Origin of the sequence: Rhizobium sp. BR 314 (assembly GCF_047445805.1) — a bacterium.
Classification (GTDB): Bacteria; Pseudomonadota; Alphaproteobacteria; order Rhizobiales; family Rhizobiaceae; genus Rhizobium; species Rhizobium lusitanum_B.
Genome location: NZ_JARWLA010000039.1, coordinates 1 through 57,250, shown reverse-complemented (window position 1 = coordinate 57,250; position 57,250 = coordinate 1). Strand labels below are relative to the sequence as shown.

At 56.9% G+C, this 57,250-nt stretch carries 55 protein-coding genes and 4 pseudogenes (1 of these 59 cut by a window edge); 29 read left to right on the top strand and 30 right to left on the bottom strand.

The annotated features are described in order from the left end of the window. The 6 genes from nifN to QD461_RS31020 all read right to left on the bottom strand — a co-directional run. Nucleotides 1–76, bottom strand: the start of a protein-coding gene (nifN, locus tag QD461_RS31045; protein ID WP_004126114.1) for a nitrogenase iron-molybdenum cofactor biosynthesis protein NifN. 1,316 nt of this gene lie to the left of the window's left edge; only the first 76 of its 1,392 coding nucleotides appear in the window; its start codon is at nt 74–76; its stop codon lies beyond the left edge, outside the window. Next, on the bottom strand, nt 76–1,521 hold the full coding sequence (gene nifE / locus QD461_RS31040) for a nitrogenase iron-molybdenum cofactor biosynthesis protein NifE (RefSeq protein WP_240535527.1): 1,446 nt from the start codon (nt 1,519–1,521) through the stop codon (nt 76–78). The genes nifN and nifE overlap by 1 nt, the downstream gene beginning before the upstream one ends. Nucleotides 1,522–1,633: 112 nt before the next feature. Continuing rightward, on the bottom strand, nt 1,634–3,175 hold the full coding sequence (nifK, locus tag QD461_RS31035) for a nitrogenase molybdenum-iron protein subunit beta (RefSeq protein WP_004126108.1): 1,542 nt from the start codon (nt 3,173–3,175) through the stop codon (nt 1,634–1,636). 125 nt (nt 3,176–3,300) lie between these two features. Continuing rightward, on the bottom strand, nt 3,301–4,803 hold the full coding sequence (gene nifD / locus QD461_RS31030; RefSeq protein WP_004126105.1) for a nitrogenase molybdenum-iron protein alpha chain: 1,503 nt from the start codon (nt 4,801–4,803) through the stop codon (nt 3,301–3,303). Between the two features lie 103 nt (nt 4,804–4,906). Next, on the bottom strand, nt 4,907–5,800 hold the full coding sequence (gene nifH, locus QD461_RS31025) for a nitrogenase iron protein (RefSeq protein ID WP_004126102.1): 894 nt from the start codon (nt 5,798–5,800) through the stop codon (nt 4,907–4,909). Nucleotides 5,801–6,406: 606 nt separating this feature from the next. Beyond that, complete coding sequence (locus tag QD461_RS31020; protein ID WP_004126101.1) at nt 6,407–7,381, bottom strand: LysR family transcriptional regulator; 975 nt, start codon at nt 7,379–7,381, stop codon at nt 6,407–6,409. Between the two features lie 995 nt (nt 7,382–8,376). Here QD461_RS31020 and QD461_RS31015 point away from each other — a divergent pair. Next, the gene (locus QD461_RS31015) at nt 8,377–9,342 is read left to right on the top strand and encodes a hypothetical protein (RefSeq protein ID WP_004126098.1); all 966 of its coding nucleotides are present in this window, start codon (nt 8,377–8,379) and stop codon (nt 9,340–9,342) included. Nucleotides 9,343–9,536: 194 nt separating this feature from the next. Here QD461_RS31015 and QD461_RS31010 read toward each other — a convergent pair whose 3' ends face one another. Further along, on the bottom strand, nt 9,537–11,618 hold the full coding sequence (locus tag QD461_RS31010) for a prolyl oligopeptidase family serine peptidase (RefSeq protein WP_004126095.1): 2,082 nt from the start codon (nt 11,616–11,618) through the stop codon (nt 9,537–9,539). 429 nt (nt 11,619–12,047) lie between these two features. Between QD461_RS31010 and QD461_RS31005 the strand changes: the two genes are divergently transcribed. The 3 genes from QD461_RS31005 to QD461_RS30995 all read left to right on the top strand — a co-directional run bounded on the left by QD461_RS31005 (nt 12,048) and on the right by QD461_RS30995 (nt 14,806). Further along, nucleotides 12,048–12,509, top strand: coding sequence for a hypothetical protein (locus QD461_RS31005; RefSeq protein ID WP_028755198.1), 462 nt, complete (start codon nt 12,048–12,050; stop codon nt 12,507–12,509). A 360-nt stretch (nt 12,510–12,869) separates the two neighbouring features. Continuing rightward, complete coding sequence (locus tag QD461_RS31000) at nt 12,870–13,196, top strand: hypothetical protein (protein WP_004126093.1); 327 nt, start codon at nt 12,870–12,872, stop codon at nt 13,194–13,196. Between the two features lie 227 nt (nt 13,197–13,423). Next, nucleotides 13,424–14,806: a transposase gene (locus tag QD461_RS30995; protein WP_004126092.1), complete on the top strand. Its 1,383-nt coding sequence runs from the start codon at nt 13,424–13,426 to the stop codon at nt 14,804–14,806. A gap of 50 nt (nt 14,807–14,856) precedes the next feature. On the opposite strand, the gene QD461_RS30990 is transcribed toward QD461_RS30995, so the two are convergent. From QD461_RS30990 to QD461_RS30975, 4 genes are all read right to left on the bottom strand, one after another. Further along, nucleotides 14,857–15,678, bottom strand: a complete 822-nt coding sequence (locus QD461_RS30990) for an IS5-like element ISRtr3 family transposase (RefSeq protein WP_004126090.1) — start codon at nt 15,676–15,678, stop codon at nt 14,857–14,859. A 213-nt stretch (nt 15,679–15,891) separates the two neighbouring features. Next, entirely contained in the window at nt 15,892–16,947 is a 1,056-nt protein-coding gene (locus QD461_RS30985; protein WP_004126087.1) for an LLM class flavin-dependent oxidoreductase, read from the bottom strand. A gap of 246 nt (nt 16,948–17,193) precedes the next feature. Next, on the bottom strand, nt 17,194–18,696 hold the full coding sequence (locus QD461_RS30980; RefSeq protein WP_004126084.1) for an SDR family oxidoreductase: 1,503 nt from the start codon (nt 18,694–18,696) through the stop codon (nt 17,194–17,196). A gap of 115 nt (nt 18,697–18,811) precedes the next feature. After that, nucleotides 18,812–19,378: a nuclear transport factor 2 family protein gene (locus QD461_RS30975; protein ID WP_004126081.1), complete on the bottom strand. Its 567-nt coding sequence runs from the start codon at nt 19,376–19,378 to the stop codon at nt 18,812–18,814. Between the two features lie 999 nt (nt 19,379–20,377). On the opposite strand from QD461_RS30975, the gene QD461_RS30970 reads away from it, so the two are divergent. After that, on the top strand, nt 20,378–21,106 hold the full coding sequence (locus tag QD461_RS30970; RefSeq protein ID WP_004126078.1) for an aspartate/glutamate/uridylate kinase: 729 nt from the start codon (nt 20,378–20,380) through the stop codon (nt 21,104–21,106). A 76-nt stretch (nt 21,107–21,182) separates the two neighbouring features. Here QD461_RS30970 and QD461_RS30965 read toward each other — a convergent pair. After that, nucleotides 21,183–21,330 (bottom strand): annotated as a pseudogene (locus QD461_RS30965) (SOS response-associated peptidase); the annotation flags it as partial. A gap of 77 nt (nt 21,331–21,407) precedes the next feature. Further along, nucleotides 21,408–22,271, bottom strand: a complete 864-nt coding sequence (locus tag QD461_RS30960; protein ID WP_240535520.1) for an isocitrate lyase/phosphoenolpyruvate mutase family protein — start codon at nt 22,269–22,271, stop codon at nt 21,408–21,410. A gap of 733 nt (nt 22,272–23,004) precedes the next feature. On the opposite strand from QD461_RS30960, the gene QD461_RS30955 reads away from it, so the two are divergent. Further along, complete coding sequence (locus tag QD461_RS30955; protein WP_004126073.1) at nt 23,005–23,544, top strand: peroxiredoxin; 540 nt, start codon at nt 23,005–23,007, stop codon at nt 23,542–23,544. A 79-nt stretch (nt 23,545–23,623) separates the two neighbouring features. Continuing rightward, nucleotides 23,624–25,066 (top strand): RNA polymerase factor sigma-54, encoded by a 1,443-nt coding sequence (gene rpoN / locus QD461_RS30950; protein ID WP_004126070.1) that lies wholly within the window; start codon nt 23,624–23,626, stop codon nt 25,064–25,066. Between the two features lie 45 nt (nt 25,067–25,111). Here the strand turns inward: rpoN and QD461_RS30945 are convergent, their stop codons facing one another. Beyond that, a complete protein-coding gene (locus tag QD461_RS30945; protein WP_004126068.1) occupies nt 25,112–25,768 on the bottom strand; it encodes a nitrogen fixation protein NifQ in 657 nt (218 codons plus the stop codon). A 484-nt stretch (nt 25,769–26,252) separates the two neighbouring features. Here QD461_RS30945 and QD461_RS30940 point away from each other — a divergent pair, with 484 nt between their 5' ends. The 14 genes from QD461_RS30940 (at nt 26,253) to QD461_RS30875 (ending at nt 38,290) form a co-directional block, all read left to right on the top strand. Then, a complete protein-coding gene (locus QD461_RS30940; RefSeq protein WP_004126065.1) occupies nt 26,253–26,573 on the top strand; it encodes an iron-sulfur cluster assembly accessory protein in 321 nt (106 codons plus the stop codon). A gap of 25 nt (nt 26,574–26,598) precedes the next feature. Next, complete coding sequence (locus QD461_RS30935) at nt 26,599–27,240, top strand: iron-sulfur cluster assembly scaffold protein (RefSeq protein ID WP_004126062.1); 642 nt, start codon at nt 26,599–26,601, stop codon at nt 27,238–27,240. Between the two features lie 47 nt (nt 27,241–27,287). Continuing rightward, on the top strand, nt 27,288–28,514 hold the full coding sequence (nifS, locus tag QD461_RS30930; RefSeq protein ID WP_004126059.1) for a cysteine desulfurase NifS: 1,227 nt from the start codon (nt 27,288–27,290) through the stop codon (nt 28,512–28,514). A 195-nt stretch (nt 28,515–28,709) separates the two neighbouring features. Next, nucleotides 28,710–29,093, top strand: a complete 384-nt coding sequence (nifW, locus tag QD461_RS30925; RefSeq protein WP_004126055.1) for a nitrogenase stabilizing/protective protein NifW — start codon at nt 28,710–28,712, stop codon at nt 29,091–29,093. Nucleotides 29,094–29,274: 181 nt separating this feature from the next. Beyond that, complete coding sequence (locus tag QD461_RS30920; protein ID WP_004126051.1) at nt 29,275–30,126, top strand: electron transfer flavoprotein subunit beta/FixA family protein; 852 nt, start codon at nt 29,275–29,277, stop codon at nt 30,124–30,126. Between the two features lie 12 nt (nt 30,127–30,138). Continuing rightward, a complete protein-coding gene (locus QD461_RS30915; protein WP_004126048.1) occupies nt 30,139–31,251 on the top strand; it encodes an electron transfer flavoprotein subunit alpha/FixB family protein in 1,113 nt (370 codons plus the stop codon). A gap of 12 nt (nt 31,252–31,263) precedes the next feature. After that, on the top strand, nt 31,264–32,568 hold the full coding sequence (locus QD461_RS30910; protein ID WP_004126038.1) for an FAD-dependent oxidoreductase: 1,305 nt from the start codon (nt 31,264–31,266) through the stop codon (nt 32,566–32,568). Between the two features lie 12 nt (nt 32,569–32,580). Continuing rightward, entirely contained in the window at nt 32,581–32,880 is a 300-nt protein-coding gene (locus tag QD461_RS30905) for a ferredoxin family protein (protein WP_004126035.1), read from the top strand. Nucleotides 32,881–33,056: 176 nt separating this feature from the next. Continuing rightward, nucleotides 33,057–34,805: a nif-specific transcriptional activator NifA gene (nifA, locus tag QD461_RS30900; protein ID WP_004126033.1), complete on the top strand. Its 1,749-nt coding sequence runs from the start codon at nt 33,057–33,059 to the stop codon at nt 34,803–34,805. A gap of 232 nt (nt 34,806–35,037) precedes the next feature. Next, on the top strand, nt 35,038–36,519 hold the full coding sequence (nifB, locus tag QD461_RS30895) for a nitrogenase cofactor biosynthesis protein NifB (protein WP_004126030.1): 1,482 nt from the start codon (nt 35,038–35,040) through the stop codon (nt 36,517–36,519). 34 nt (nt 36,520–36,553) lie between these two features. Continuing rightward, complete coding sequence (locus QD461_RS30890) at nt 36,554–36,748, top strand: 4Fe-4S binding protein (protein ID WP_004126027.1); 195 nt, start codon at nt 36,554–36,556, stop codon at nt 36,746–36,748. A 93-nt stretch (nt 36,749–36,841) separates the two neighbouring features. Next, nucleotides 36,842–37,165, top strand: a complete 324-nt coding sequence (locus QD461_RS30885; RefSeq protein ID WP_004126025.1) for a nitrogen fixation protein NifZ — start codon at nt 36,842–36,844, stop codon at nt 37,163–37,165. Then, nucleotides 37,162–37,374, top strand: coding sequence for a putative nitrogen fixation protein NifT (gene nifT, locus QD461_RS30880; RefSeq protein WP_004126022.1), 213 nt, complete (start codon nt 37,162–37,164; stop codon nt 37,372–37,374). Before QD461_RS30885 ends, nifT begins: the two co-directional genes overlap by 4 nt. A 34-nt stretch (nt 37,375–37,408) precedes the next feature. Further along, nucleotides 37,409–38,290, top strand: a complete 882-nt coding sequence (locus QD461_RS30875; RefSeq protein WP_414090982.1) for an SIR2 family NAD-dependent protein deacylase — start codon at nt 37,409–37,411, stop codon at nt 38,288–38,290. Between the two features lie 198 nt (nt 38,291–38,488). Here QD461_RS30875 and QD461_RS30870 read toward each other — a convergent pair whose 3' ends face one another. Then, entirely contained in the window at nt 38,489–38,617 is a 129-nt protein-coding gene (locus QD461_RS30870; protein ID WP_276307846.1) for a hypothetical protein, read from the bottom strand. A gap of 289 nt (nt 38,618–38,906) precedes the next feature. Here QD461_RS30870 and QD461_RS30865 point away from each other — a divergent pair, with 289 nt between their 5' ends. The 5 genes and pseudogenes from QD461_RS30865 (at nt 38,907) to QD461_RS30845 (ending at nt 40,974) form a co-directional block, all read left to right on the top strand. Beyond that, nucleotides 38,907–39,206 (top strand): hypothetical protein, encoded by a 300-nt coding sequence (locus QD461_RS30865; protein WP_037136675.1) that lies wholly within the window; start codon nt 38,907–38,909, stop codon nt 39,204–39,206. A gap of 51 nt (nt 39,207–39,257) precedes the next feature. After that, nucleotides 39,258–39,758 (top strand): hypothetical protein, encoded by a 501-nt coding sequence (locus QD461_RS30860; RefSeq protein ID WP_240535519.1) that lies wholly within the window; start codon nt 39,258–39,260, stop codon nt 39,756–39,758. 92 nt (nt 39,759–39,850) lie between these two features. After that, on the top strand, nt 39,851–40,075 hold the full coding sequence (locus QD461_RS30855) for a hypothetical protein (protein WP_004126012.1): 225 nt from the start codon (nt 39,851–39,853) through the stop codon (nt 40,073–40,075). Between the two features lie 108 nt (nt 40,076–40,183). Further along, nucleotides 40,184–40,513 (top strand): hypothetical protein, encoded by a 330-nt coding sequence (locus QD461_RS30850; protein WP_240535518.1) that lies wholly within the window; start codon nt 40,184–40,186, stop codon nt 40,511–40,513. 250 nt (nt 40,514–40,763) lie between these two features. Next, nucleotides 40,764–40,974: pseudogene (locus QD461_RS30845) on the top strand (CsbD family protein). Nucleotides 40,975–41,466: 492 nt separating this feature from the next. Here the strand turns inward: QD461_RS30845 and QD461_RS30840 are convergent. Then, the gene (locus QD461_RS30840) at nt 41,467–41,640 is read right to left on the bottom strand and encodes a hypothetical protein (RefSeq protein ID WP_154660803.1); all 174 of its coding nucleotides are present in this window, start codon (nt 41,638–41,640) and stop codon (nt 41,467–41,469) included. A 267-nt stretch (nt 41,641–41,907) separates the two neighbouring features. Between QD461_RS30840 and QD461_RS30835 the strand changes: the two genes are divergently transcribed. Beyond that, nucleotides 41,908–43,245 (top strand): ISNCY-like element ISRtr6 family transposase, encoded by a 1,338-nt coding sequence (locus QD461_RS30835; RefSeq protein WP_004126005.1) that lies wholly within the window; start codon nt 41,908–41,910, stop codon nt 43,243–43,245. 597 nt (nt 43,246–43,842) lie between these two features. After that, nucleotides 43,843–44,097 (top strand): DUF982 domain-containing protein, encoded by a 255-nt coding sequence (locus QD461_RS30830; RefSeq protein ID WP_004126001.1) that lies wholly within the window; start codon nt 43,843–43,845, stop codon nt 44,095–44,097. A gap of 50 nt (nt 44,098–44,147) precedes the next feature. On the opposite strand, the gene QD461_RS30825 is transcribed toward QD461_RS30830, so the two are convergent. The 13 genes and pseudogenes from QD461_RS30825 to QD461_RS30765 form a co-directional block, all read right to left on the bottom strand. Beyond that, nucleotides 44,148–44,468 carry a hypothetical protein gene (locus QD461_RS30825; RefSeq protein ID WP_004125998.1) on the bottom strand — a complete coding sequence of 107 codons (321 nt, stop codon included), beginning with the start codon at nt 44,466–44,468 and terminating at the stop codon, nt 44,148–44,150. Nucleotides 44,469–44,612: 144 nt separating this feature from the next. Continuing rightward, nucleotides 44,613–46,510: pseudogene (gene cysC / locus QD461_RS30820) on the bottom strand (adenylyl-sulfate kinase). Further along, nucleotides 46,510–47,409, bottom strand: coding sequence for a sulfate adenylyltransferase subunit CysD (gene cysD, locus QD461_RS30815; RefSeq protein WP_004125988.1), 900 nt, complete (start codon nt 47,407–47,409; stop codon nt 46,510–46,512). The pseudogene cysC and the gene cysD overlap by 1 nt, the downstream one beginning before the upstream one ends. A gap of 5 nt (nt 47,410–47,414) precedes the next feature. Further along, the gene (locus QD461_RS30810) at nt 47,415–48,164 is read right to left on the bottom strand and encodes a sulfotransferase (protein ID WP_004125985.1); all 750 of its coding nucleotides are present in this window, start codon (nt 48,162–48,164) and stop codon (nt 47,415–47,417) included. Nucleotides 48,165–48,276: 112 nt separating this feature from the next. After that, nucleotides 48,277–48,474: an aldo/keto reductase gene (locus QD461_RS30805; protein ID WP_331384342.1), complete on the bottom strand. Its 198-nt coding sequence runs from the start codon at nt 48,472–48,474 to the stop codon at nt 48,277–48,279. A gap of 134 nt (nt 48,475–48,608) precedes the next feature. Next, nucleotides 48,609–48,656 (bottom strand): annotated as a pseudogene (locus QD461_RS30800) (aldo/keto reductase); the annotation flags it as partial. A gap of 92 nt (nt 48,657–48,748) precedes the next feature. After that, entirely contained in the window at nt 48,749–49,534 is a 786-nt protein-coding gene (locus tag QD461_RS30795) for an ABC transporter permease (RefSeq protein WP_004125979.1), read from the bottom strand. Between the two features lie 3 nt (nt 49,535–49,537). Beyond that, nucleotides 49,538–50,452 (bottom strand): nodulation factor ABC transporter ATP-binding protein NodI, encoded by a 915-nt coding sequence (gene nodI / locus QD461_RS30790; protein WP_004125976.1) that lies wholly within the window; start codon nt 50,450–50,452, stop codon nt 49,538–49,540. Next, nucleotides 50,440–52,167 (bottom strand): nodulation protein NodU, encoded by a 1,728-nt coding sequence (gene nodU / locus QD461_RS30785; RefSeq protein WP_004125972.1) that lies wholly within the window; start codon nt 52,165–52,167, stop codon nt 50,440–50,442. The genes nodI and nodU overlap by 13 nt, the downstream gene beginning before the upstream one ends. Nucleotides 52,168–52,202: 35 nt before the next feature. Continuing rightward, nucleotides 52,203–52,919, bottom strand: a complete 717-nt coding sequence (gene nodS / locus QD461_RS30780; RefSeq protein ID WP_004125970.1) for a nodulation methyltransferase NodS — start codon at nt 52,917–52,919, stop codon at nt 52,203–52,205. Continuing rightward, complete coding sequence (gene nodC, locus QD461_RS30775) at nt 52,837–54,195, bottom strand: chitooligosaccharide synthase NodC (protein WP_004125966.1); 1,359 nt, start codon at nt 54,193–54,195, stop codon at nt 52,837–52,839. The genes nodS and nodC overlap by 83 nt, the downstream gene beginning before the upstream one ends. 11 nt (nt 54,196–54,206) lie before the next feature. Beyond that, on the bottom strand, nt 54,207–54,866 hold the full coding sequence (gene nodB / locus QD461_RS30770) for a chitooligosaccharide deacetylase NodB (RefSeq protein ID WP_004125963.1): 660 nt from the start codon (nt 54,864–54,866) through the stop codon (nt 54,207–54,209). Further along, complete coding sequence (locus QD461_RS30765) at nt 54,863–55,453, bottom strand: NodA family N-acyltransferase (protein ID WP_004125955.1); 591 nt, start codon at nt 55,451–55,453, stop codon at nt 54,863–54,865. The genes nodB and QD461_RS30765 overlap by 4 nt, the downstream gene beginning before the upstream one ends. Nucleotides 55,454–55,780: 327 nt before the next feature. Here QD461_RS30765 and QD461_RS30760 point away from each other — a divergent pair, with 327 nt between their 5' ends. Next, a complete protein-coding gene (locus QD461_RS30760) occupies nt 55,781–56,707 on the top strand; it encodes a LysR family transcriptional regulator (RefSeq protein WP_004125953.1) in 927 nt (308 codons plus the stop codon). A gap of 359 nt (nt 56,708–57,066) precedes the next feature. On the opposite strand, the gene QD461_RS30755 is transcribed toward QD461_RS30760, so the two are convergent. Continuing rightward, the coding region (locus QD461_RS30755) for a transposase (protein ID WP_269824817.1) at nt 57,067–57,250 on the bottom strand (184 nt) is incomplete at its 5' end.

Genomic DNA, 57,250 nt, shown 5'->3' with positions numbered 1-57,250 from the left:
GAGCGGCACCGAGGGGCTGCGACGATTTCAGCGGATTGACCGCCGCCGACTTGGTCTGCGGGAGAATGCAGGCCATCAGCTTTCCTCACCACCCGCGGAAGCCGCCGGCGGAGGCGCCGACGAGATCTGTGAGGCGGGGAACGTCTCGCTCTCGCTTTGCGTGCTTTGCAGTTCTTCCTTCATTGCGGGCTGGGCGTCCCATGGTGCCGGCTCCCGCACCTCGCTCCAGATCGGGTTGTGGATAGCAAGATCGATCTGGCGAACGAGCTCCACCATGCCCTCATAGCCGGCATAGGGATGATGGCGCTCCTGGTTGATATCAAGCCAGGGCGTTTTTGCCTTCAGCGCGACATATTGCGTACGCCCACCAGACAGCATGATGTCGGCTTTGTGTTCTGCGAGAATGTCGTACATCTCCCGCGATCCCATCGACTCGAACATGCGGTGATCCTCCTTCAGAATTTCCTTGATGCGCTCCTTGTCTTCGGCCGTCGATTTCTTGGTCGAGGTGCCCACGATTTCGACGCCGATCTCCATCAGCGCGTGGGCAATCGACCAGGCCTTCACACCGCCGGTATTAAGCAGCACACGCTTGCCTTGAAGCCGCGACCGGTATGCCGCGAGCTTTTTCCAGGCGATCGCCTCCTGCTCTGCGATCAGCGCCTCGGTGCGCTCAAGAATCTCCGGATCGGCGCCCTTCCTGACGAGCAGCTCAGCGATCTGCCGCAGCGATTGCGACGTGTCGGTAATGCCGTAGAAGGACCCTTCGAAGAACGGAATGTCCCAGAGTTCCTCCATTTTGCGGGCAAGATTTATGAGTGCGGTCGAGCACACCATCATCGCTGCCCGGGCACGATGCGCTGAGGCAATGTCACGATAACGCGCGTCACCGGGGATGCAGGCGCGCACGCGAATGCCAAGCCGATCAAGAAGCGGCTTTACCAGCCAGAACTCGCCGGAAAGATTGAATTCGCCGAGGATATTGATGTCGTAGGGGCCGGCATCATCGGGCTCCACCGTGCCGATGACATGATCGAGCAGCGCCTCGCCGGCGAGCTTGTTTCCAAGATTCTTGGAGCCGGAAAAGCCGGGCGCATTGATCGGCACCACCGGCAAGCCGAATTTTTCCGCAGCGCGCTTACAGACCGCTTCGATGTCGTCGCCGATTAGCGCCGTAACGCATGTCGAATAGACGAAGATCGCCGGTGGCGCGTAGGTTTCCTTGATCTCGCGGATCGCTTTGAAAAGCTTCCGCTCGGCGTGGCCCATCACCACGTCGAGTTCGGTAAGATCGGTGGTGAAGCTCGTGCGCCAGAGCATCGGGCCGGACGAAGCCGTACCACGGTTATCCCAGGAATTGCCTTCGCAGGCGAGCGGAGCATGGATCAGATGCGCGACGTCGGTGATCGGCTGCAGCACGATCTTTGCGCCGTCGAACGCGCAGCCACCGGCTGCCGCCCCGGGGGTGAGCGGCTTGGAACAACCCTTCTTGCGGACATTGGCATCTTTGCCGCGGTTCATCTCGCAAGCGGGTTCCTCGAAGACGTCCTGGATCCTGGCATCGAGCGACCGGCTTGCGCCGGCCTTAGATGTCGATTGCAAGACACTCGGCGGCGGAGCCGAGCGTTTGCCGTTAGCGTGTGAGGTCATAGGAATAGTCCGTGACACCTGTTTGGCTCGTCTCGCGGTCGAGTTTGTCGAATATCGTGTCGAGGATTGTCGTTAAGACACGCAGCCCGCCTTGGTAGCCCATCAGCGGGAAGCGATGATGATGGTGCCGGTCGAAAATCGGAAACGTCAGCCGGATCAGCGGCGTGCCGGTGTCGCGCTCCAGATATTTGCCATAGGAATTGCCGATCAACAGGTCCACCGGTTCGGTGAAAAGCAGTGATCGCAGTGCCCAGAGGTCCTTGCCCGCCCAGACCTTGGCATCCTTTCCGAACGGCGAGGATGCAAGCAATGCCTTCATTTCGCTTTCCCACGCAGATGTGCCGTTGGTCGCGAGGCAATGTGTGGGCTCGCCGCCGGTTTCCATCACGAACCGGGCCACCGCATAGACAAAATCTGGATCGCCGTAGATCGCGTATTTCTTTCCGTGCAGCCAGGCTTGGCTGTCCGCCATGGCGTCGACGAGGCGCCCACGCTCCAGTCCGATCGCGGAAGGGATTTCCTTGCCGGAAATCTCCGAGATTTTCACCAGCAATTCGTCGGTTGCTTTAACGCCAAGGGGATAATGGAAGGAAGCCGTCGGCTGTCCGAACTCCTTGCAATATTCCAGCGTCTTGCGGGTGTTGTAGTGCTGCAGCGATAGTGTCGCTTCGGCGCCAAGAGCTTCCTTGACGTCTCCGATCGTCGTGCCGCCATCATACATGCGATACATGCCATCCGAGGGAGTATCGAACTGGTCGGATGCGTCCTGGATGAGGGTATACGATACGCCCATGAGGTTCAGCAGGCGCTTGAGCTCGCGGTTGTTGCCGACGCAGAAGCCGTCGAACCCGGGTATGATGTTGATGGTGCCGTTCGGTTCCTTGCGCTCCCTGCCCTTCCAGAAGTGCTCCAGGATGCCCTTGACCATGCCGTCATAGCCATCGACATGGCTGCCGACGAAGGCGGGCGTGTGGGCGAAAGGAACATCGAAGTCTAAGGGGACCGAGCCTTCGCTCTTGGCGTTTTCGATAAAGCCGTGCAAATCGTCGCCGATAACCTCCGCCATGCAGGTGGTCGAGACGGCAATCATCGACGGGTCGTAGAGCGCATAGGTGTTGGCGAGCCCGTCGACCATGTTCTTCAGTCCGCCAAATACCGCCGCGTCCTCAGTCATCGAGGACGAAACCGCCGACGAAGGCTCCTTGAAGTGTCGCGAAAGGTGCGACCGGTAATAGGCAACGCAGCCCTGGCTGCCGTGGACGAAGGACATGGTCCGCTCGAAGCCCGCAGCCGCAAAGACGGCCCCGAGCGGCTGGCAGGCTTTGGCGGGATTTATTACGAGGGCTTCGCGGGCAAGATTTTTCTCCCTGTACTCCCAGGTCTTGGTGAACTCGCTTTGATCGGCAACGACCTGGTCCGGGTGCGGACATTCGAAATTCAGCTTCTTTTCGGCAAGCATTCGCCTGTATTCCGGCTCGCGGAACAGAGGCGCGTGGTCGAGAATTTTTTCCGCCGACTGCGGCATGGTAATCGCCTTTCGTTTCATCGTGCCGCACCAATGGCGGCAAAGGACGTCGAGATGTTCGAGGTGTCAGGATCAAATCCGCGGCGAGAGCCTAGCCTGCCCCTGCTCCAAGACAGGCCAGGCCCTCATTCGGCCGCAACCGCCTCAGCCGGCGCGACCTTTCTCTTCCAGGGGGCGTCGTAAAGATCCCAGACTGGATTGTTGATGGCGAGGTCCATGTCTTTGGCAAAGATGGCAAAGCCGTCGTAGCCATGATACGGGCCGGAGTAGTCCCACGAATGCATCTGGCGGAATGGAATGCCCATCTTCTGCACCGGGTACTTTTCCTTGATACCGGAGCCTACGAGATCGGGGCGGATCCCCTCGATGAATTTTTCCAGTTCATAACCGGTCGCGTCGTCGTAGATGAGCGTGCCTTTTTTCACGTAATGGCCGGTGCGCTGATAGTCGTCGTTGTGGGCGAACTCGTAGCCGGTGCCAACGATCTCCATGCCGAGATCCTCGTAGGCCGTGACCACGTGACGAGGGCGCAAACCGCCGACGTAGAGCATCACGGTCTTGCTTTGGAGGCGTGGTCGGTATTTGGCGATGATGGCGTCGACCAAAGGCCGGTACTTGGCAATGACTTTCTCGGTCTTTTCCTCAATTTCCGGCCCGAAATGCTTGGCAAGCTTGCGCAAAGAGGCTTCGATCTGCGACGGACCAAAGAAATTGTATTCCATCCATGGAATGCCGTACTTTTCCTCCATGTGCCGACAGATGTAGTTCATCGACCGGTAACAGTGGATGAGGTTGAGCTTGGCCTTCGGCGCCCGCTCCACTTCGGCAAGCGTGGCGTCTCCAGACCAGTTGCCGACCACGCGCAACCCCATCTCCTCCAGGAGGATGCGCGTGGCCCACGCATCGCCGCCGATATTGTAATCGCCGACGACGTTGATGTCGTAAGGACTCGCCTCGAACTCGACATCCGTTTTCTCGAAAACCCAGTCACGGATGGAATCGTTGGCGATATGGTGGCCAAGTGATTGCGATACGCCGCGGAAGCCCTCGCAGCGCACCGGCACGATCGTCTTGTCGTGTTCCTTCGCCTTCTTGCGCGACACAGCCTCGATGTCATCGCCAATCAGACCGATCGGGCATTCCGATTGGATGCTGACGCCTTTGTTCAGCGGGAATAATTCCTCGATCTCATCGATGATCTTGTCCAACCTCTTGTCGCCGCCGAAAACGATGTCTCTTTCCTGGAAGTCGGAGGTGAACTGCATCGTCACGAAGGTGTCGATCCCTGTCGTGCCGACATAATAATTGCGACGCTGCGACCAGGAATATTGGCCGCAACCAACCGGTCCATGGGAGATGTGGACCATATCCTTGATCGGCCCCCACACGACACCTTTGGAACCGGCATAGGCGCAGCCGCGGATGGTCATAACGCCCGGAATGGATTTGATATTCGATTTGACGCTGCATTCGGAAAGAACGTCGTCCTCCTTGTCGGTCGCGTCTTTGCCCGTTGCAACGCCGAGGTGCTTGTTGCGGCGCTTCGCCGCCTTGTCCGGATATTGCGACAGCACGTCCGCTATAAGCTTTTCATGCAAAGCGCCGTTTTTCTCGTAGTCGAGGCTCATAGGGCCTGCCCTCTTTTAAGGTTCGGATGTCGCCTCGCGCTGAGGCGCGTTCTCGGGAAGGACGCGCCGGGTCAAGGGCCGGCGCGTCCGTCGAAAGCGGCGGTTATTGGGCGGCCGCCACCTTCGATTCCTTGGCCTGAAGTTCCGCAAGCATCTGCTCGTCGGTCTTCATGATGCCGAAGTCGAGCAGCATGTCCTCGAGCTCTTCCATGGTGATCGGGGTCGGGACGGTCCCTTGACCCGAATTGGCATGAATTTTCTCAGCCAGGGTGCGATATTCTCCGGCCTGTTTGGAATCCGGCGCATACTGGATGACCGTCATCTTCCTGAGCTCGGCGTGCTGGACGATGTTGTCGCGCGGCACGAAATGGATGAGCTTGGAATTGAGCCTGGAGGCCAGGGCCTCGGCGAGGTCGATCTCGCGGTCCGTCTGGCGCTCGTTGCAGATCAGACCCCCGAGCCTCACGCCGCCTGCATGGGCATATTTCAGGATGCCCTTGGCGATGTTGTTTGCCGCGTAAAGCGCCATCATCTCGCCGGACATGACGATGTAGATTTCCTGGGCCTTGTTCTCGCGGATCGGCATTGCGAAGCCGCCGCACACGACGTCGCCGAGCACGTCATAGGAGACATAGTCGACATTGTCGTAGGCGCCGTTTTCCTCAAGGAAGTTGATGGAGGTGATGACGCCGCGGCCGGCGCAACCAACACCCGGCTCCGGGCCCCCGGACTCTACGCACTTGATGCCCTTATAGCCGATTTTGAGCACGTCCTCGAGTTCGAGGTCTTCCACCGAACCTTCCTGTGCCGCTAGATGCAGCACGGTGTCCTGCGCCTTCGAGTTCAAGATCAGGCGGGTGGAGTCGGCTTTGGGATCGCAGCCGACGATCAGGATCTTCTGCCCGAGATCGACAAGGGCTGCGAGCGTATTTTGTGAGGTGGTGGACTTGCCGATGCCCCCTTTGCCGTAGAATGCGATTTGACGCAAATCTGACATGTTGCCTTCCTTCTTTCGTTCCATCCGTCGCGGAGTACGGTCGGCAGCTCGCGCCGCCCGCCGAGAAGCGTTTCAAAACGCGTGCCAAGTTGGCAGTCGACTTGAAGGGAAACTCTCTTGATTGTTTTTCAGCTATTTAGCTGCGCCAGACATGCGCTCCAACTGGACAAGCCTTTGTCGCGGGCCCGACAAATCGGACGCAATGTGTCGCAGTAAACTGATAAAGCCTGGCGATCGGAGGGTGCCGCAGGTTGGCCAAGACCACAGCGGGACCAAAGAATTTTTAAAATTGGAGACAATCCCACATCAAATCGTGCCACTGGCGAAGCACCCGGGTTTGCCTCAAAACAATGCCAAACCAGTTGAGACCCCAACTGCTTGTTCGGCCGCATCATGCCCCAGGATCGAAAGCGGCATATCCATGCGGCGCGACCCACACGAAACGGATAGGACAGCCTTGGCAATTTATGCGTTTGGAATCAGCGGTAAGCGCAGGGATCCAGGTAAGCTGCGCAATATTCCTGGCGGCCGGTCGCGGACAAGCTCGCATGCCCAATGGCTTGAAAAGTTTGAATGCATCGCAGCCGCATCAAGCGAGCCGGCCGTTTATCCGGCGTAAACTTTCGGACGAGTGGGCTTCATTGTCGGAGCATCTTGACGTTCCGCAGCCGGCGGCGAAACCATCCGGGCAGCCTCCCGAATTAATGTCTCCCGCATCCAAAGGCTTGCCGCATCGCTATTGTGGAGCGCGGGCCATTGGACGGCCTCGGTCAATGTGGCGATCGGAAGCGGAAGCTCCATGATGCGCAGGGGCGTCGTTTTCGCACAGTGCTGCGCCAGCCGCAAAGGCATTGTCCCTATACGGTCGGTACCTGCTAGCATGGGCGGTATCATGCTAAAGGATTGCACCACGACCTCGATACGTCGCTTGAAACCCCGCTCGCGCAAATACCATTCGTCAATGGCAGGCCTAAGGCCACTTCCAAATCTGACCGCAACATGGCCCATCGACATGTATTGCTCGAACGTGAACGGCTCTGATAGCTGCTTGTTCGTACTACACCCTACGCACACGAATATATCGTCGAACAGTGCAGCATGAGGATGCTTCGACATGAACACTTTCGGCATAATGAGGAAGTCGACGTCGCCGCGCTGGAGGAGCTCATCGAAGTCGTCTGAAACAGGTAGAAACTCGAAGCTGATGGCAGGAGCTTCCTGCGCCATACGCTCGACGACCTTTTCAAGAAACACGAGTGTCACGTAGTCGGATAGGATGATCTTGAAGCAGCGATCCGAATGAGCCGGATCGAACGGTTCCCAGGCAATAACGGAGAGCTGGATATACAGCAAAGCCTCTCGGACGGCCACGGCGAGCCTTTCGGCACGTGGCGTTGGGACAAGTTCACGGCCAACCATCGTAAAGAGATCGTCGCGGAAATAGCTTCGCAGCCGCGCGACGGCCGCGCTCATCGCGGGCTGGCTCAGATTGATGCTTCGTGCCGCTGCTGTGAGGTTGCGCTCGGTCATGAGGGCGTCGAGCACGACAAGGAGATTTAGATCAAGACCTTTAAAGCGCATGTTTTCCTTCATCCACGGCGTGGAGGTGTGCCATACACGCCATCGATCATCGTGCCTATTGAAAGAATATAAGTTGACCGAAATCAAGTAAATCGAGTGCACAGTTGCATTGGCTCGCCCGAACGGTCGCATAAATCGGCCTTGGGGATGTTTGGGGTTTACTCTCGTTGCGCGTCTTGGCAACTCTCTTAACCGGGCAACCCCTTTGGGGGCGGTCGTGAGACGACAAGACGTGGAACCTTCCACGCATCGTTGCATGGTATCGGACAAAATTTCGGGCCGACCCAGGAGCTCGGCATAAAGGCCTCCACTCACGTCATCGCGGCAAGAGCAATCGCTTGGTTCGAATATCAGAGCGAACGTGGCAAGCACCCGCCGTTGCCGAACACGCCGCCGTACGGGATCCACGCGAAGGAGATCGGCTATCAGCGCGTTTAATATCCGCTCATCCCCATTCCTTAACGCCTTGGCGATCTGACATCCGGTGGGGAGTCTTCAACAGGAAACTGCCGTACGGAAATGCCGGTGTAGATCGGCATCATGAACGGGTCTCAGTCCCTGAAACTGCGGAGCTGTGTCTTGATTTATCCATATCGTAAATAAGCGTTATCTAAACAATAAATTTGCAAACGAAGTCAAGAATCGGTTCCTATGCCTCCACATTGATCGTTCGAAAACAAACTTTAGGGAAATTGATGTTCAGTCATGCAATCAAAGCCGGTGCTCCCGATTTCCGCTCATTGGGCTAGGTCCGACTGCGCCTAATGTCAAATCTGGTTTCAATAAGAGGAGCAACGAACACATTCCCTTGAACGAATCCTCCCCTGGACAAGGCCAGCAAAGGCGCGTGCGACAGCACACCGCCTTTGCACATTCCGTTGATCCGTTACTGGATTTCATAGCATCAACAGGAACACGTTTTGTCGAGACTATCCGTATCGAGTGCAGGTTCTTGCCCGCAGGAGGAACTTCCATCATCCATGAAAGGCGATCGAATGCTCAGCTCCGCAAACTCCAACCCGAAGGACCTCGAACAGATCGCGCGCAACGGCGGGGTATTTCGTCGGATGGTGTCTCGAATTCCAACCTATCTCACTGATATGCGGGAGAACCCGGCTTGGCTACCAATGTTCCTGCTGGCACGCACGATGCCGTTCCGCAAGGCACATTGGCTGACCGCAAGACAAGCGCCGCGGCAGGAAAGTCGCAAGCCCTCGATGTTTGGTGACCTCAAGGCAGAGACGATCGCAGCCGAATTGAGAAGTACGGGCCTTTTTGCCGGCTTGACGCTTCCCACCGCAATCTGCGAGGAAATTGCCCGTTTTGGACATGAGACGCCTTGCTTCGGCAATTTCGACCGAAGGTTCGACTTCTTGGCCAGCGACCATGTCGAAGCCGAGGGGTGGTTTGGCAGGACGATACTAAGTGGCCACCATTACGAACGGGCGTTACGATGTGATGCCGTCGTTGCCGTTCAGCAAGATCCGCTGCTTCTCGACGTGGCAAGGCATTATCTCGGCGGCAACGCGAGATTGATCACCACGCGGACGTGGTGGAGCTTTCCGACGAAAAACGCTTCGGATGCGGATCTGAGCCGCGCTTCCTTCAAGTTTCACTTCGATCTTGATGATTGGCGGATGCTGAAGTTTTTCTTTTACCTCTCCGACGTCGATGGCAATTCCGGTCCGCATGTCTACGTGCGCGGCAGCCACAACCGTCGGCGCTTGAGGCATCAATTGACTCTGCTCGTTGGCCATCCGGCGCACGAGGTGCTTGATTTCTATGGCGCAGAAAATGCCATCACTTTGACCGGCAAAGCGGGTTCAGGTTTCGTCGAGGATCCTTTCGGCTTTCATATGGGTACCTTGGCAAAGCAGAGGCCGCGACTGATGATGGAGGTCGGTTTTGGCGTCTCAAAACCATCAAAACGCCGTTTCCATGGAGAGCCGGTTCTTCGCTAGACGAGCAACCGTTCCGGCGCGGATCCAAGTTCTGACAGGCCGCTTTCGCCTGTTGGAATGCACTCCGACTGCCTTCCTGGCAGGCCCTCTTCTGCCATGCAGTTGCCGCGCGGCGACCTAAGGGTCGATGATACCGTTTATGATGGAGGGAGTGCCTCGCCGCTTCAAGTCGATCTGCTGCTTTCCTCAACCAGTCACAGACGTTCCGAAAAGCCGATCGCATCGCGAAGGAAACCGTAACCTAGGGCTAGGAACGCCGCCTGCTCGCGATCGTCCGCGCCGGCACCATGACCACCGACCTCAGCTTCGTAGAAGTAAGCGGGGCAGCCGAGTGCCTGCAGCTTTGCAGCCATCTTACGTGCGTGCCCCGGATGGACGCGGTCGTCCCCTCTTCGGGTCGCGAGCAGGATGGGCGGGTAGAATTGCCCGGCTTCGGCCGTGTGATAGGCAGACATTTGACTGAGAAAGGCCCAATCCTCCGGCTTGTCGGGATCACCCTTTTCGTCAATCCGGCTCGCGCCCGCGAGGAGCTTGGTGTAACGACGCAGATCGAGAACGGGTACTGTGCAAAAGAGTGCGCCGAAACGCTCCGGATATCGAGTTAGCATGTTGGCGATCAGGAGACCGCCATTTGAACCGCCCTCGGCAGCGATCCGTCCGGGACGCGTGACACCCCGGCGCACCAGGTCGGCGGCCACGGTGGCGAAATCGTCATGGGCAAGACGCCTTTTCGCCCTTTTTCCAGCCTCGCGCCAGCGCGTACCGAACTCGCTGCCGCCGCGGATGTTGGCCACCACGCTCGTGCCGCCGGGTTCGAGCCACAGCTTGCCTATCGCGGAGTTGTAATGGGGCAGAACCGATTTGCCGTAGTCGCCACAGGCGGTGAGGTGGACCGGCGCATTTCCGTTTCCGTTTTCCGGCCCGACCTGTGTATAGGGGATTATTTCACCATCCGTCGAACCCGCCTCGTGACGCGTGACCAGCAATCCTGATGCATCGAATTTGTCTGGATCGCGTTTCAGGACGACGGGGGCGCCGAGCCGCGGCGCCCCGTTAAGATTGAACAAGAGAAGCTGCGGCGGCGTCACTGGATCTTCAGCCGAGACGAGGACTTCCCCATTGCTCTCGTGAACTTCCGCATCTAAGGGCCAGGCTCGAACAGTCGTCGCAGCGGGCATGGTGTCCAACGTTCGGTGCGTCCAATCCTGTCGTCCAGGCGTGAACATATCGAAGCGAGGAACGAGATTGTCGAGGAGGGATACCACGAGCTTTCCATCGTTCCAGAAGAAGGACTGCAGGGCGCACCTTTCGTCCGGTTCAAACAGCGTAGCAAAGTTACGCGCGCCGGCGATGAACGAGGACAGGGAGATGCCGATCAGTGCGTCAGCTGAATGGGTCGTTCCTCCGACCGTCCATGCGTTACGCAACTTCACAGCCAGCCAATCACCGAAGACGTTCCAGCTAGCATCTCGAGGAAGATCGATCTTGGTCTTCGGACCGCTCCTGTCGCCGATCCAGCCGACCGTACTGAAAAAGCCCCGCTCGATGAACCAAACGCGTTCGCTTGCGGCGGTACGATCCAGAAAGCCGAACACGAGGATGGAATCGGGACCCGCCTCGAAGATAACCGGTGCGGCGAGCGGATCGGAGTCACGCGTCCATAACCGCACTGTGCGCGCATAGCCGGAGCGCGTCGCCATGCCATCGCCGAGAGCGATGGAAAGCAAAAGAGTGTCGTAATCGAGCCAGGCAACATTGCCTTTGGCCTCCGGGAGATTGAAGCCGTCGGTAACGAGGCTTCGCGTGGTTAGATCGTACTCGCGATGCACGACCGCATCGCTGCCACCCAGCGACAGGTGAAGGACGGCGCTTTCGCATCTGCCCGGTTCGATCGAGGCACTGTCCCATATCCAGTCCTTTCCCTCGGCCTTGGCAAGGGCATCCACGTCGAGAACGATCTCCCACTCCGGCTCCGCCGCCATGTAGGCGGCGAGTGTTGTTCTGCGCCACACGCCTCTCGGGTTTTCGGCATCGCGCCAGAAATTATAAAGGTATCGGTCCCGGCGCGTGATCCCCGCAATCTTGTCAGGGCAGTCGAAAATGCCCGCGAGCGTGTCGCGGTCTCCTTCGAACGGCGGCCCGCCAAAACGCGAAAGCGTTCGCGCCGATTGCTCAGTGACCCAAATCAAAGCTTTCTCGCCATCGATGTCTTCGAGCCAGAGATAAGGGTCGTCATCGGGGGCATTCAGTGTCGGCCGAGCATCGATAACACTCATGTGCGAAAAACTCCTAATCGGGAAGAACTCCGTTGTGCGGGGAGGTAAGTCTGTGATGGCGGACACGATGGCCGTACGATCTGTCCCGAGAACGGATGGTATTGTCCTTGCCTGGTTTTGTGTTGCCGAGCCTCCGAAGGTGAGAAACACGTGGCTGTTTTAGCCGACCAAATGGATTTAGCCCTGCCAGAAATCGTTACTGCTCCCGTGGCCGCTGGGCGATGATCTCCGCAAACGGAGCAATCGTCAGACGGTTCGGTCTAGGCTCGCGGAAAGCTCGCACAGAACTAGGGCTCCACTCACCTCCGCAGGAAAAATCGTAGCTGGCGCGGCAAAGAAAAGGCGGTCCTCAATTTGGCGCCAGAACGGCTGTTTCACCGCCGCACCTGCGCGACTCTAATCCGACGAATGCGAAAGTCGGGTAAGCACATGTTCATTGAAACCAGCGGGGTTCATTGGCGACTATTGGTCGAGCCGAGTAATTATGAGAACGCCGCCACTCCAGCAATCGAGCGTTCCGATGCCAGGCAGGTAACGGTCCTTTTGGACTTAATGCGGATCTGCGCCAGACTTGGCATGATGCCTTTCTCCTCCTTTCATCGGATCGATCTCGTCACAGGTCATCGTTTCTATCACCTCCTGGCAAAGGAACTTCAAAAGCCGTGCCAGCTGCGCAAAGAGCGTGAAATGACCGCTATCCCAACGGTTCAAGCATGGATGCGTCAGTTGGCGAACACGTCGGTGTCGCGGACGGAACAAATCCGACATCGTCCCCCGAAGCAAAAACATCGCGAAGATTTATTGAAGTTTCAGGCGAGCGCGTGCCGGTTCATCACAGACCCGGTAATCGCGCCAATCGGCCAGAAAGCGGCAATACCGTCGGGAAGCTGACACACGGTTGACAGTGGCCGAGGCGCTGTTTGGCAAGCTGTTTGCTTGCAGAGCTTGGGGCAGCAAAGTCGACAAAGCATGGTCGGCAGCCAGTGGCGACATTGGGTTCTACTAATCAGCCCACAGGAGGAGCGACGGCGGATGACATGCATTGTCGGTTTGATCAGCGACGGATCTGTTCACATCGGCGGCGATAGCGCTGGTGTGGCCGGCTATTCGCTTACCCTCCGAGCCGATCGCAAAGTTTTCCGCAACTAGGACTTTCTCTTCGGGTTTACCTCTTCGTTCAGAATGGGCCAGCTATTGGCACATTCGCTCAAGCCGCCCAAAAGAGATCCTGAAACGGATGTCTATGCCTTCATGGTGACGGATTTCGTCGACGCGCTTCGCCAGTGCCTGAAAGATGGCGGCTACGCACGGCGGCAGGACGAAGTCGAGCGCGGCGGCACCTTCCTCGTCGGCTATGCCGGAAGGCTTTTCAGAATTGACGATGATTACCAGGTTGTTGAGCCGGTCGATGGCTTTGACGCCTGTGGATGTGGTCAGCAAATAGCACTGGGCGCGCTCTATGCATCATCAAGCTCACCGCCTCGCGAAAGGTTAGAGATGGCTCTGAACGCCGCCGAGCGTTTTTCCGCCGGGGTACGCGGCCCATTTCACTTCGAGACACTCAGTCTCGCTGGGTGATGATGGTCACTACGGCAGTTTATTGTAGCGAGTTCGCCAAAGTCTAAGCTTGACTTTGTACAAAATCTCTTTGGAGTTTCGGGTTTGTAGCGGCGGCGCTGATCTTCCGCGTACTGGCAGCGTGGCGCGCGCGGCACTCTCATTTTGAGGCAATTTGAGCGGGGTGAATCAATTCGCCGCAGTCTCTCTGACTTGCCTGTTTCGCGTGACCGGATTCGAACCGGTGGATGACCGATCATAATGAGAACTGCGTCGGGTCGGGTGATCCTGTTCCGCAAATCCTTCGCCAGTGGCTGTCGTCGTTTCGTCCCTGGTTCACGGCACCCAGCTGGGAGCATCTCCTGGTCCTGGTGATGGGTGCGATCCTGTCTCCAGGCAAACGAACAGTGACGTCCTGTTTGCGGATCACCGGCCGCGCCGAGGCTGGCAATTTTTCCCTCTACCATCAGCTCCTCAATCGCGCGCGTTGGAACCCGCGTACGTTGGCTTCGCGGCTGTTATCGGTCGTTGTCGCCAGCCTCGTACCCGATGGTCCCATTGTGATCGGTATGGATGACACCATCGAACGCCGATGGGGACCAAAGATTGCCGCGCGTGGCATTTATCGCGATCCAGTGCGCTCCAGTCACGGTCACTTCGTCAAAGCCAGCGGCTTGCGCTGGTTGAGCTTCATGGTTCTTGCCCCGGTCCCATGGGCCAAATGCATCAAGGCCCTACCAGTCTTAACGCTTTTATGCCCCTCAGAGCGCTACGACAAAAAGAGGGGACGAAGGCACAAACTGCTGACGGATTGGGCAAGACAGGGCGTGATGCAGCTTTGCCGCTGGCTGCCTGGACGCGATCTCATCTTTGTTGGCGACAGCAGTTTTGCTGTCCACACATTGGCTGCAGCGCTACCAGGCAGAGCCACCCTCATCACACGCCTGCGTCTCGACGCCAGTCTGTTCACCCCGCCAGATCCGCGACACGAACATACGCTCGGGCGGCCCGCACAAAAAGGCATGCCCTTGCCCAAGCTCAAGGCGGTCCTCAACAATCCCAAGACCGTCTGGCAACGCGTCATCGCGTCAACCTGGTATGGCAGACAAACCGATAAACACCTTGATATCACGACAGGCACTGGCTTGTGGTATCGGCGGGGAACCCCACCAAGGCCAATTCGCTGGGTCCTGGTTCGAGACCCGACCGGCCGCCGCGAACCGCAGGCGTTTATGAGCACCAATACCGAGCTCGAGCCGACCCAGATCATCGCCTATTTCGTTCGGCGCTGGCAGATCGAAGTGACGTTCGCCGAAACACGCGCCCATCTCGGTGTGGAGACCCAGCGCCAGTGGAATGGCAACGCCATCATCCGCACAACACCTTCGCTCCTGGCCCTCTATAGTCTCGTGACGCTGTGGGCGGGAGATGTTCTCAGCCAAAGCACGCGCCCTTACGCCGCCGCATGGTACAGGAAAACCGATCTGACATTCACAGATGCGATTGGCGCTGTGCGTCTCGTTTTGTGGAGCGACGATCTTTATCGACACTCACCGTCAAACCTGGAAATGCATAAAATACCGCCAGGGCGACTTGTCCGTATGGCGCAGGCGCTTTGCTTCGCCGCATAATGCACAAAGTCGAGCTAAGAGGCTGACTCAAAAAGACCTCAGCAATATCTTTATCTTGCGAGCCGCCGTGTAAGGATGCGGATGTGGGCGATTGTGATCCATGCCTCGGCGGAGGCGATCGTTTTCTCCCAATCCTTGGCCAGTCTACGGCAACGACCGAGCCAGGCGAAGGTCCGTTCCACCACCCAGCGGCGCGGCAGGACAGTGAAGCCCTTGGCCTTGTCGGAACGCTTGACGATTTCAATTGTCCACTGGCCGAACTTCGCCAATCTCCCCTTCAGCTTGTCGCCCGCATAGCCGCCATCGGCGAAAACATGTCGGAGCCAGGGCCAGCGGTGGCGGATCGATTTCAGGAGACCGAATGCCCCATCACGGTCCTGAATGTCCGCGCCATGCACTATCAGGCCGACCATCAGCCCCAGCGTGTCGACAATGATGTGGCGCTTTCGCCCCTTGAGCTTCTTGCCGGCGTCATAGCCCGAAATCCCGCCGCTTTCTGTGGTTTTCACGCTCTGACTGTCGATCACGCCAGCGGACGGCGAGGCTTGCCGACCTTCCAGCTCGCGCGTCTCCATCACAAGACGATGGTTGATCCGGCCCCATAAACCCATTGCCCGCCATTCGTAGAAATAGGCTTGAACTGTCGTAAACGGTGGAAAGTCCTTTGGCAGCATTCGCCACTGACAACCCGTCGAAGCAATATAAAGCAGCGCATTCACGACCTCGCGAAGATCGGTTCTCCGTGGCCTGCCCAAACGCCTTGGCCCAGGTAGGCAAGGCGAGATCAACCCCCACTCCCGGTCCGTCAGATCACTTGCATAACGACTCGCGCGTCGGGCATATTGCCGACGGGTGAAATCAGTCCAACCCATTGTGGTCTCCGTTCGTCCTAAGCAAACAAACAGAATCACAAATGACTGATTTCACTCAACTCTTTTTCGGTCAGGCTCTAAATCGCCGTCTCTTCTGGCCAGAGATCCGGATCGTCAGCGAGGGCCGTTCGCCGTGAACCGAGACCGACTTCAGTGATATCCAGACGGTTCATCATCAAAAATTGCTCTGTGATCTCGGAAGGGGTTATCCGGTCATGGCTGCGCATGACCGAGCGACTTGTTGACAGCCGGGATGATCTTGTCTCCCCAGAGTTCGATTTGCCGCAGCATCGCCTGATGATCGAAATCGCCCAATTGGCAGTGAATTGCGATCTGGGACGGCTTCAGCACACTGATCTCTTCGAGCAGGCGATCGATCACCCGATTCACACTGCCGATTGGTAGATTGTCGCGCATCGTCTGAAACGACAGGTCCTGCTTGGTCGGGGTTTCCTGCAGAAGATAGCCGTCCTCGGTTTGTTGGCGGCGCTGATGAAGCGCTTCCGATAGCCGGCGCTGGAAACGGGCGTTGTCGAGATAGCTGTTGATCTCCGTTTCGTTATCGCTGGCATAACAACAACGCAACAGCGAAATCTTGGCATCCGCGGCATCCTTACCTTTTGCGAGTGCCGCGTTCTCGACGCTCTCGCGAAGCTTGCTTAAAGCGCCCAAGCCATCGTGGAATGCCGTGACGAAAAGATTGTGTCCTTCCCGATAGGCCCGGCCCATGTTGTATCCGGACGCCGTAGCGATCCAGATTGGGGGGGCCGGCTTCTGGATAGTCCGCACCGAAATCGCCGTCGGTGGTACCTTTAAATATTGGCCATTGTGCTCAAAAATCTTTTGCGTGAGGCCCTTGAGAAGGACGTCCAGATATTCCGAAAAGACAGCGGGCGCCTCATCGATATCGACACCAAAGCGGTCAAACTCAAACTGCTGATATCCAGAGCCGACGCCAAGCTCCAGGCGGCCGCTCGAAACGATATCGGCGAAACCTATCTCGGAAAGCAGGCGCTGCGGTTGATAAAGCGGCAATACGCAAACACCAGTGCCGAGGCGGATGGAGTTCGTCCGGCCGGCGCAATGGGCCACCATCATCAACGGCGATGGAACGAGGCTATAGTTGTTGAAGTGGTGTTCGGCAAACCATGCGGTGTTGAAGCCAGCTTGCTCCGAAAGGACTGCCTGTTCGATTGAGTTGCGGATGATTCTGTCGGCCGATTGATGATAGCCCCGCTGGGAGGCAAGGATGAAGGTCGCAAATTCCATAACGTTTCCTCATTCACGTTGGGTCCATTCGCGAATGGTCAGCGGGCATGTATCCGTGGCTACTGATCCAATCGGCTTTTTTGATATTCGGGGCTTTGAAACAAAATCGCTTGCCGTTCCCCGGCCGCAAGTGCTCCTTAAAACTGTCAAATTCGATGACGCTCCGGATGCCGTTTGGCACACAGTGTCGTTTTCGATTTCCCGTGAATGCTTCCGATCGTGGGTAGAATACAACATTGTCCGAAGTCAGCCGGCGCCGACGTAGAGGGTCGATCCGTTGATGTATGAAGCATCTGGCGAAGCTAGGAAGAACGCGGCGTTTGCCATGCCTTCGAACTGCCCCCCGCCAAGGGCTGGGTTGCGGCGGCTGATCGCGTTCTGTGCGCTATCAGGTGTGTGAATGAAGCCAAGAGCAATCGTCGCAGTCCGAATGCCAACCGGCCCGAGTTCGGCCGCCATGCAGCGGGTCAGCATTTCCAAGCCCGCCTTTGATGCGCCATATGCATGGCGCTGGGCAATCGTCAGGGAGCGGTTGATGGATCCGATATTCAGGATTACCCCGTCGGGCCGCATCATTTTGATAGCCTCACGCGCGCAGGTGAAGGCACCGGTGAGGTTGACATCAATGACGCGCGCGATCTCGGCAGGCGTTTGCTCAACTCCCGACTTGCAACTGTCGGGCCAAGCGGCACTGTTGACGAGGACATCAAGCCCCCCGAACCGCTCCCGCAAATCGTCGAACAGTGCTACCACCTGCATTTCGCTTGCAATGTCCACGGATTTTCCAATGTGCTCGCCGCCGAGGGATTTTGCGAACTTCGCCGCCGCGGCGCCGTTTATGTCGGCAAGTACGACGGTATCGCCATTTGCTGCAAAGCGGCGAGCAACGGCCGCGCCTATGCTGGTCGCGCCGCCCGTGACGAGGACAATCCGCTTATTGGTTGATTGTGGCGGACGGGAAAGTTCGGCTTGTGGTATTTCGCTTACTCGCGGGTGCGCGTCGCCAGGCTGGTTGAAGGACATCCACCCGCCATCAATTGTCAGCACCGTGCCGTTGATACAGTGCGCATCCGGGCTGGCGAGAAACCGCACGGCTCGTGCAATTTCGTCCGGACGCGCCATGCGCCCCATCGGCACACGGCTGCGCACCGCCTCTAAGTTCGTCTGGCCAGCGTGTTCCAATTGCGCGACCATCGGCGTTCGCACATAGCCCGGCGCCACTGCCATCACGCGGATGCCAAGTGAAGCCAACTCGCAGGCGAGCGACTTCGTAATCGAGATAAGGCCCGCTTTCGAAGCAGCGTAGGCGTTGCGTTTTGGATTGCCAATTATCCCGGCCATCGAGGCGACGTTGATAATCGCAGCACCTGGCTGCATCCGCCGTGCGGCTTCGCGAGCCATGAGGAAGGGCCCGATCAGATTTACCGCCAATACGCGTCGGAAGTCGTCGATGGGGGTCTGCGTGGTCGCGGCCATGCTGGGCCCCATCGCCGCGTTATTGACAAGAACGTCGATGTGGTCGAACTGCGCGTCGATCCGCTCATAAAGGACAAGGATGTCCTCTTCCCGTGAGACATCGAATTCAAGTCCGAGATCCGCAGCGCCGAAACCGCGAGCCAGTTCAAGCACACCGCTGTCCGGGAGGTCCGCGGCAACAACAATGTCCCCGACATTGAGATGAGCGTCGACGAGTGCGCGGCCGATCCCGCCTGCAGCGCCTGTAATGATGACGACGCGTTGCTTTCTCATGAGGAATTCTCCTGACCGTTTCCCGGACCTTTTTTCCGGACAACCATCCCGACATGGCGGTAGACAGAAAGGTCACGTTTCCATTTCGCCGCCGACGAAGATCTGAAACCGCTCATCACCGAGGCGTTTTCGCCATGTGGCCTTCACGTTTCTGAAGAAAACGACGGTTCAAGAGCGCATAGACCGGATCGATTGGATATGATGCCCCGATCGGCTGCCGGAGACCGAAACGCTCCGTCTCGGAGGTCACTGGCGCGGGCTGTTCCTCGAACCAATCGTAGACGACAGTCCGCTCGGCGATGCGCCACTCACCTTCCCTTTTCTGAAACAGATCGCAATAACGGCCGCACAAGAGAACCTGACGTAGTGTCCTTGCCCCGTCCGGTCCGCGTTGCAGCGCAGTGAAGTAACTCTCGACGGCAGCCTCCGCCGGGTCGATGAACTCGATCAGAATGTTCGTGATCTGATGGATGTTGCGCTGTTCGGTCTTGAAGACACCGCGCGCGAACTCTATGAACCCCTCTGCCGAGCCCGAATAAGCGCCGTGATTGTCATGCGCATCCGGCCAGTACGCACTGCGCAGCGCCGCCTCGTCTGCCCGATCTATCCCGCGACAGTATCGATAAAGACAATCACGGATCGCCTCCCGATCAAGTAATTCGGTAATTTGTTCGTGGCGCATCGCTTTGTCGCTAATTTCAAGATGGGAAGAGGCATTCGTACATTGAGCGACGCCGCAACGGCGCCAGGATATTCGGAGCCGGCGGATCATCGAGGAGATGCTACACTTTGCACCTGGCACGGGGCGGCCCGCCAATATGCTTCTCATCTGTCAAACCGTCGTTTGGTTCGACGTCCGTAAGTTCGCTCAGCCGCGGCTTAAAGTTGTCGGGAATATGGCACGTCAGACCGTTCGCTCTTTTGGCTTCCATTGTTCTCTTCTTTGACAAAATCCGATTGGACGATTTGATACGGTCCGCCTTTTCTCCTGCCGACCGGATCGAATAATCGTTTACAGGTCAGCATCGCCATTCCAGCACCCATCCCATTCAAATCTCACGCCAACGCGACCCGTGTCGCCGGACGGAATGGTTTCGTTCGTCAATTTCAAATGTTTAGCGTGGGACGGCGAGAAATTGACTTAACAAAACCCGTGTCGGTTATCTGACGAATTGGACAGTGTGTGCGTTTGAATCTTCACGACGCCGCCTCTGAGGTGTTCGCTATCTTCAGCCCTAAGTCGGTAGGAAACATTGAGAAAACTTTTCGCGGGCTCGCTCTGCAAAGTTGGCATGGTTTTTGAGGTTGTTGCGACGCAGTGAGAGCCGCCGAGACATATTTCTCTCGTTGGTCGCTGCGTGGAACACTGGATCATGTAGGCCTACAGCTAAATGAAAGGCCCGTCAGCTTGAGCATCCCGGACAAAGAGCCGTAGCACGTTCGAGACGTCTCCAACATCGTTCGGTGAAGAATTGCGGAGAAATGGAGGAAGAGCGACTTTTCAAACGCGACGAAACTTCTCGACATTAGGTTCAACGTAATCGAGCTTGCTCTCCCAAATGGCGTTGAACGGATGCAGTTGTACGCTGCGGCTTTTCAGAAGGTCTCAGTTCTCCATCTGACATCGAGAAGCCCGCAAAACCTACATGGCGCCTTCACAGTGGCAGGGCGAGGTTCAGGCATGTTCACCCAAAGTCTTCCCCCATGCGGCTTTTCAATAGTTGTCAAGTTCCACGGAAGCCTCATGCATGATCTGTCGGTTTTTAGGACGGCTGTCGCCGAACTCGAGCGCTTGGTCGAGCGTGGACATCGAATTTTGGTCGTTCCTGGCGGAGACTTAAACGACAAGGCGATTGAGCGTGTTGAAGACCTATATCCTCCCCCATCGGTGATGACCCATCACGCGTGCGCTCTTGTCCAAGATGAGACAGGATATTTGCTGGCGAATCGTGCCTTCTCTTCGAAACTTGTTCCGTCTGCAACGTTGAGCGAATGTCGGAGCCTGGCAAAGGTTGGCAAAATTCCGGTTCTGCTTGCCTCGCGCATGCTCTTCACAACGGATTCGGTCGAATGGAGTTTGGACATAACGTCTAACGCTGTGGCGGCGTGGATTGCGTGGGTAACCAATGCTCCGCTACTGGCAATTCTGACCGATGTAGACGGCGTCTATCGCAATGCGGCAACTCACGATCCGGGGGCGTTGATCGAGGAAATAGATGCCCACGATCTTGCCGAGCTTGGTCATGCGTCAGTCGATGCTTGTGCAGCTCATTTCATGTCATTGCGGGGTGCTGCGGGGGTCGTTATCAACGGCACCCATCCAAACCGGCTGCGTGATTGGACCGAGGGAAAGCATGTGAGAGCGACCTACATCACCACAAATGAAAGGGTCCCATCATGTTCTGCTTAGTTAACGATAATGCCGACTTCAAACGGACGATCGTGGTACCTTTCTGCGGCACGTTCTTTCAAAATCTCGTCACCGATCACAGTGACGGCGGCTCCGCATCCTCGATAGGCTCGATGATATCGGGGCGGTCATTCAAAGCCCACATCCTTGCCGATCGGCCACATTGTCATCAGCTCGGCGGGAAAGTGTCTCATTAAGTCGTCCGGATCGGGCTCCGCAGACACCGTACCGAGGCTGACCGCTTCAGCTTACAAATGCTAATCACGCGCGCAGAGAGATACCGATTTTCGCCGAAGACGGTTCACCATAACGCAGCGGGTCCGTCGTCGAGCTTCGCGACCTCCTGCCCAATCGGCCCGGCGCTTGCTTCGGCGATGATCCAGTTGTACGCGGCCCGCATACCTGCAATCGCTGCACGCATCGCATGGTTGACCCAGACGACATTCGAGATGCCAGCCTCATGATGCGCTGAAATGACTGTGCGATAGTAATTCGAAGGCGCAATCATGATAGGAAGCCGTTTCCATTGCTTCGCAAAGGTGAGAACCTCGTGCGTCTTCGCTTCCCCCGAGTGGATCAGGATTGCATCGGCGCCGGCGTTCGCGTAGGCGTCCGCGCGCAATAGTGCCGCCTTGAGACCGTAACCGGCGATCAAGGCTTCGGTGCGAGCGACAAGCACGAGGTCGTTTCCCGTGGCATCCTTAATCGCCTTTAGGCGGCCGGAAAACTTTTCGATATCGTCCAGCGGAGGACGATTGCCGACAGAGGAATTCATTTTCGGGAAGCTCTTATCATCGATGCACACACCAGAGGCACCATGCTGCAAGAGCCTTGCTGTCATTAACCGCGCGCCATTCATGTTCCCGAAGCCGGAATCACCGTCAGCGAGGATCGGCAGGCCGCTGGCGTCCGCCATTCGTTCCATCACCTCTATCAAATGTGTCCAGCTTGCCTCCTTGACGTCGCGATAGCCGAGGCTCTTCGAAATGCACGGGCCAGACGCCCAAATGGCCTTGAAGCCCGCCTGCATGGCGACCGCCGCGGAAAGCCCATCATGCGCTCCCATCAGGTGCGTCAGGTCTGGGGAGGAAATCAGATCGCGGAGCGATTTCGTCGGATCCTCAATCGCCCCGATGCTCTTTGGAACGAAAACCTTTTGATCCATGTCATGCTCCATCAAAAATCGGAAAGTTCCAAGCGCAGCGAACAATCAAAGACGCAAGTTGCATGCCGGATGAGCGCGGGCGGCCGCACTGCACGACTTGCCCCGGCCGGCGGCCAGGCCTTGTAATCCAATCGTCGGTCTCCCGACATTCTTGTCCCGTTTCGCACATCAAAAGGTTGGCGAATGACCCCGCGAGGGAGAACCTAATCATTCAATAGCGATGACACGGCACGAACTTTTAATCTCATTGCGACCGGACACGCGGGCGCCTTGCCGAAGAGCTGGAGGGTGGCGCACGTCCCGATCTGGATATGATCGAGAGCAACAACAGCGGCACATCAGTCGGTGCAATGAGAAGAGCTGTCTCGGCAAATCGCTATGCCTAAGAACGCGAGCACGGCGGCCACGTCAAAGCCTGCCGGCGGTGCTCGTTCAAGGATCTGACATGACTATCCGAAACGGTTCCGTCTTTTGCGAACATCGGACGCTTGCCGATAACAAGCGACCCAACCGATGTCACCGCGGCGGAGGTCATTCGAGGTGAGAAGGTTGGGTCAGCGCCCTTGTCGGAGGCGCTCCTACTCAAACCCAGGCTCCTTCCGGCAGTACAATGATTTTCTGCATTTAAGGCAAATGGCATGGCGCTTGCTTGATCAATATATATCGACCGAGATCGGATATGCAGCCGCAATCGCCAAACATCGCGTCAATTGTCGGTATGAGGAACAGTTAGATGAACATCAAAAAGAAGGTTCCCTTCGTCACATTCCGGACGCGTGTTCGCGATGAGGCCCTACCAGGGCCGAACCCTTATCGGTGGAAAGACAAGACATCCGACGACTATTTCCGCGGCAAGCGCGTCATCTTGTTTTCGCTGCCAGGCGCCTTCACCCCCACCTGCACCAACCAACAGCTACCGGATTTCGAAAGGCTTTATGGGGAGTTTCAAAAGAAGGGCATCGATGAGATTTACTGTCTCTCCGTAAACGATGCATTCGTCATGAACGCCTGGGGCAAGTCCGTAGGGCTTCTCAACGTCAAGCTCATCCCTGACGGGTCGGGAGAATTTACTCGCAAGATGGGCATGCTCGTTGCCAAGCACAATCTCGGTTTCGGAATGCGCTCCTGGCGCTACGCGGCGCTGGTCGATAACGGCGTGGTAGAGCAGTGGTTTGAGGAAGAAGGCTTCTCGGACAACTGTCAAACCGATCCCTACGGCATTTCATCGCCGCAAAACGTCCTGGAAACGCTGAAGGCCACGGCCGCAGCATAACCACCGGAGGACTGAAGCCTCATAAAATGAAAAATTCGCGCGACGAAGTACCAAGATCGATAGGGGTTTCTCTCTTAGGATGCAGTATTTAGCAAACCTTCTCCAGCGCCAAAAGCAATCGCTGGTTATTACGCCTCAGCTCATCCAATCTATTCGCTTGCTGCAACTGGCGCATGGCGAACTGCATCAGTTCATCGAGCAGGAATTGGAGAAGAACCCGTTTCTAGAACTGGCTTCAAGTGACGGCATCGCCTCTGACGATGTCGTCTCGACCTCGGAGAACAGGCCCGATAGTGCCACACACGATGGCAAGGTTGATGCGCCGACAAGGCTCGAGGCTCCCGAGCCACTTGGAGAATGGAAATCAATTCGAAGTTCCGCCAACGCGTCGTCAGAGCACCCGCCGGGCTTCGAGGAGTTTGCTGCTTCTACTGAAACATTGCACGACGATGTCGCCCGGCAGATCGCCCTCACAGCATTCAGCTCACGAGATCGGCTGATTGCCGGTGCGCTTGCCAATCATCTGGAAAGCACTGGATATCTTCAGGTGCACCTATCAGAGCTGGCGGCAAGGCTGGGTGTCCACGAGGCTGACGTCGAGCGAGTCCTCGCGACCTTGCAGGATTTCGATCCACCTGGAATCTTTGCACGAACTCTTAGGGAATGCCTCGAGATACAGTTACGGCAGCAAGATCGGTTCGACCCTGCTATGGAAGCGCTGGTCGCAAATCTTGAGTTGGTTGCACAACGTGACTTTCGCGCATTGAAGCGGCGCTGCGGTGTCGACGACGACGACCTTCTCGACATGTTGCATGAGATCCGGACACTCGATCCGAGGCCCGGAAACCGGTTCCAATCGGGACGGCCGGAGGCCATCATACCGGACGTTCGAGTTCTGCCCTCGACCGCAGGCGGGTGGCAGATCGAACTCAATCCCGAGATGTTGCCCAAGGTGCTCATCAACCAAACCTATTTTGCCGAAGTCTCTCGTCTGACCGCGCATGATACCGGTGATCAGGCATTCCTCAACGAATGCTTCCAGAACGCGAACTGGTTGGTTCGCAGCCTCGATCAGCGGGCCAAGACGATCCTTAAGGTAGCAACTGAAATCGTCCGCCAGCAGGATGTCTTTCTGGAACGCGGCACTGCCTATCTTCGGCCTCTCAATCTTAAGACTGTCGCCGACGCGATCGAGATGCATGAGTCGACGGTGAGCCGTGTGACTTCGAACAAATACATGCTCACCCCTCGCGGCGTGTTCGAACTGAAGTATTTTTTCACGGTCGCGATTGCATCCTCGGAAGGCGGCGAGGCACACTCGGCCGAAGCGATCCGCCATCGCATCAGGGCAATGATCGCCGCGGAAACGGAGGACAGTGTGCTCTCCGACGACAATATGGTCGCCCAACTTCGGGAAAGCGGGATCGATATTGCGCGCCGCACCGTCGCAAAATACCGGGAAGCAATGAATATCCCCTCTTCCGTTCAACGTCGTCGAGAGATCCGTGCGGGATTTGTATAGGCGCCGACCAAGCGCTGACGATCTTGCACTGCTCGCGAAAGCGACTTAACGACGGGCTTCATCCGTTTCGGGGCCGAAGCACGCGTTAAAATCACTGCATTCCTGACAGCTGGGAGCGGCGCAGAGCGAGAAACCTTCAGCCTCGCAGAGCTTGCGGTAAAGGTACTTCTTCCACCTCATATTGTTGGTATTGCCTGCCGCTAGCGTCGGAAAATGCATGGCAAACAACCGACCAAGCTCGGCTCGGTCAAATAGACCAAGGTCCTGCCATAGATGGTCGTCGCGCAGGGCACGGCGGGCAATGATTTTAGCAAACCGGGCGCTGAATGGATCGTTTGGACGGGCATGCGAAAGTAGCAAGTCACGCAGGAGCTCTTCCTCCGTGCCGAGCTCTGGATCGCTCGCCTCTTCCGGAAAAAAGGCGTCGATGAGCTTGGCATGAAAACTTCGTGTCAGGATGTCCCGCAGCTCGGCGCGAGAAAGCCCGGTCGCCTCGGTCGCCGACGCCTGGCCAGCTTCAATCTCCTGAAGCGCTCGCGAAAAGACACAGGTAAGTACATAGTCGTCAAAGTCTATCTCCAAGCCCATTCGCAGCCATAGCCTGGCATTGGATGACTGTGAATGTCGCCACCGATCAGACATTAGTATCCTGGGACTGATGCTCTTTCCCTTTAAGATCTGGAATTGATGCTGATCTGACACGGCGCTTTTGCTCCTTCGTTTCATTGATCAAGGTCGCCTGCAGCTATAGCGGCCATGACGAGAAAGCTTCAAAAATTATGCCAGCCTGGCGATAAACAGCGTCGGCACAACTCTCCGGGAGTTTCTCAACAACGTGATGAGCGTGCAAATACAGATTGGCCAACGCAAAATGTCGGCTAATCGACAAACCAGACAATCGTTGTTGGTACCCAGGGCCTTTCCCGGTGCGCCTGCTACAAACCTTTTCCCAGCTACGATGACGGCAACGGCGTGAAAATGGCGCAGTGATGTCTTTGGCGGGCGTCCCCAAATCACGGGTGACTGCTCCTTTTTGATGTTGGACGTTCAGTGATGTCGGGCATTGTCGGGCATGCGCATGCATATTGCCAGCGGAAGATCCGACGCCTGCTCAATGCTTTTCTCTTTGGCACGGCACATGCAAGGTCATTTGCAAATTTCCCGACGACCAATGAGAACCATATTTATGATCACGCTCACAGAGAACGCCGTTGCCGCCATGAAGATTGCGCTCAGCCGAGCGGACGAGCCGGCCGAAGGCCTGCGCATCGCGGTCGAGACCGGCGGCTGCGCCGGGCTCAAATACCTGATGGGACCGGAGAGCGGCCCACGCGAGGGCGATGCGATCATCGAAACAGGCGGGATTACACTGTTCGTGGACGTAGGCTCTCAACCACACGTCAACGGCATGACGGTGGACTTCGTTACACGGCTGGAGTCCTCAGGATTTGTCTTCGACAACCCCAACGCGGCAGAGATGTGCGCTTGTGGCAAGTCCTTTGCCTGACCATCCGGGGTTGGTGTGAAAAGTCATGCGGAAGTATCGCGGCAAGCTCAAGACATCATTTTGCGATCACAAGGGCGCCCGCATTCTGCAAACAGCCAAATCTGAAAACAAGGTCGCATCTGGGGATGCGGTTGAATTAATGATGGGATTCGATCGGCCGACGGAAGCGATCAGTGCCGCAACACTGCAGTCGCTCCGAACCCGTTTCGCGATCGCCTGCTCGTCCGAGTTCATCGAATTTATTGTGGGCAAGAGCGCCTATGAAGCCATTCGAAACATCAATTGCGACTTAACGTATGTTGTCGACCGGCCGCCATCCACCTCGCCGTCGCCGTTTGCCTCATGTGTGGCGCAAAGTCGCGCGATCCGGTCACATGCTTCACAGCTGTCGAAGAAGCGACTGTTACGGTCCCTGCGGCGCTGTTCATTGAAGGCCTCGTTAGGTCAGAGACGAGTTTGTCGGCAGGCACAAAGGAAGGCAGCGTACTCGAGGTCCAAGAAATATCTTTGTAACCGACGGGGTTTTTCGGCGGCATGTCGCCGCGGATCGAGGATGCTTGGAGCTCGCCTGAACAAAGTTCACCGGAGCCTGAAATTGCCAGATAACGTTCCTGCAGCCAATTCGACCAATCGAACGCTGCGGCGATTGTTCTTGCCCGAGCAGTGAACGACGGAGCCTACCCGAGGTCACTCCGCCAACTGAGGATCGCTTCCATGAGATCTGTCTATCTCGACAACAATGCAACGACGCGAGTTGATCCTGAAGTCGTACAAGCGATGTTGCCGTTCTTTACTGATCAATTTGCCAATCCTTCGTCCAGTCACAGTTTTGGTGCCTCGGCAAGTGCCGCGATAATGACCGCGCGCAAACGATTGCAAGCTTTGATCGGTGCAGAGTTCGAGCATGAGATCGTCTTTACCTCCGGCGGCACGGAAAGCGATAATGCAGCGATCCTGTCAGCGCTCGAAATCATGCCCGATCGCACACAGATCGTGACGTCCGCAGTCGAGCATCCGGCCGTGCTAACGCTCTGCGCGCACCTTGAGAGGACGCGTGGCATAAAGGTGCACAGGATTCCAGTCGATCGGCATGGTCGCCTCGACCTGCGCACATACCGGGCTGCCCTCACCCCACATGTTGCACTCGTCTCGATCATGTGGGCAAACAATGAAACGGGCGCGATTTTTCCTGTCGCTGACCTCGCTAAGTTGGCCAAGGAAGTTGGCGCTTTTTTCCATACAGACGCAGTGCAGGCGGTCGGCAAGCTGCCGATGGACCTGAAATCGAGTGCGATCGACATGTTGTCGCTCTCGGGCCACAAGCTGCACGGACCCAAAGGGATTGGTGCGCTTTGGGTAAAGCGCGGCGTGCGCTTCGATCCGATGATCAAGGGGGGACATCAGGAGCGCGACCGGCGCGCCGGCACGGAAAATACCGCTGGCATCGTCGGGCTCGGCAAGGCCGCTGAACTTGCGTCGAGCTTCATGAAGGAAGAGAACGGACGAGTAAGATCGCTGCGAGATCGCCTGGAAAGAGGGCTTCTGCAGCGCATCCCAGATGCGTTCGTCACCGGCGATAAGCAAAAGCGGTTGCCGAACACCTCCAACATCGCCTTCGACCAAGTCGACGGTGATGGCTTACTGCTTCTCCTCGACCGCTATGGCATCGCCTGTTCTTCCGGCTCGGCTTGCACTTCTCAGTCGCCGCAGCCGAGCCATGTCCTGACCGCGATGAACATTCCCGATATCTCGAGCCACGGGGTCATTCGCTTCTCCCTGTCGCGTGATAATTGCGAGGAGGATATAGATCGCGTGCTCGATGTCTTACCCGGAATCGTCGGCAGTTTACGAGATGGTTCTTCGTTTAAGCCGACGCCGGCAAAGCGGCGAAGACCTTTGGCTTTTATGAAGCCTACGGAGACGGACGGAAACACCTCATGAAGCGGTTCACTTTCTGAAGACTCGATCTGGCTTGACGGAACCAGGCGATGTTCGTCGCTGTTGCGAGGCAGAAGAGCTCGGACTGGCAAAGCCACTTGTAGCCGTAAGAGCGAGCACTTTTCCTGCGGGGCTTTCGCGACCGCGGGTCATCGCACCGGAGCACCACAGAGCATCGTTCCAAACGGGGAGAATGTTATGAACAGTTTTTGCAACGCCAGTCGAACCAGCGATACGGCCGAAATCCTCGCGCGGTTGAAAAATCTGTCTGCCGCGGAGGAGTTTTTCGCGCTGCTTGACGTCGCCTATGATCCGAAGGTGCTTGACGTCTCGCGGCTTCACATCATGAAGCGGATGGGACAATACCTCGCCGAAGAGGATTTCGCCGATCTCCCGGAACAGGTGATTGCTGCCAGAGCACGCGCCATGCTTGAACGCGCCTACGAAGATTTTGCGACGTCCTCGCCACTTGCGCACCGGGTCTTCAAGGTGCTCAACGATCACAATCCGGCCAAGCCTGCCCAACCGGGTCACACGTTCGTGCCATTCGATTCTATCTTGAAGCGTTTCGGCAGGGAGTGAATGCGACATGGTTCCGGCTTGAACGATGTCGCGAAGCCGACAATGGCGAGTCCAGTGTCGGCACCTCAGCATAAATCATTGAAATTTCAAAGGGATGCCACATTCAAAAACCTTGGCACAGATAGTGCTTTAGAGGACACGAAGCGCCAAACCCGCCATTTAACAGCAGCTAGGAGACCACATGCACGTCGTAGTCTGTATCAAGCAGGTGCCGGACTCCGCACAGATTCGCGTCCATCCTGTAACGAACACGATCATGCGCCAGGGTGTGCCGACCATCATAAATCCTTACGATCTATTCGCCCTTGAAGAAGCACTGCGGTTGCGTGACGTGCATGGCGGCGAGGTCACCGTGCTCACGATGGGGCCGCCCATGGCAGAGGATTCGTTGCGCAAGGCGCTCACTTACGGTGCGGATCGGGCGGTATTGTTGACCGACCGCTATTTTGCGGGATCCGATACCCTGGCGACTTCCTTTGCTTTGTCGCAGGCGATTGCAAAAATCGGCGAGACCTTCGGCGCCCCCGACATCGTTTTCACGGGCAAGCAGACCATCGACGGCGACACTGCCCAAGTCGGGCCGGGCATTGCTAAGCGCCTCGACCTCCTGCAACTCACTTACGTTTCGAAGATTTGCTCCCTCGATCTTGATGCACGCGAAATTAAGGTCGACCGCCGTTCGGAAGGCGGTACCCAGATGCTGCATGGCAGGCTTCCCTGCCTCATCACTATGCTGGAAGGCACCAACGAAATCCGCCGCGGCTCGCTTGATGACGCGCTACGTGCCGCACGCAGTCAGATCGTAAAATGGAGCGCGGGCGACGCCGGCATCGAGGACCTCAGCAAGTGTGGACTGCGTGGTTCGCCGACGGTCGTCAAACGCGTCTTTGCCCCGACAGTAAGGACGGAAAAGGCAGAGCAAATCACCACCACCGATAAGGCGCTCGGCGATCTTGCTGATGAGTTGATTGTCGAAATCTTCGCCCGTCAGCCGGCGCTCGAACACGAACTCGCCTTCGACGCCAGCGCATAACGGCAAGGAGCCATGACGTTGACCGCAAATCAAGAAATACCGCGCCCAGCCGTCGGCCGCGCGGGAATGAAGAAAGAACTGCCCGATCATTTCAAAGACTACCGCCATGTTTGGGTCTTCATCGAAGTGGAGCGCGGAAATGTCCATCCCGTCTCCTTCGAACTGCTGGGAGAAGGCCGCAAGCTGGCGGACAAGCTTGGCGTCAAACTCGCAGGTGTCGTGCTCGGACCTCCGGGGGACGCCACGCAGCTGGCCATCGCAGAGGCGTTTGCCTATGGCGCCGACGTTGCGTATCTGGTGGAGAACCCCCTGCTCGAAGACTATAGGAACGAGCCCTTCACCAAAGCTCTGACAAATCTCGTCGCCACTTACCAACCCGAGATCCTGCTTCTCGGTGCGACGACGCTTGGTCGCGACCTTGCCGGTTCCGTGGCGACGACCTTGTTGACGGGGCTCACCGCGGACTGCACCGAACTCGATGTGGATGCGGACGGTTCGCTTGCCGCAACGCGGCCGACTTTCGGCGGCTCTCTACTATGCACAATCTACACGCTCAACTGCAGACCGCAGATGGCGACAGTGCGGCCAAGGGTCATGGCGATGCCGCAGCGCACGAACAAGCCTATCGGCTGCGTCATTCAGCATGGGGTCCTGATGGTCGAGGAGGAGATCGTCACCAAAGTCCTCGGGTTCATTTCCGACGTGCAATCGACAAATTCCAATCTCGCCTATGCCGATGTGGTGGTGGGCGGCGGCCTCGGTCTTGGAACATCGGAGAACCTGAAGCTGGCGAAGAATCTCGCGCGGGTAATTGGAGCCGAATACGGCTGTTCACGGCCGCTGGTCCAGAAAGGCTGGATGCCGGCTGATCGGCAGATCGGGCAAACGGGTAAGACTATCCGGCCGAAGCTCTATATAGCGGCCGGGATTTCCGGCGCCATTCAGCACCGGGTTGGCGTCGAGGGCGCTGATCTCATTGTGGCGATCAACACCGATCCGAACGCGCCGATTTTCGACTTCGCCCACGTTGGCGTCGTGACGGATGCGATCCGCTTCTTGCCGGCCCTCACTGATGTTTTCACCCAACGGCTGTCGCCGCACAGTCGCGATAAGCTTGCGAATTAGGGGGCACGGGTTATGAGCGGGGAAAAGTTTGACGCCATCGTGATTGGCGCGGGCATGGCCGGGAATGCGGCTGCTTACACCATGGCGAGCCGTGGCTTGAAAGTCCTGCAATTGGAGCGTGGCGAGTATCCGGGCTCAAAGAACGTCCAGGGCGCAATCATGTACGCGAACATGCTGGAGAAAATCATCCCGAATTTTCGAGATGATGCGCCTCTTGAGCGGCATCTCGTCGAGCAGCGCTTCTGGATGATGGATGACACATCCCACGTTGGGATCCAATACCGATCGGATGATTTCAACGAGTCGACGCCAGAGCGCTATACAATCATTCGCGCTCAGTTCGACCGTTGGTTTTCGCGTAAGGTGCGTGAGGCGGGAGCGACAGTCCTTTGCGAGACGACGGCGACAGAACTTGCCCAGGAAGGGGGCAAGGTGATCGGCGTGCGCACTGACCGTACTGGCGATGTCATACTTGCGGACACGGTCGTTCTTGCGGAAGGCGCCAATGGGTTGCTCGGCGCCCGGGCCGGTTTGCGTCAGACGCCGACTTCGGAGAGCGTGGCTCTCGCTGTCAAGGAAATACATTTTCTGCCAGAAGACGTGATCGATCAGCGCTTCGGTCTTCATGGCAACGAGGGTTGTGTGATCGAGGCGGCCGGCACCATCTCCCGCGGCATGGCCGGGCTCGCCTTCCTTTATACCAATAAGGAGTCGATCTCTCTTGGCATCGGTTGCCTCGTCTCCGACTTCGCCGCAACGTGCGAAAGCCCTTACGAGTTGCTCGAAGCGTTCAAGAACCATCCGTCGATCAAACATCTGATCGCGGATTCGGAAGTCAAGGAATATGCAGCTCATCTCATTCCCGAAGGTGGGTACAAGGCAATTCCCGCGCTCTTCGGCGATGGCTGGGTCGTTGTCGGCGACGCAGCACAGCTCAACAATGCCGTTCACCGCGAAGGTTCCAATCTCGCCATGACGTCAGGTCGCATCGCCGGGGAGGCTATTTTCGAGGTCAAGAGCCGCGGAGGTCGAATGACCAAAAGAAACCTCGCACTATACAAGACGATGCTGGACGATTCCTTTGTCATTAAAGATCTTAGGAAATACAAAGACATGCCGGCCCTACTTCATACCAATTCCCGCAATTTCTTCATGACATACCCGAAGTTGATGTCTGAAGCTTCGAAAAATTTCATGCGTGTCGATGGTACGCCGAAGATCGAAAATGAAAGGGCGACAACGGCCGCTTTCATAAAGGCGCGTTCGCGCTGGGGGCTGGTCAGCGACGCGGTGCGTCTGGCATTGGCTTGGCGTTGAAGGAGAAATAGGATGACCGTTGCAGTGACGAAGTTGCGTGTTGAGGACAAGCTTTTCCAGAATCGCTATCTGGTTGATCAGGGACGCCCGCACATTAAGGTGCGGCCGCACGAGCATCCGAGTGCAAACCTTTTGGCGCTAACACGCATCTGCCCGGCAAAATGCTATGAACTGAATGACAAAGGCCAAGTGGAGATTGCCGCCGACGGCTGCATGGAGTGCGGCACATGCAGGGTGCTGTGTGAGGCAAGTGGGGACATCACGTGGAACTATCCACGAGGCGGCTTTGGTGTTCTCTTCAAGTTCGGGTGAACAATTTATTGTTAAACTTTTGAAAAACACATTATGTCGTCACAGCCAGGCGCTGCATCAATTTTGACAGGAACCAGCTTGCAATTTCAGAAACTACCATTAGAGTTTCCGCTTATACAAATAAGCACAAACAGTGGTTGGAATGGGGGCATTCTACACAGCTAGGGGTGTTGAAAATGACCCGCATTCTACGCGATTGCGTCGATGAAGTTGGACCTTTGCCCGGGGTATCCAGCAAAACGCCTGAAGTCGGAATCTCCTGCAGCGGGATCTACGAAATATCGAAGCTCCTAACGGCCGCTGCCCCGCTGGAGATCACGCTTGTCAAGGTCGCCAATATCCTCCCCACGTTTTTGCGAATGCGTCATGGGGCAATCGTTATATGGGCGAGCGAAGGGGAGCCGGAAATTACCGCGTCGGCCGGCGTCGCCGATTCTCGTCAATCCGGCGCACGCCACACCATCCCACCGGCTGCAATGGATCAGATCGTGACGACCGGACAGCCGCTGGTGATAAGGGAGACCAGTAAATCCGAACTTTTTCGGGCTGACCCTCAGCCGTCTTTGAGCAGCGACACGATCCCCATCACATTTATCGGGGTTCCTTTGAGGGCTGCGCACAAACTGGTCGGGACGTTATGGATCGACCGCTTCAGGGACAGCGCCACTGAACTGCGTCACAACGAGGATATTCGCTTCCTTACCATGGTCGCCGATCTTATCGGCCAGACGATCGCGTTCCACCGAGCCCTGAGCACGTCCGGTCCGCAAATCATCCAGCTGCACCGGAAATCCGCCGAAGGGGGACGGAATGATCCGAGCCAAAACTCAAGAGCCAAAGTCGACTGGATCGTCGGAGAAAGCCCTGCAGTCAGGCGGGTGTTGGAAATCGTCTCTGCGGTGGCTATGACGAATACCACAGTGCTTCTGCGGGGTGAAAGCGGCACTGGCAAGGAATTTTTCGCACAGGCCATTCATGAGCTTTCCCCTCGCCGCAAGAAGTCTTTTGTCAAATTGAACTGCGCCGCACTGCCTGAAGGTGTCCTGGAATCGGAACTCTTCGGACATGAAAAGGGCGCTTTCACCGGTGCTGTATCGCAGCGCGCGGGGCGTTTCGAATTGGCAAATGGCGGAACGCTGCTCCTTGATGAAATTGGCGAAATTTCGCCTGCCTTTCAAGCCAAGCTTTTGCGCGTGCTGCAGGAAGGCGAGCTGGAGCGGGTTGGCGGAACCAAGACCCTCAAAGTCGACATCAGACTCGTATGCGCAACCAACAAGGACCTCGAGGCGGCTGTTGCAAATGGCGAGTTCAGAGCCGACCTTTACTATCGCATCAATGTCGTGCCGATCGTCTTGCCACCACTCAGAGAGCGGCCCGGAGACATTTCGCGCCTTTCAAAAGTCTTTCTCGACCGTTTCAACCGGGAGAACAATCGCGAGCACGCCTTCACGGCGCAGGCGCTAGACCTGATTTCGCAATGCTATTTTCCTGGGAACGTCCGCGAGCTGGAAAATTGCGTGCGTAGGACGGCGACGTTGGCGCGCTCGAAGACGATCGTTCCCTCGGATTTTGCGTGCCAGAACAACCAATGTCTTTCGGCTCGTCTTTGGAAAGGCGACGGCGGCGGCCGCGAGGGTAAGCCTATCGATGAGCTCACTCGGGGTGGAACAACGCCGGCAGTATCGCCGCTCTCTACCCAACCAGGCAGCGTCTCGCATCCCGAGGTAGCGCCCTTCAAGGCCTGCGACCCCAATGGTCCGGCTTGCCCAGCCCTATCACCGCGCCTCACAGAGCGGGACCGGCTGATCGAGGCAATGGAGAAAGTCGGATGGGTTCAGGCCAAAGCGGCTCGTATGCTCGGCCTCACGCCCCGTCAGGTCGGCTATGCTCTGCGCCGGCACAATATCGAGATGAAAAAGTTCTAAGCCTATGTCGTTCGTCAGGTCGGAAATGCGCTCTCGGCACTCTACGTGACAGAGGCGCGTCGCATTCGCGACGAGATCCATGTGCCGATTGTCATGAACGAACGAAATCGTGCGGGAGCAAGTGTATGCAATCCAACGCGAAACACTAAAACGCCGGACATAAGACAATCCCGGGCCCTGGCATAGGTCTTGCAGTTTGAACTGCAATCTTCACCAGCAACGGAATTGCTAGATGACCGCATCGATGATTTCGCTTGATCGCTCGGCCAGCGCCAAAACGTCCGACAATAGGCTGACCAATGCGAAGTCCGACAGCTGCAAATCCTCATCCTGCGGCTCAACCGCAAAACCGGATGACATGGATCCAGCGACATGGGAGAAGATAAAGGATCATCCCTGCTACTCGGAAGAAGCACACCACTATTTCGCGCGCATGCACGTCGCCGTCGCACCGGCTTGCAATATCCAGTGCAACTACTGCAATCGGAAATATGACTGCGCAAACGAAAGCCGGCCCGGTGTCGTCTCGGAAAAGCTGACGCCAGAGCAGGCGCTGCGCAAAGTTATTTCGGTCGCCAACGAAGTGCCGCAGCTTTCGGTCGTCGGAATCGCCGGTCCGGGCGATGCCTGTTACGACTGGAGGAGAACCAAGGCGACCTTCGAAAAAGTTGCCGCGGAAATTCCCGACGTCAAGCTGTGTATCTCCACCAACGGGCTAGCATTGCCAGATCATGTCGATGAGCTTGCACGCATGAATGTCGATCACGTGACCATCACAATCAACATGGTCGACCCGCAAATCGGCGCAAAGATATATCCCTGGGTCTTTTACAATCACCGGCGCTACACCGGCATCGAAGCCGCCGAAATCCTGCACAAGCGACAGATGTTGGGTTTGGAAATGCTGGCGGCGCGGGGCATCCTCGTCAAGGTCAATTCGGTCATGATACCCGGGGTCAATGACGAGCACCTGATCGAGGTGAACAGATGGGTGAAAGAGCGCGGCGCGTTCTTGCATAATGTGATGCCCCTGATTTCGGACCCAGCGCACGGCACTTACTATGGCCTGACCGGACAGCGCGCTCCGCGGGCAATCGAATTGAAGGCGCTTCAAGGTCGTCTCGAAAAAGGCGCCAAGCTGATGCGTCATTGTCGGCAATGCCGGGCCGATGCCGTCGGTCTGCTCGGCGAGGATCGTGGCAAAGAATTCACGCTCGACCACATTCCCGATGCAGTCTCGTACGACGAGCGCAATCGCGAGGCATACCGGGAAGTAGTGGCGCGGGAGAGAGGCAATCACGCAGCAGCCAAGAGCGAGGCGATCGAAATGGTCAAAGCAGCCGGCCCCGACGGGTCGCTTCACGTCGCGGTGGCGACCAAGGGCGGCGGCCGCATAAACGAACATTTCGGCCATGCGAAAGAGTTCCAGATTTATGAAGCCTCTCCGAGAGGAATCGCCTTCGTGGGGCATCGCAAGGTCGAGCAATATTGCCGCGGCGGTTGGGGTGACGACGCTACACTCGACGGTGTGATAGTTGCGCTCGAGGGGATCGACATCGTGCTCTGCGCAAAGATCGGAGATTGCCCTAAAAAGCGGTTGGCGGACGCGGGCATTCGAGCAGTGGACTCTTATACCTATGAGTACATCGAAACCGCCATCAGCATGGTTTATGCCACCGAGTTTGGAGTCGACCTGCTGACAGGGACGGCGTGAATTTTTTTTAGTTTAACCTCCTCAGGAGTTGAAAATGGCCTTCAAGATCATCGCATCCCAATGCACCCAGTGCGGAGCCTGCGAGTTCGAATGTCCATCAGGTGCGATAGAACTGAAGGGCGAGAACTACGTGATCGATCCGAAGAAGTGCACAGAATGCGAGGGAGCTTTCGAGACGCAGCAATGCGCATCGGTATGTCCGGTACCGAAGACCTGCGTTCCAGCCTGATCGCCTGTTCGCTGGCCGCCGAAGGCAATATCTCGTCCAAAGGTTTGACCTCCGCGGTTAAGCCGAGCAGTCTCAAGAAAGTGAGGCACCACCGTGGGCATAGGACGCGAACAAGAAGTGGAAATCGGCTGTTCACCGCAATTTCTACCAGGCGAGCGGGTTCGTGCCACGCGCCACATAAAGAATGACGGCACCTATCCCGGCAAAGACGTTGGCGAAAACCTGGTGCGAAAGGGCGATGAGGGTTATGTGCGCGACATCGGCACCTTTCTCCAGCAGTTCTATATCTATGCGGTCGAATGGGTGGATCGCGGCACCATCGTCGGCATGCGCGCGCGTGAACTGACGAGCCTCGACAAAGCCGCAGCAAGCATTGCCGAAACGACTACCAGCGCCAGGGAAGGAATAGCCCCGTGAAAGTGATGATCCGCAGAACCGGAACCGGCTTATCGGCATATGTTTCCAAGAAGGATCTCGAAGAGCCGATCATTGCTATGGAAAATGAAAATCTATGGGGCGGCTGCGTGCTGCTTAGGAATGGATGGAGGCTAGCCCTGCCCGATCTGCCAAAGGACACGCGCCTGCCCATTACGGTCGAGGCAAAGAAGATATCTGAGGAGGACTAAACGCTGCTAACGAACGACAAAAAGCGACAGCGGCATGCCCGTGCTTCCTAAATCCGATCATCTTTTGGTCTGCCGGGGCGATTACGCCGAAAAGCAACTTTATTTGCTGAAGGAAGCGCTCGCCGCAGACGCAATAATCCCATATCTCGGTCCCGGGCTTCTCCGGCAAAGTTCGGCGGCACCGCCTGTACCTGATGGTCCAGAAGGCGTTGCAGCAGCTCTTAACACACGGGCGACAGCACCTTCCAAGATACGCAGCAACATGTGGTCGGTCGCACAGTTTATCGAGCAGCGCAGGCATMGTCGGACGCTTCAAGCCTGGATGGCGGAGATATTCGCCTCATCCGCGCCGCTGACCGGCCTCCATGCCTGGCTTGCAACGCTGCCACTCTCGCTCATCATCGACAGCTGGTACGACGGGACGATGCGCGCGGCTCTCGTGGCGAATGGCCGAACAGACGTGGTCGAGATACAAGGCGTTACGCGGGCAAATGAGAACCGCGATATATGGACGAGAACCTACGATTTGTCCGGAAAGGAACTCAGGCCCGGTCCGGCAGCAAAAACGGTGTTGTATACGCCTCATGGAAGCGTTCGGCCCGCTGCTAATTTTCTCGTGTCAGATGCGGACTATGTCGAAGTTCTGACAGAGATCGATATCCAGACGCCGATCCCCGAAGCCGTCAAAGCACGGCGCACCAACCGCGGCTTTTTCTTTCTGGGCTGCCGCTTCGACGATCAGATGTTGCGCATCTTTGCCCGCCAGATCATGAAGCGCTCCAACGGCCCACACTTCGCTGTGATTGATGCCAAAACCATGACCAAGAACGAACGCCGCTTCTGCACGGAATGCGGCATCACCCTGATTGACCTGCCGATTGGTGAAGTTGCGGCTGCTCTTGTCAATCCGGCATAGCCGCAAGCGTGAGCCAGGGAGCGCTTCGCAGCGGCACCGATCGCTTGCTCAAACTGAGAGCGAGTGACGAAGAGCGTGATTTATGGGCACGAGAGACTGCACCATCATTGTTGGGACGACGGCTAGAATCCCCAAAATCAACATCCCGACAACCGTCTTGGCCAGGCCCGAGCGTTAGGTCAGGCGGGGGCTTAATCGCTACACGAAGAACTTACAGCAAAGCGCAATGGCAAAAACCCCAAACGGCCATGCAATGACTAGCATGGCGCTGGCCCACTCCTGCTCGACGGGCGGCAGATTTTCTTTGTCGTTTGCCGCTGATTTCATGGTCCCCTCCACGATTAAGCTCAAATCCTATCAGGCATTTTAGCCTTGTCGCATCAAAGATGATGTCAGCGCGTCACACGGCCGGCATCTCCTAAATCACCTCCATCATTCCACCTTTCCGGGCCCGCCTTGCGTGGGCTTTTATGGGTGCGGCGACGATATCGTTAGCCGTCTGGAGGCCCGCGGTTTCGTCCCCAGAGATTGTATCGACAATATCGAATATTTTTGGATTACCGAACACGGTCTCGAAGCATATAAGGCTACAGCCACATCCCTCGGAGACGCCCAAATGATCGACGAGACGAGAGAATACCTACTGGATCACCGCGGCAAGCTGTTGTTCCAGATCGAGCGGGCGAAGCACCACCTTGCCGGTCTTGAAGCTGACGAGATCAAGATTATCAACAGCAGGGCGTCCCTGCCGGCGGCCGATATCGCCAGTATCACCGGGGACTTGGCCGAGCACCTGAGAAGCGAGATCGAGGCGCTCTGTTGGGCGATCGACCACATTGACCATGAGCTGGAATATCTGCACGGCGACGATGAATTTGAGCCGTTCACAGGGCGCCACGCTCGCACGCATAGTTGACTCGACTCTTAGATCATTCCCGATAATCATTGCGGTAATTGGGGGATTGCTATGCATCACGCCGTCGTCGTTGCCGCACTGTCGCTCATCATGGTCCCTTCTGCCTTTGCGGCCAGCGACAACGATCTGACGCTCGCGATAACCATGAGCAAAGGAAATCCACCGTCTTTTAACGGGATAACCAACCTGGTGGACGGCACATTGATCTCATTCACAGTCAGGGGTGATTTGCCAGGTTGCATCCAGCGATGTGGCTACGAGGGCGATGCCAGGACGGAAGGTGGCCGGTTCCATGTGGAGATCATCTCAGATCGATACCTTGAAGACGATAGCTATACCATTGATGTGGTCACAACTGATCAAAGCCGTCGCCTCAAGTTTCCGACGTTGGACCCGACCGACAACAACCACATGATTAGATGGACAGCTCGCCTCGAGGTCGACGCCGACGAGTCCAAGATTGTGCCCGGAACGGCTCGGCTTCTTCCATTCTTATACGATGCCAAATACTTGCGAGATGAATCCGATCACGGACATCAACCAACCCAATGAACTGCGCGCAATATTAGCGCAACTTCACCGCAACGCCTCGTGGTCAGGAACCTTTGCTGCAGCTAAAGGTTACGTCCCAGAGGAGTACTCAGATGAGCAACGACATCAACAAGCGTGCCCCAGATCTCAGAACGACACCGGTACGTCGCCAACCTTGGATGCCATGGGTTGTCATTCTCGGGATTATTGTAGTCGCAGCTCTCGCCTGGGCTTTCTGGCCCCACACCAGCACGACAAATCCCAACGCCCCAGCCCAGACGACAACGACACAGCCGACCACCACAACGCCGCCCGCGAAAACGCCCGCTCAGCAGTAAAGTGGCGGCGCCGAGAAGATGCTCAAAGAAATGATGCCTCAGGTTGCGAGAATGTTGCCTGGAGTGTAAACGTGCGTTGTATACTCATGCACGATCGGAGAGCAGCGGATGGTTTCGGATTCTCCCGAGATGGGGTCACCGGTATCCAGCCCGGCGGAGCGGCATGATGAGGATGGTTCGACGTTTTCCCAATATATTCGAAACCATGAGGCAATCTTTGGTCTGCGTGACCTAGAGATTTGTCAGCTTGCTTTCGAGCAGATTTTCTCAAGATTGAACCTAATGAAAGATGTAAATGAAGCCCAGCGACTGGCACCAATCGTTGTCACTCTTTATAAGCAAGGCATTCATGACGAACGCCACCTCGCCAGACTTGCTGGTGCATGGCCACTTTTAGCGAACCCCTTCTTGGTAAAATACTTTGCCATTGATCCGTAGTCGGACGATTGGGGCAAGAAGCCCTTGATTATGAAATTTCCAGATAGCGAAGCGATAGGAAGCATTGGCAGAATCTATCGTTCAGGGCTTGATTCCACTTCTGCATGCTTGAAAAAAAGCGGAGGCCTAACCCCAGCTTCCGCGCGCTCGCTTTGCCCAGCTTCGCGCGGCGGCCCCTCCAACTATTTGGCGAACAAAGATAGCCGATCTACATTACCGCTGCAGGGACAACCCTTACGATGAGAACATCATGGATGGGAATAGAGTTGAAGGAAATTGGAAGCAGATCAAGGGCAAGGTGAAAGAGCAGTGGGGACAGCTCACGGATGACGACCTTGGATCTAATCGACGGACGCCGAGATCAGCTCGAAGGCAAGATCCAAGAACAACGCTACGGCTTGGAAAAAGATCGGGCGCGGCGCGACATCGACGATTGGTACAATCGACAGACCTGGGAGTAACAGGCCGCGTTGTACCATCGGACTGCATGACAACGGTATTTCGTACAGCAATGCCCAAGCACACCCACAAAAAGCCCCTATCCGAATAGGGATAGGGGCAGAGTTTCCATCAAGTGCTCGTTTCAATTACGGTCGTGGGCACGGCCGACTGTTGAATTAGAACATGGTAATGTCATCAATGATATACGCCCTTTGAGGAGGCACTCCTCGACAAATTTCCTTGTATAATCGACCGTATTGTAGATCGGCGGTGACCTGCCACTCTGCGGTCTATGACAACAAACCTTAAAGACTTGTCGGTTTGCCTGCGTTGGGCGGCTTCATCCTCGCGGGTTCTGGCGCCACCGGTCTTGATGATGTCCTCGCGCCGACGGGCGAAGTTTTCCGCGGCGGAATGGAGGTATTGCGGCATGCTGCTTCCGAATGCCTTCGGCCCGACCCTTACGGGCTACGCGATATCCGTCTCCATCGCCTCGATCAGGCGCTCCAAAATCATCTCTCCCAGGAGTTACGCCATTCATTGCATCCGTTCACGACGTACATGGCGTCACGCCAGATCGTTGCCGGCTCGTCCTTCTTGAAATAATCGATGATCCATTGGGTAGCGTGCAGCATGCCGGTAAGCTCGATGACATTGTTCGCGGTCTCACCGAAGCCTGCGGACAATGCAGCGATTTCCCGGCCGTCCTTGTAGACGACGACCTAACCGCCGCTTCCAGGATTCGGTTCGCAGGCCCCATCACGCCGAATGGTATTCGAATGGGCTATTAAGTTCTGCCTGGCGACTCTAGCTAGTTTCCGTCCACGAACATCAASTTATTGATATTATTAAGTGAATCTGAATTTTGCGCAAGCAAGGCCCGGCGGTTTCAGGTATACTTTGGGCTCATGCCACTGATTCCGAAGCACAATCTGCAACCGCCGGAGCCGACAATGCGCCAGGAACGCACCGTCCAAGCCAGTATATTCGATCTTTTCGCCACGCACGAGATCGGCCACGAACTGAAGTCGATGTCGCAGTGGCTGGACGAGCACCACGATCTGTTTGGCTTGGTGGGGCGGGATCTGGGTCGGCACGGCGTCAAGGCCACCGGACGGCAAGGGCTGCCGGCCGAGGCAGTGCTGCGTTGCGCATTGCTCAAGCAATACCGGCAGCTGAGCTACCAGGAACTGGCGTTCCATCTCGAGGACTCCGCGTCGTTTCGGGCCTTTGCGCGCCTGCCGTGGTCATGGAGCCCGCAAAAGTCAGTGCTGCAAAAGACGATCAGCGCGATCCGACCCGAGACCTGGGAAGTGATCAATCGGGCGCTGCTGTCGAGCGCTCGGCAGGCGAAGCTGGAAGACGGCACGGTCGTGCGGCTGGACAGTACAGTGACCTCGGCACTCATGCACGAACCGAGCGACAGCAGCCTGCTGTGGGATGCCGTGCGGGTCATGGTGCGCCTGCTGAAGAAGGCAGATACCTTGGTCGGCGCCGGCCTGGCATGGCGCGATCATTGCCGCGCGGCCAAGAAGCGTGCCCGCGAGATCCAGTTCACACGCGGTCAGCCCAATCGGGTCCGGCTCTACCGTGAGCTGATCGCGATCGCCTGCGCGACCTTGGCATACCTGAAGCAGGCAACCGAGCGACTGGCAGCGGCGAGCAATCCGCTCGTCCAACTCTGGCAGGCCCAGGTTTGCCGCTATCGACCGCTGATCGAACGCATCATCAAACAGAGCGAGCGGCGAGTACTGGCGGGCGAGAAGCTGCCGGCGGGCGAGAAGCTGGTAAGCCTGTTCGAACCCCATGCCGATATCATCGTCAAAGGTAGCCGCGAGACCGAATACGGCCACAAGCTCAACCTGACCACCGGCAGAAGCGGCATGATCCTCGATCTGGTGATCGAGGCAGGTAATCCGCCCGACAGCGAGCGGCTGCTGCCGATGCTGGAGCGCCACATCGCCGTCTATGGAAACGCGCCGCGGCAGGCGGCGGCCGACGGCGGCTTTGCCAGTCGCGGCAACCTGGCCACAGCCAAGACCTGGGGCGTTCGCGACATGGCATTCCACAAGAAAGCTGGCCTCAAGGTCGAGGACATGGTCAGAAGCAATTGGGTCTATCGCAAGTTGCGCAACTTCCGCGCCGGTATCGAAGCCGGAATATCATGCCTCAAGCGTGCCTACGGCCTGGCACGCTGCACCTGGCGGGGCCTTGACCACTTCAAGACCTACGTCTGGTCCTCCGTCGTGGCTTACAACCTCGTCCTCTTCATCCGCCTCAAACCGACCTGAACTCCGACCAGCTTTTAGAATTGCGCCGTCGCTACAATGCCGGCCTCGTGGCGTACGCCTCAGCGCCGCCAACTGTATACTGCCCAATCACAAGCGTTCATGATCCTGTCCGTCGCCCCAAAACCACTCTCACCGCAAAGGACAAACCCTTGTAAACGCGCTTAAATACGCCTGTTTGTGGACGGAAACTAGCTACGGGGAGCCCTGGGCGCTTTGCGGCGGACCGAGCATGGCGGGCGGATGATGAATTTCCGCGCTCGTCGTTCTTGCGGAACCGACTGCCGCCTTCTAGATCATGAACAATGTCGACGCCATGTCGGATCCCTGCGAACGGAACTTGACGCGGCTGCCAATCAACTGTTGCGCATGAAAGCCGCCTCTCGATCAGTCTTGAAAGCCTGACGTCGGCGCCAAGGCCTCGCAGATAGTCGCGTAGCGGACAAAAAGAGATTCTGGAAACACGTAGGCGATAAGCGAACCCTGCATGTGCGAGGGGTACCCGAATGCGAATACAGGATCTTTCGAAGATGAGCATCACGCCGCCCTCCTTGGAACCAAGCATCTGATCGCCAGTTTTGATTGCGGAGGAATAATGCCATGACCACACAATGGTGGGATAAAACTCTGATGCTGGAAACGAGACAGGCCGGCAGAGCGGTCGCGATCAACAGCGCCGAGCGCGCTGCCGATTTCCTGCTCAACGAATGGCCGGCAGAGAATACCGGCGAAGCCTATGAAGACGCCAAGAGAGCGGTTCTTGCAGCCCATGAGGGCAGAATAACTGCCGAAGAAGTGCGAGAGGCGATCATTAAGGCGGCCCGAGAGGATGGGGTCTTTGTGTACGGCCGGTGAGGTCATGCCTGCCTCCCGAATATATGTGGGAGGCAGCGATAGGTTTTTCTTCAGCGTCTTCGCGTCTTCCCCTCTGCGCGCGCTGCGAACTTATCAACGCGCCGATACATCTCCTTTTCGATAGTCTTGCCCGTATCGACTCGTATGGCGAAGAACCGATCGCGTAAGGCGAGCGCATCAGCTTCCGACTTGCAATCAGCGATGATGTGAGATCGGGGAAGCCTCTCCCCTTCCTCCACGTACCGGCAGGAGCCAAATGCAACGAAGGTTTTTGGCATAACCTTCTGGACCTGCAGGACGAAGAAGATTTCCTCGCTGCGATGAGTGTCCATCCAGTATTTGAAGGTGTATTCTCGGTAGGCTGCCGTCATATGGTCCGTAAAGCTGGTGAAACGCCAGCACCCGCTGGCCTGGCCGGCTACTCTTCTCAGCGAAGCAGCTGCAGGAGATTTTCGGCCCTCCCCTGTTGACAGGCTCTCAGTTGCTAAAATTCCTGTCTGCACTGGGCCAGTGAGCTATTTCTCCTCCATTCGGCTTCGAAGGAACTCTTCTATCTGAAGCGCTAACCTCGCTGGCTCCTGGCCCATGGTTTTGAGGTGAAGTTCCGGATTCTCCGGAGCCTCATAGGGAGACGAGACGCCGGTGAAATTGGCAATGTTTCCGGCAAAGGCCTTCTTATAAAGCCCTTTCGGATCTCGGCGCGCACATTCGTCTAAAGGCGTGTCAACAAAGATTTCGATGAACTCGCCTTCGCCCATGAGCTCGCGCGCCATACGCCGCTCGTCTCGGAAGGGCGAGATGAAGGAGCAAATTACGATCAGCCCTGCGTCCGCCATCAACTTGGCGACCTCAGCGACGCGGCGTATGTTCTCGACCCGATCAACTGCGGTAAAGCCAAGGTCACGATTAAGCCCGTGGCGTACGTTATCTCCGTCCAATAGATAGGTATGCTTGCCGCAAGTATGCAGAAGCGCTTCGAGTGCATTGGCGATCGTCGACTTGCCCGAACCGGACAGACCGGTGAGCCAAAGGACAGCAGGCTTTTGGTTCTTGAGAGCCGACCGCGCGGCCTTGTCGACGTCGAGCGCCTGCCAATGAACGTTGTCGGCACGACGAAGCGGGAAATCAATCATGCCGGCGCCGACGGTCGCGCTGCTTACCCTATCGACGATGATGAAATTGCCGGTTGACCTATTTTCCTTGTAGGCGTCAAAGACGATCGGTCGTTGCGTCATGATGTTGCAGACGCCCACCTCGTTCATCTGAAGCAGTTTGGCCGGTTCGCGAACGAAGCTGTCGACATTTAGTTGGTGCTTGAGCACAGTCACCGTGGCGCTGACACTGTCCGTCTCCGTCCGCAAGAGATAGCTTCGTCCGGGGAGCATCGGATTGGCATCGAACCAAATAAGATGCGCCTGAAATTGGTCCGAGACAAAAGGTCTTGAGGCGGGGTCAACCAGCATGTCGCCCCTCGAGACATCTACCTCGTCGGCAAGAACCAAGGTTACCGGTTCCCCTTCTGCGGCAGATATCTGGTTGCCATCAGGGGCAATGATCGCCCTGACCGACGATCGCAGACCTGATTTTGCAACGATCACCGGATCGCCGACCGCAATTTTTCCGGATGCGATCCGGCCCGCGTAGCTCGAAAATCCGCATTCGGCCGCATGACGAGCTGAACAGGAAAACGAAAGGGTTCTTGCCTGTCAGGTGCGTCGAGTTCCACCGTTTCCAGATATTCAAGAAGCGGGGAGCCTTGATACCAGGGTAATTTCCCCGATTTCGAAACAACATTGTCTCCGAAGCGGGCGGACATCGGAATGGCCATTACGCTGGCAAAACCCAGCTTCGCCGAGAAGCGCACGTATTCGGCCACAATGGCATCAAATATCGGCTCGCTGAAATCGATGAGATCGATCTTGTTCACAGCCAGGACGACATGGCGAATGCCGAGAAGCGAGGCGAGATAGGAATGCCTGCGTGTTTGCTGGAGTATGCCTTGGCGGCTGTCGACGAGGATGACGGCAAGGTCGGCAGTTGATGCGCCCGTCGCCATGTTGCGCGTATATTCGAAGTGGCCTGGCGTGTCGGCAACGATGAACTTGCGCTTCGACGTGGAGAAATAGCGATAGGCAACATCTATGGTGATGCCCTGTTCGCGCTCCGCCTCAAGGCCGTCGAGCACCAGAGAGAAATCGATTTCCTCGCCATTGCCGCCGCGGATGCCCCCGTGGCGAAGGTCTGCCAATTGGTCTTCGAAGACCAGTTGCGCATCGCAGAGCAGTCGCCCGATCAAGGTCGATTTGCCGTCATCGACCGAACCGCAGGTAATGAATCGAAGAACCGGTCCTTTGTCCTCTTGGACCAGATGCTCTTCCATGTCATGCGGCGATATCGAAAAAGGATATGGCATCAGAAGTACCCTTCCCGCTTCTTCTTCTCCATTGCGCCGGCCTCGTCGAAATCGATCAGCCGGCTCTGTCTTTCGGAGGTGCGTGCCTCCACGATCTCGCGCAGGATTTCCGGCACCGTCTCCGCACTGGATTCGATCGCGCCCGTCAAAGGGTAGCAGCCGAGCGTACGGAAACGGATCATGCGCTGCGTGACCGTTTCGTCGGGCTCAAGCGGCATGCGCTCGTCATCGACCATGATCATCCCCGCACCGCGCTGAACGACGGGCCGCGGCGCCGCGAAATAGAGTGGCACGACCGGGATGTTTTCCTTTTGGTTGTATTCCCAGACGTCGAGTTCCGTCCAGTTGGAAAGCGGAAAGACGCGCATCGTTTCGCCTGCGCTGACACGCGTATTGTAGGTTCTCCACATCTCCGGACGCTGGCGTTTCGGATCCCAAGCATGCTGTGCGTTGCGAATGGAAAAGATCCGCTCTTTGGCTCGCGATTTTTCCTCCTCGCGGCGTGCGCCTGCGAGCGCAGCATCGAAACTGAATTTGTCCAACGCCTGGCGCAGCGCCATGGTCTTCATCATGTGCGTGTGCACGTTGGAGCCGTCTCGAAACGGGCTGATACCCTGATCGATGCCATCCTGATTGACGTGGACAATCAATTTCAGGTCCATTTCCCGCATCATGCGGTCGCGGAAATCGATCATCTCCCGAAACTTCCACCGGGTGTCCACATGAAGAAAGGGAAAGGGCGGTTTTCCCGGGAAGAACGCCTTCATTGCGAGATGCAATAAAACGGAGGAGTCCTTTCCGATGGAATAGAGCACTACCGGATTGGAAAAGGTCGCAGCGACCTCCCGAATGATATGGATGGCTTCGGATTCGAGGTATCGCAGATTGTCGAAAGACATCTCATTTATCCTTGCGGAGCCGATGCGTCGTCAAGCTCGAAGAACTTCGCGTAGGGGCCGCCTGCAAAGTGCCGCCGTAGCTCTACAAAATTCCGCAGCGAGCGAGCGAGCGAGCGTGTTTCCTGCCGTTGAATGGTGGCGCGATTGGAAAACCGATGCGCGGGAGCTCCCAGGAAGGCCAAAACGGCTGCCAGGCATGCGCTCGGTTTAAGAAGAAGATCCTGGTATTCGATCATCAGCAGTTTGCTCGGATCAAACGCATCCTTGACCCGCGCATGGAAATCGTCGGCAGCTTTGAAATAGGCTTCGCATTCGTTCACTGACAGCGAGACACTTGGGGGCTCATTACGGTCCGGGCTGAATTTCAGCCACTGACCCGTTTGCCTTGCCTGCACCAGCGATCGTAGGGATTCCAATGTATTGCGAGTAAGCAAAATGACTTTGAGGCCTTGCCAGCGAGCCAATTCGTCGAAAAAGCCTGGACGCTCATAAAATTGAGGCTCGTTAATTTTACAGCCGACATGCGTCACCTTCTTCTTGGCTGGTGGATAGCGCATGTAGGCGAGCTCGAGAAGCTCGCGATCGCTGTGCCTCAGGCGATCCTTATCGGGCCAATTTTCATCATAGCTGTTGAGCAACTCACCGTTGCTCAAGATATTTGGATGATCGTTCAGCAACGCTTCGAGATAGTGCGTCCCAGTTCGCGGCATCGCAAGGATTACAAATGGCTCCGGCGACGGTAGGGAATGGATCATTGCGCATGTTTCCAACTGTTATTGATCACAAAGGTGGGGATGGCGCCCGCACAAGAACTTCGCCGTTGCGCCGACGAGCGTAAGGGCTCTCCGGCTGGTTCTTTACGCCAGGCTATTGAAAGACGTTCGTACTGCGGTCTGGCCAGTGCAGCTGAAACAGATCGGTATGATCCGTCTGCAGCCTTTGAAGGCTGGCATCGACTGCTTCGAAAAGGTTTGCGCGCGTGTAGCTGACGCGGCCGTCCAGGATATAGGGCAGGTTTGCTTTGGCTGGCCGGACGGGACCGACCGCTTTGGTCGAAAGCACCACATCCTGCCTGCGGCCGGTTTTGCGCAGCCAACTGTCGATATAGCGCGCCGAGAGACCGTCGTCCCGACGCGCGGTGGTACAGGATACATCTCCGCCGTGTCGACAAAGTTTACGCCTACATCGAGAGCCGCCCCGAGTTGCGCGCGTGCCTCGGCTTCCGTGTTCTGCTCTCCCCAGCCCATCGTACCCAAGCCGAACGCGCTTACTTTCAGGCCGCTGCGGCCGAGTCCGCGATACTGCATTTCATCACTCCGTTTCGTAAGCGGTCACGGCTTCAGGGCATCAGACGGCGCCGCAGAAGCGTTGCCGAAAGGAAGAACGGCAATGCCGCGTAAAGGCAGAGCGCACCGACATGCAGGCCGACGCTTTCCGCCGGCCGGCCGAGCATTGCTGGACGAATGAGGTCGATCGCATGTGCGAGCGGCAGCAACTGCGCCATTTCCTGAAATCCGCCCGGCAGTTGCGCGACCGGAAAGACCGCGCCGCAGAGGAACAACATCGGCGTGAGGACGAGCGTCTGGTAGAAAATGAAATAGTCGTAACTGGGTGCGAGTGCCACGACGACCATGGCCACGCTCGCGAATGCAAACCCTGTTAGCGCAATAACCGGCAGCACGCAGGGGATCGACGTCCACGCCGCATAGCCGAGCATAGTGGCGACGATCAAAATTCCCGTCCCGGCCAGAAACGCCTTGGTGGCCGCCCATGCCAATTCGCCGAGAATGACATCGCCGAGCGTCAGTTGTGTGTATAGGATTGCTTCCCAGCGGTGAGATTGCATGCGAGCGAAAGCCGCATAAATCGTTTCGAAGGTAGCAGATGTCATGGAACTTGCCGCAACCATGCCGCCCGTCAGAAACGCGATATATGGAGCCCCGTCCACGCGACCGACCATTATGCCGAGGCCGTAACCGAGACCGAACAGGTAGATCATGGGATCGGCGAGATTCCCGAGTATCGACGCAAGCGCAACCTTCTTCCATGCCAGATAGTTGCGGCGCCAAACCGCAATCCAGTTCCAAGCGTTAGCCGGCAGCGTTGTCGCATAACCTTCACCCATCATTCATTTCTCCATCTCGCGCCCGGTCAGCCGCAAAAAAACATCCTCCAGATTCGGTGGCCGCTGCAAAAGACGCAGGCCCGTTCGCCCGCGCAGTTGCGCCAAGACCGGCTCCGGATCGGACGCGTAACAAAAGAGCGTCTCGCCGCTCACCTCGAACCGTTGCGCATATGGCCGGATCGCTGAATGCAGTTCATGCGGATTGCCGCCGTATATTTCGATCACCTGGCAGCCGATCTGCTCGTCGACAAGCGCATGCGGGCGGCCCTCGGCGATGATGCGTCCCTTCTCGATGACGCACAGGCGATCGCACAAACGCTCAGCTTCTTCCATGAAGTGGGTGGTCAAGATAATTGTCTTGCCGCGCGCCAGAAGTGCCCGCAGGCGCTCCCAGATCAAGTGGCGCGCATGCGGATCAAGGCCCGTCGTCGGCTCATCCATGACAAGCAGCTGCGGGTCGTTGATCAGCGCACGCGCCAGTGTCAGGCGCCGCTTCATGCCGCCGGACAGCTCGGAAACGCGTGCATGCGCCTTGCTCTCAAGGCGCGCGAACTCGAGCAGTGACGGGATAACCTTTTCGACCTCGCGTGTGCTCATGCCGAAATAGCGTCCGAACACCACAAGATTTTCGCGCACAGTGAATTCGGCGTCGAGGTTGTCGAACTGAGGGACGACGCCGATGCGCCTGCGTGCCAAGCGGGCGCGCGCCGGCACGGGTACACCGAGCACGCTGATCTTGCCGGAATCAGGAAGAGTCATGCCGAGAACCATTCGCGCGATTGTGCTTTTTCCCGCGCCGTTCGGCCCGAGCAGGCCAAAGCATTCTCCCGCTCCAACGGAAAACGACAGCCCGTCGACGACGGTCCTTTCGCCGTAAGACTTCGTGACACCGGCAAGTTCGATTGCTACCGTGGACATGTGCTCATCTTCATGTTGTCTGCGACGCCAACTGGCGCCAATTCGGCGACCCGCTCCTTGGTGAAGAGCACGCCGTTGCACCATACATGGTCGATGCGTCCCCATTCGCAGGCTGCGGCAGCATCCGGGAAGAAGCCCCGTCCATGGAGGTTGGCACTCGTGTTGCAAAGCAGCGGAATGCCTGTGAGTTTTTCATACTCGATGAGGAGTTCGGTAACTGCGTGTTCAGAGCTCCTGGAAATGGTTTGCAAACGTGCAGATCCGTCGAGATGGACGACAGCGGGAATCTTGTCCTTCCACTCCGGGCGCGTCTGGTGGTCGAACAGCATGTAGGGATCGGGCGTTCCGGGACTGAATATATCCGGCGCGAGGTCCTCCAGGCATATTGGCGCCACCGGCCGGAAGTGTTCGCGAAATTTGACTTCGTTGAGATAGTCTTTCATTTGCGGCGACGTCGCGGCTGCGAGAATGCTTCTGCCTCCGAGCGCCCGGGGTCCGAGCTCGGCGCGCCCGGCAAGAAAGACAACGGGCTTATTGCTGGCGAGGATCGTGGCGAGTTCTAATATGCTGCACGGGGCAGCCTCCCATCCGGGCGGCGCATCGCCGTTTTTCAAAGCCGGGCCGCTGTAGACCGACCACTCCAGCGGCACAAAGCCTTCATGCGCCGCCATGGCGCTGCAGGCGGCACCGATTGCAGAACCACTGTCGTTCGGAAATGGCGGAACCCAGACGGCATCGAACAGGCCCGTCTCGCGCAGTGCACTGTTCCATTTGATGTTGAGACCACAGCCGCCGGCTATGCATAAATTACGCGGCCCTGGCAGTGAGTGGCGCTGCATGGCAAGCGCCATTTCACGGACTAAGAGAAGCTCCAGGAAAGAATGGAATGATGCAAGCACGTTTTCGGGCGCCTTATCCTCCAATCGGACCACGCTGGCATCGAAGAAGTCATGTACGGCTATAAGGGAAGATTCAGCGTCGTTGATGTTTGCGCGATAGCGACAGGCTCGCTCGGCATCGCCTGAAAAGTGCTCCTCGTAGAGCTCTTCGAACACCGCGACGATGTCTTCATCAATCGAGCTAAGCGCGATATAGGCCATCAGCTTGCCGGCGACACCGAGGTCCCAGCCCGCGCGGCTTGGCTGCTTATATGGCCCGAAGTAATGGCCCGCGGCAGCGTAAGCTTGCCCTATCATCGGGAATAAGGACTCAAGGAACCGCGCTCCGTGGCCATCGACGTGATAGAGGCGCGGGAAGATGCAGCCACCCCATACCAGGCAGAACGCGGCTTCACCAGCCTTGGCGAATGGACTGGTGCAGTATGCGGAGGCCACATGGCCGGTAACATGCGGATAGCTCTTATAAGAAAGAACCCGGTCGTCGAGAATAAGGCCGGAGCCGTCGAGCGAATCGAGAAGACCGTCGGGGTGGCGTTCAACGTAGGGCGCCCCCGTGAGAGTGACGGGAGCCGCGCCGCTGAGGACCTGGAAACGCGACTCGATCTCACCATCCCATCCGTCGATGACGAACTGATCGACGTCGCTTGGATTAAGACCGTGTTCCGCCAACGCGGTGACAATTGCGTCGAGATTGTCGATGGTTTGGTATCGGCGATTGTTGTCTTGCTTCTCCTGCTCAATGCAGAAGACTAGCCGTCCGTCCTCGATAAGGGCGATCGCCCCGTCATGGGTCAGCTTTATACCACAGATGCGCATAGTGTCTCCATGTCTAAGCTCGAAACTTCAATTGATTAGGAAGAGGAAACCGGATTGCGGAAACGGACGAGCAAGCAGTCTTCGTTGTCCGAGTCCCCCTGTAACTCAAGACGCTCTACCTCGACCAACATTTCGGTGAGAATGGCAATGACCGTCTCAGCGCCGGTAACATGACCCCAGCGCTGGCAGTTCGCATCGCGAGCCGAGCCGAAGACCAGATGCCCGCCCGGCGCAAGCATGCGAAGCAGGTTCCCAACTGCCATTCGCATCTCGGCAATGTCTCCGAGGTAATAAAGAACTTCTGCAACCACGATCAGATCGAAAAGCTCTTCAGAGGAAAACTGTTGTACGTCTGAGACAACCCAGCTGATATGTGCCGGCTTGTTCATGCGCCGGCGTGTTCGATCAATCGCTTCTGGCACGACATCGATAACGGTGAGGCGCTGGCAATGGGGCGCCAGTTTTTCCGTGAAGGCGCCGGCCGCACACCCGACTTCGAGTGCATTTGCGATGGGCCCCTGGGCAAGCGACAGCAGGAGCATTTGCGCGTGACGCTTGCGTTCGAACGGATTTCCGTCGAGGCGCCACGGATCATCTGCAGCCAGTTCGCGATTTAAAAGTTGATAATTGTCGTGCGTTTTCAAGCCGTCTACCTTGATAGAGCGATCATTACTGGTCGGTGCAAATGCCGTCATATGCCATCGATCTGGTAGCATCTCTCGCAAGATTGTGCCGGCGAAGCGGAGCTTCATTTTCTTGCGATTCTCTCGGGCTTGATGCAGCAACCGGGTCTTGGATGGCGTCCAGCTTTCCACCCTTGCCTGTTGCCTTGGCAGCAGAGCCGCGCGACAGCCAATCGCTATTGCTCAACGTACAGAGCGCGTAGGCCTTCAAGGGCAGCAGGAAAAAGATGTTGATGAAGGTATGCAGGGAGAAGCCGATAAATCGAAATTGGCGAGCACGAACCGCTGCGACGCTGCAGCGGATCATGGTCATCGATGCGATCATCAGGCATGTCCACCAGGGCACGGTCCCGGTGAGCGCGAACTGCGCTAGTCCGGTTAGCACCGATAGGGCGAGCAAGAGCGGTCCGAGGTTCTGACCAATGACGTCCAACGTGAGAAAACGGTCAAGACCAGGCAGAAGGTTCATTGCAAGCAACGTGTCACGGAAAGTGCTGCGTGCCCAGCGAAGTTGTTGACGCAGATAAGGGCGCAGCTTGTTTGGAACAACAGTTGCCGCGATGGCGGTTGGAACATATTCGGTTCGAAATCCGGCCTTCAACATGAGAATCGTAAGATGACGATCTTCGCCGAAATCGCTTCGCTTTCCCCGGAACATTTGCGTTTCGTACTGGTCGAGTAGCATGGTAAGCGCAGTCCGGCGGTACATGGCGCATGGGCCACAGCAGCACATGACAGCACCGAAACGAGCCTGTGCCGCGCGCTCCTCATTACAGGCCAGCCAGTATTCCATGTCGATCAAACGGGTCAACCAGGTCTCGTGGCGGTTGCTGGCGGCAAGCTGGCCCATAGCCGCGCCAATTGCCGGATCTTGCATCTTGAGTGCAAGTTTCACGACGACGTCTGGGGCGAGAATGGTGTCGGAGTCGACGTTGAGGACCAAATCCCCAGAGGAACGGCGTATCGCTGCTATCTGCGCCTTGCGCTTTCCAACATTCTCCCTGAGCAGAATGAATGTGAATCTTGGATCGCGTGCAAACGCCGTGTGGACGGGCGTGATGGCGTCGCGATTGCTGGAACCGTCATCAACCACATAGACATTCAAATCCCCAGCGTATTCTTGCTGCGCGATGGACTCCAGGCAGTCCCAGAGTGTGCCCGGATCCTCATTGAAGGAGGGTATGATGACATCGACGCTCGGCCATTGCGCCGAAGCAATGGGCTCTGCAGAGGTCGATGGCTCCTCGATTGGCCGAGCATAAACGACCTGCATGCTTTTATAAGCCGTCGAGAGCATCGCATAAAGCGAGATAGCGGCAGTGCTGGTTGCGTCGAGCAGATTCATGAATATCGCTTTCAGTGATGTTGAGGAAGCGAGCGGATTAAAAATCCGCGGTCGCGCACGACTGGGATGATGCGAGAGAGTGCCATGATGGTATGACGGCGCAGACTGCTATCTACGCTCGGCTTCGCCTCGCTTGGAGGGCATCCGTCGTGCAACAGAACGATTGCCCCGGGACGGATAGAGGCGAGCACTGCATCGACAATGGCATCGACGCCAGGACGAGACCAGTCTCGCGGGTCCACAGACCAATGGACGGCCGCCAGCCCTGCGCTCGCCGACACGGAAAGAACGTCTTGGGTCCAGCTCCCGTAGGGAGCGCGCATATATTGCACCGACGCCTGCGGGCATGCAGTCTTGATAGCCCTGCTCGCCTCAGATATCTCATGTTCTATTTCGCCGGGACCGCAATTGGACAGGTCCGGATGGGTCATCGTGTGATTGGCGACCTTGTGCCCTTCGGCGATCATTCGTTGGATGAGTTTCGGCCGCTCGGCTGCGTAAGTTCCGATAACGAAGAAGGTTGCGGGCGCCTGATGTTGCGCCAGCACGTCTAGAATCTCAGGCGTACAGAAGGGATGAGGTCCGTCGTCAAATGTCAGATAGATGCTCGGCCGGTCGGTGGCGTCATCGCACGCATTGGGCATTTCGTATAAGCAATCGAGTTGCGTCATAGCTCTGGCCCGTTCCGATCGATTACCGTGCCGGCAGGCCAATCGGAGATGGATCTTCCAATCGGCAGGACGATGACAAGCGCGTCGTCAATGCGTGTGGGCGGCTTGTCGAGGCGCGCCTCCGGTAGAGTGGACGACACACGAATCCCCGATAAGATCGTTACCGGACCGTAACGGCCGAACCTTTCGATATGCTTTTGCAATGCGGGCCGAACGGTGCCGAAAGCAAATGGAACGGCGAGTTCGCGCAATACAGGAAGCATGGCGTGAACTGAATGCCCGATCCCCAATCCCTCGAGATCCGGACGTACGCCATATAGTCCGAGCTCACCCACCAACTGATCAATTGCGCCAATTTTAATAAATCGGCGCAGCAAGCCCAGATGAGCCGCGACACCATTAGCATCATAGGCGATGAGACGAAGTTCGGGCCTTGCTCCCGCCCAGCTTCGACTGCCCTCGAATGGTTTTGCATTAAAGGGCCCGGTTGGCCCATAGGTCATCCGAAAGAAGTCGGCGAGCTCGATATGCTCGGCGAGTTCCAACTCGTTTTCCCAGCACAGTCTCCACCGCACCTTTGAGCGCATGCAAAGACCTCCTTTTTCCTGCTGTAGTTCTGAGGGAAACATCGTGTGATTGCAGCAACTGCTCGTCTACCCACGTCATACGCCCCAGGCGGTCGCAACGGCATACAATCGTTATAGTAGAACCTTTCTATTTCGCTCGCGTCTGAGATGATCAACTCTCTGAATACTTCCGACCGTCGTCGGTCGTTCGTAAGCTTACGCCGATGTACTCGTCTGCTAATCGACATACTTGTCAGGTTATCGACATTTTCCTCATGCACCATCATGCCGAATCGGTAAAATTGATTGTTTGGATGGCAACCATCCACATCTTGAATGAAGGAAAAGATGCGCTTCAAAGGACTGGACTTAAATCTTCTCGTCGCGCTCGACGCATTGATGACCGAGCGTAACCTGACGGCCGCGGCACGCAGCATCAATCTCAGCCAGCCTGCGATGAGCGCTGCTGTGGGCCGATTGCGTGTCTATTTCGAGGATGAACTGTTTACGATGAATGGTCGCGAACTTGTCCTGACGCCGCGTGCGAAGGGCCTTGTTTCGGCCGTACGTGAAGCCTTACTCCATATCCAGCTTTCGATCATTTCCTGGGAGCCGTTTGATCCCTTTCAGTCGGATCGCCGTTTCAGGATCATTCTTTCCGATTTCCTCACACTCGTGTTTATGGAAAAGGTCGTGAAGCGTGCTGCGCGGGAAGCCCCAGGCGTGAGCTTCGAATTCCTGCCCCTCGCCGATGATTACGACGAGCTTTTGCGCCGTGGCGAAGTCGATTTTATCATTCTCCCGGACGTGTTCATGCCAACTGGACATCCTCGAGCGAAACTGTTTGAGGAAAGGCTCGTATGCGTGGGCTGTGGCAGGAACCAAGAGCTATCACAGCCGCTTACATTCGACAGATACATGTCCATGGGGCACGTCGCGGCCAAATTCGGGAATTCACGAAGACCATCAATCGAAGAATGGTATTTGCTCGAACACGGTTTTAAGAGACGTATCGAGGTCGTCGTGCAGGGCTTCAGCATGATCCTGCCCGTTCTGTCCAATACCAATCGCATAGCGACCGTGCCGTTGCGACTGGCGCAACATTTCGCAGAAGTTTTGCCCCTTCGGATCATGGACCTTCCACTGCCGCTTCCCCCATTCACAGAGGCCGTTCAATGGCCTGCGCTTCAAAACAGTGATCCGGCGAGCCTATGGATGCGCGGGATTTTATTACAGGAAGCATCGCGCCTTGCCCTCCCGTCGGCAGAGCATTGAGTGGATGCCAGCAATGTTGCTGGAGCCCATCTCATGCGGATACTCGCAAGATCGGCTTAGAGTTTATAGGGAAGAGAGGCCATCGAAGCACCTGGCTTTCAACGGATCTGGCAAGTCGGCGAACGGTGCAAGGCAGATTGGCAGGAATGTCTTTGATGCCGTCGATAGAACGCCAGTTTAAAATAACAATGTGTGTGAACTTGTACCGCCAGCAGGTAAACATTCTGGTCAGCGGTAATGTGCTTGGTGGTGCAAAAGGGGTGGAATACACGCATATCGAAAAGTACCGGTACGGATCATGTCCCAGGACGTGGTGTAGCTTAGACGACCACGGCTCATCCCAGAGGGTCGGATGAGTATCAGCTTGCTGCTGGCAGGCTGATGAGCGGATCATCGCTCATTGTGGCGATTGTCTCAAGTGTCATGTAGCGGGATCGCTGGACGGCCCATTCATCGTTCTGTTCGAGCAGCAGCGCACCGACCAGGCGCACGATGGCGTCGTCGTTGGGGAAAATGCCGACGACCTCTGTGCGCCGCTTGATC

Excerpts from the sequence above, each read along its gene's own strand:
- nifE (WP_240535527.1), bottom strand. The coding sequence starts at position 1,521 with ATGAACCGCGGCAAAGATGCCAATGTCCGCAAGAAGGGTTGTTCCAAG.
- nifK (WP_004126108.1), bottom strand. The coding sequence starts at position 3,175 with ATGCCGCAGTCGGCGGAAAAAATTCTCGACCACGCGCCTCTGTTCCGC.
- nifD (WP_004126105.1), bottom strand. The coding sequence starts at position 4,803 with ATGAGCCTCGACTACGAGAAAAACGGCGCTTTGCATGAAAAGCTTATA.
- nifH (WP_004126102.1), bottom strand. The coding sequence starts at position 5,800 with ATGTCAGATTTGCGTCAAATCGCATTCTACGGCAAAGGGGGCATCGGC.
- QD461_RS31020 (WP_004126101.1), bottom strand. The coding sequence starts at position 7,381 with ATGCGCTTTAAAGGTCTTGATCTAAATCTCCTTGTCGTGCTCGACGCC.
- QD461_RS31015 (WP_004126098.1), top strand. The coding sequence starts at position 8,377 with ATGCTCAGCTCCGCAAACTCCAACCCGAAGGACCTCGAACAGATCGCG.
- QD461_RS31010 (WP_004126095.1), bottom strand. The coding sequence starts at position 11,618 with ATGAGTGTTATCGATGCTCGGCCGACACTGAATGCCCCCGATGACGAC.
- QD461_RS31005 (WP_028755198.1), top strand. The coding sequence starts at position 12,048 with ATGTTCATTGAAACCAGCGGGGTTCATTGGCGACTATTGGTCGAGCCG.
- QD461_RS31000 (WP_004126093.1), top strand. The coding sequence starts at position 12,870 with ATGGTGACGGATTTCGTCGACGCGCTTCGCCAGTGCCTGAAAGATGGC.
- QD461_RS30995 (WP_004126092.1), top strand. The coding sequence starts at position 13,424 with ATGACCGATCATAATGAGAACTGCGTCGGGTCGGGTGATCCTGTTCCG.
- QD461_RS30990 (WP_004126090.1), bottom strand. The coding sequence starts at position 15,678 with ATGGGTTGGACTGATTTCACCCGTCGGCAATATGCCCGACGCGCGAGT.
- QD461_RS30985 (WP_004126087.1), bottom strand. The coding sequence starts at position 16,947 with ATGGAATTTGCGACCTTCATCCTTGCCTCCCAGCGGGGCTATCATCAA.
- QD461_RS30980 (WP_004126084.1), bottom strand. The coding sequence starts at position 18,696 with ATGAGAAAGCAACGCGTCGTCATCATTACAGGCGCTGCAGGCGGGATC.
- QD461_RS30975 (WP_004126081.1), bottom strand. The coding sequence starts at position 19,378 with ATGCGCCACGAACAAATTACCGAATTACTTGATCGGGAGGCGATCCGT.
- QD461_RS30970 (WP_004126078.1), top strand. The coding sequence starts at position 20,378 with ATGTTCACCCAAAGTCTTCCCCCATGCGGCTTTTCAATAGTTGTCAAG.
- QD461_RS30960 (WP_240535520.1), bottom strand. The coding sequence starts at position 22,271 with ATGGATCAAAAGGTTTTCGTTCCAAAGAGCATCGGGGCGATTGAGGAT.
- QD461_RS30955 (WP_004126073.1), top strand. The coding sequence starts at position 23,005 with ATGAACATCAAAAAGAAGGTTCCCTTCGTCACATTCCGGACGCGTGTT.
- rpoN (WP_004126070.1), top strand. The coding sequence starts at position 23,624 with ATGCAGTATTTAGCAAACCTTCTCCAGCGCCAAAAGCAATCGCTGGTT.
- QD461_RS30940 (WP_004126065.1), top strand. The coding sequence starts at position 26,253 with ATGATCACGCTCACAGAGAACGCCGTTGCCGCCATGAAGATTGCGCTC.
- QD461_RS30935 (WP_004126062.1), top strand. The coding sequence starts at position 26,599 with ATGCGGAAGTATCGCGGCAAGCTCAAGACATCATTTTGCGATCACAAG.
- nifS (WP_004126059.1), top strand. The coding sequence starts at position 27,288 with ATGAGATCTGTCTATCTCGACAACAATGCAACGACGCGAGTTGATCCT.
- nifW (WP_004126055.1), top strand. The coding sequence starts at position 28,710 with ATGAACAGTTTTTGCAACGCCAGTCGAACCAGCGATACGGCCGAAATC.
- QD461_RS30920 (WP_004126051.1), top strand. The coding sequence starts at position 29,275 with ATGCACGTCGTAGTCTGTATCAAGCAGGTGCCGGACTCCGCACAGATT.
- QD461_RS30915 (WP_004126048.1), top strand. The coding sequence starts at position 30,139 with ATGACGTTGACCGCAAATCAAGAAATACCGCGCCCAGCCGTCGGCCGC.
- QD461_RS30910 (WP_004126038.1), top strand. The coding sequence starts at position 31,264 with ATGAGCGGGGAAAAGTTTGACGCCATCGTGATTGGCGCGGGCATGGCC.
- QD461_RS30905 (WP_004126035.1), top strand. The coding sequence starts at position 32,581 with ATGACCGTTGCAGTGACGAAGTTGCGTGTTGAGGACAAGCTTTTCCAG.
- nifA (WP_004126033.1), top strand. The coding sequence starts at position 33,057 with ATGACCCGCATTCTACGCGATTGCGTCGATGAAGTTGGACCTTTGCCC.
- nifB (WP_004126030.1), top strand. The coding sequence starts at position 35,038 with ATGACCGCATCGATGATTTCGCTTGATCGCTCGGCCAGCGCCAAAACG.
- QD461_RS30890 (WP_004126027.1), top strand. The coding sequence starts at position 36,554 with ATGGCCTTCAAGATCATCGCATCCCAATGCACCCAGTGCGGAGCCTGC.
- QD461_RS30870 (WP_276307846.1), bottom strand. The coding sequence starts at position 38,617 with ATGAAATCAGCGGCAAACGACAAAGAAAATCTGCCGCCCGTCGAGCAG.
- QD461_RS30865 (WP_037136675.1), top strand. The coding sequence starts at position 38,907 with ATGATCGACGAGACGAGAGAATACCTACTGGATCACCGCGGCAAGCTG.
- QD461_RS30860 (WP_240535519.1), top strand. The coding sequence starts at position 39,258 with ATGCATCACGCCGTCGTCGTTGCCGCACTGTCGCTCATCATGGTCCCT.
- QD461_RS30855 (WP_004126012.1), top strand. The coding sequence starts at position 39,851 with ATGAGCAACGACATCAACAAGCGTGCCCCAGATCTCAGAACGACACCG.
- QD461_RS30850 (WP_240535518.1), top strand. The coding sequence starts at position 40,184 with ATGGTTTCGGATTCTCCCGAGATGGGGTCACCGGTATCCAGCCCGGCG.
- QD461_RS30835 (WP_004126005.1), top strand. The coding sequence starts at position 41,908 with ATGCGCCAGGAACGCACCGTCCAAGCCAGTATATTCGATCTTTTCGCC.
- QD461_RS30830 (WP_004126001.1), top strand. The coding sequence starts at position 43,843 with ATGACCACACAATGGTGGGATAAAACTCTGATGCTGGAAACGAGACAG.
- QD461_RS30825 (WP_004125998.1), bottom strand. The coding sequence starts at position 44,468 with ATGACGGCAGCCTACCGAGAATACACCTTCAAATACTGGATGGACACT.
- cysD (WP_004125988.1), bottom strand. The coding sequence starts at position 47,409 with ATGTCTTTCGACAATCTGCGATACCTCGAATCCGAAGCCATCCATATC.
- QD461_RS30810 (WP_004125985.1), bottom strand. The coding sequence starts at position 48,164 with ATGATCCATTCCCTACCGTCGCCGGAGCCATTTGTAATCCTTGCGATG.
- QD461_RS30795 (WP_004125979.1), bottom strand. The coding sequence starts at position 49,534 with ATGGGTGAAGGTTATGCGACAACGCTGCCGGCTAACGCTTGGAACTGG.
- nodI (WP_004125976.1), bottom strand. The coding sequence starts at position 50,452 with ATGTCCACGGTAGCAATCGAACTTGCCGGTGTCACGAAGTCTTACGGC.
- nodU (WP_004125972.1), bottom strand. The coding sequence starts at position 52,167 with ATGCGCATCTGTGGTATAAAGCTGACCCATGACGGGGCGATCGCCCTT.
- nodS (WP_004125970.1), bottom strand. The coding sequence starts at position 52,919 with ATGAAGCTCCGCTTCGCCGGCACAATCTTGCGAGAGATGCTACCAGAT.
- nodC (WP_004125966.1), bottom strand. The coding sequence starts at position 54,195 with ATGAATCTGCTCGACGCAACCAGCACTGCCGCTATCTCGCTTTATGCG.
- nodB (WP_004125963.1), bottom strand. The coding sequence starts at position 54,866 with ATGACGCAACTCGATTGCTTATACGAAATGCCCAATGCGTGCGATGAC.
- QD461_RS30765 (WP_004125955.1), bottom strand. The coding sequence starts at position 55,453 with ATGCGCTCAAAGGTGCGGTGGAGACTGTGCTGGGAAAACGAGTTGGAA.
- QD461_RS30760 (WP_004125953.1), top strand. The coding sequence starts at position 55,781 with ATGCGCTTCAAAGGACTGGACTTAAATCTTCTCGTCGCGCTCGACGCA.